The following is a 57,671-nucleotide window of genomic DNA, read 5'->3' as shown; positions in this document are numbered from 1 at the left end:
TGTGTGCCAGTCGACCACGTTCGCCTTCGCACGGAGCCGGATGACCGATTCGGCCCACTCGCGCATCGCCGGTTCACTGGCCGCGACGACCGGGACTCCACCGTCACTGCGCGCCAGGGCCTGGACCAGATGCCACCCGTCGGTGTGGCGTCGCAGGAAATACATCCGGGCGGACAGGGGGTCGAGCAGGAAGCGGGCGTGTCGGTCGCGCGCGACCGGCTGCCACTCGATCGGGATGCCTTCGGCTTCGGCGGGGCCCCGCCACGGCGCGTCGATATGCTGCCATGCCCACTCAACCGCCTGGTCCTCATCAAGGTGATCGACCGTGGAGGCGAGCAAAGGGCCGACGGTGGCATGGTCGGGTGACCAGTGCAGGACATAGGTGGTCAGCGCAGCTGGCGCCGACACTTGCCGTAGCGGTGCGTGATTCTCGGCACCACGCACGGTGATCCACCCGAGATGCAACTGTCCGCTGGCCAACATGTGACCGAACTGAAAGTAGCTCAGTGGGTCCTCGGGGTTTACTGCGGTAGTCAGGGCCAGCGAGATGCCGCCCTGTTCATGTACAGCGTCGGCGACTGCACGATCGATGCTGCAGCTCCATACGTCTGGGTAGTCCTTGAACTGAACCTCAATGAAGTCGCGCACTACGCGGGCACTCGCGTGCGGGACCGGGTCAGGCTGTGTGACATCGATGAACTCCAGGCTCGACGGGCGTAGCCCCAGGGTGTCCCACAGGCGGTGGCTGAGCCTCCATTGCCCGTCCTGGCGCGGTTCGATCGTCACCTGTTCCAGCGAGGGGTTGACCAGCAGGATTGGCCGGGCCGCGTCCTCGTAGGGTTTCGTTGGCATCAGGAACGCCTGCGAGCGCCAGGTCAAGTAGCGGGCTGCTGATGTTCTCGGCGACAGCGACCATTCCGGTCTCTGACACTTTGAGTGATGCACGTTGGCGGCGCCGAACACAATCAGGTCGGCGACATACAAGCTCGCAGGTGTCCCCGGTTCCAACGGCTGCCCGCAGGTTTGGCAGTCCACCGGCCACAAGTTCGCCCAGACCTGCCGCAGGCCCTCCACGCCCAACCGCTCCACAGTCAGCTGATCAACGGCCAAGTGCTGCGATAAGTCCGCTGGCAGTAGCACCGACTCACCCGACCCGCGCTTCGCGCGCCGGCGGGACCGTTTCCTCGTGTTCGGCTTTGGTTTGCGCTTCTTCGATTCAGGCACAAACCTCGATCGTAGGGCCGAACGTTGACGGGACGCGTCCATTGGCGGACCAACGTAGCCATTCTCAACCGAACAGCCTAGTGTTCGGCCTCCGACGCACCTGGGGCTCAAAGTCCCAGGGGACCACGAGACGTTCCGCGGCAGACCACCATCTCTTGATTAGCCGCGCCGTGATCAGGACACATCCACCAGCGAAACACCCGTGCCTACGGCACGGCAAGCTCGGTGGAGAATCTGGCGTTCGGTCCACTACGGGCGTAAGACTCGCCGACCACAGCGATTGACGCTGGCGATCCGGTCTAGGTCCAGACCGGTCGAGATGCCCTTGGCGCGCTCGATCTAGTAGTACGCCACATCTTCCGCTCGGCAGTCGCCTCCTGCTGCTGAGACTTGCCCGAGACCATCGCGAGAGGCAGCGGCATCGGCGTGAACACCGGCCGCCGATCACGAGTTCCAGAGCATCGCTCAGCAGCGGTTGTTACTCGTCTTCGATTTCGTTGAATCGCTGGTCGAGGTGATCTGGCGGCCGTTTCTGCTGCGGTCCGCCACCGCGTCCGGTTGGCGGGACCATGACGAGGCGGCGACATGACTCTGCTGGGTCGAGGATGAATACGCATGGTGTAACATGCTGTTTGGCTGAAACGCCCTCGGTGTGCAAGGCGCCGAGGCCGCTGCGGACGACCCAGGCAGTCCGCTCGGCGGCATGAGCATGTGGGTCATGCCCTTGCATCTGTCAGATTGGTGTCGTCGGCATAGCTGACGCGTGTCATTGTGCTGCGCCTGGGGCAGCTTGGAGACGCGCGATGGCAACGAACTCCGGACGGCGTAGGTTGGCGCAGGCCCGTGCCCAGTACAGCTACGAGCCGGCATGGGCCGCTGAGGGTGGCATTGCTCGGGACTCAATGGGTTTTGACCGATGCACGGCTCGACAGCATCAGTTCCGAGCGCTTATGGCATTGCTGCTACTGAACAATCCCAACACGCCTCGGTGTATGGTCGAGCCCGATGACCACCGGGTCATCATGGACTGCGGCGTGTCTCGACTCATGTACTACTCTGTGGCATTCTCTGCACAATATGACGACTTTGTGATTTTGTCCAACATTCCTGGCCATATTGTGCAGCCTGTGATCGACCGATCCAAGCATGAATGGACTCATGGGGTACCAGGGTTGCGACGAGAAAGTCTCGACGAGAAAAATGGGTGGCTGTTATTCCGTCACCTACCCACGGGGGCATTCCTGCGATTCCGCTACTGCAACTGGCATCATCCTGCGCACAAGAAGCCGAGGTCCCTGGAAACTGTCCACTTCTGGGAGACGCGTTGCGAAACACCGGTGACCGCCGAGGAAGAAAGGACACTCAAGACTATTCCTCAGATGCATCCCGACAGTGAGCGCTTGCTGTCAGGCTTGACAGCTCGGTTGTGGCTGTTCAGCAAGGGTGAGGGGTGGGCTGTAAGCGGCCTTATTTGGAATAATATTCCGCGGAGGCGGATTGACGATGGCGGTTACTCGTTTACTTATCTGTGGGGAGATGGTATAGATTGGGTTCTTCGTTGGGGCGGTTCCGGTTCAGTCCCAGCCGCTGATGTTGCTCGTGCCTTGGTTCACGAACGGGTTGGGATAGAGGGCGCGTCGTCGTTCCGCGTTAACGCTAACCGTTGGGAGGTGCGTCTCGGTGTCGCCAGGATTGCACTTGAGTACCGCTCCCACGAACGCCGTCAAGATTGTAACTGTGGAGAGATGGCGTGAGACAGCGCGCGGGCAAGGGTTTTATCGTGCGAAACTCTGGCCAAGACTGTACCCAGGAACCCGAAACGCCGAATCATCGGAGGAATTCGCCATCGGTGCGATGGGGTACCAGATTCAGTGGCATCCATGAGGTTCAGTCGGAACCGCGCTCATGGCGTGGACTGCTCGATCGAATTCTTGGCGATTCAGCCCGATTCTGGCGGGCCCTCCTGATGTCAGTGGTTCTCGGTGCACTTCTGTTGGCCATACTGACAGTCGGGGCTCACTGGGTTGGTGCGACGCTGGGCGGGACAGGGCTTGGCGCGCTAATCGGGCTTCACGCACGGCGTGGCCGACCTCGATGAAGCAACGCGAATCGCTACCCGCCTGACCGGCGCAGGCATCCGCCGACTCCGCCTCGACGATCTCGACCGCCACCACGGCCGGCTCACCGTCCCCCGACCCGGCCGCCCCCACACCGTCTACATCGACGAGTACACCCTCAACCTCGCCACCGCCTGGCTGTAGGAACGCGCCTGACGCTGGTCCCGCACCACCAACCGCCACCTGCTGATCACCCATCCCAGCTCAGAGCACCATTCTTCCTCTCAAGCCCCCAGCCACACCTCGTCGCCACGAAAGCCCCGGGTTAGGGTGTCACGCCATGCGCCACCGTGATCAACGTCAACCGCCCAGGCGGACGTCCTTGCGTATCCAGGCTGACAACCTGCGAATGCGCCGCAAACCGATACCGCACCGGAGCATCACACCCGATGCTCGACCTGCCAACCGCTGGACCGTCTCAGCGGGATGGGCCACGTTGACTACTTTCCTGTTCGTGGTGACTGCCGCAATCGGTGCAACATCATGGTGGCTGTATCAGGAAGGGCGACCGGGCATGCCCGTACCGGGCCCGTTCGACGACGAGGCCTCGCGGGGTCTGATTTTTGTATCCGGGCCGAGCGGGGCCAAGATCTCGGCCACGCTCACCTTCTCTGGTGACGCGCTCAACGAGGCTGCGTTGACGCTATGGACGGACAACCCGCGCAACGACGATCCGATCGCGGTTCAAGTCAACCTCTACAACCGCGCGTTGATCACTCAAAACGACACTGAATCGACCGGCTTCGACTTTTTTGAGACCGAACACGATCCCTCGTCCTCGTACGATCGGCAGGTCGGTGTGGTCAACCTCGTCCGGTCGACGGCAAGCAGCACCACCTCTAGCTGTGGGACCAGCGAGTTCTGGGGAACCCGACTGGCTCGTTCGGTGTGTCTTCACTTTCGCGAAAAACTGCTAGCCAAAGACCGGGCCAGAATCGCCGGATCACTGCCCACGCTTTTCTGGCCACTGGCCTGCCCCCGACCAGCGGGGGCGAAAGGCATTGAGAACCACACGGAAATCCTGGGGTTCAATCCCGCTCTCGCCACCGTGAATAACACTTGCGCAACCGCCAATCCTGTCGCTGACCTGCCAGGGGTTCGCGTCCGCGTGGATGCCAAGCGGGAACCGGTTCGCATCGACTTCGCCTCGCCGCCGCCCTCGGACGCGGGGAAGCTGGTGTGGGACTCCGAACAGGGTGGCGGTGAAGCTGTCGACGTCAGCTACGCCCTGCTCTCCGAGGAAGCACTCAGGCAGAACTACCAGTTCCTGTCGGGCGTGCTCATCGGCATCGCCGCAGCGGTCTTCCCGTTCGTCGTACAGACAGCAGGCCGAATACGTCGTGTTCGCGGTTAGCGCTGAACGAGCCCGGCTGCTCGCTGTCAGCATTCGGTATTCTGACGAGCTTGCCTGATCCGCAGAAGAATCCAGCGACTAACCAAACTCCGGGGTCAGTTTTCAGGTTCTGGGGGGCTTCAGGGAAAGCGTGCCAGAACCAGTTTTCACGCGCGGTCGACATCGTCGATGTAATAGGGCCGTCCACTTCGACGTGCAGGAAGCGGCACCGCAACAGCCCCGTCTATGCCAGTGGATAGTCGCCGGACGGACCGACCGGACCAGCATCAGCCTCCGGGGCAGATACGGACGCCCCCGGTCGTGCCGCCTTGCACCACAGCGAGACTTATGAAATAGACCCCAGAAGGGCGGCGCAAGCTCGGAATCCGCGCGAAGCATTCGGGTGGAGTGGGTTAGTCAGGCCGCGTCATGGCGTAACCCCTGTCTTCGCCTCGCAGGCCGTCCGTGTATTGGCCGGATCGGTGAGGAGCAGCACCCCGTCGGACCACGGCCCTTGGGTGCGGCCGTACCGGGATTACATAACGATACCCTCTGAGGAAGAGGCCGATCGCTGGCGAGCTGACCCAACGGCGGATTTGTGCGCGCCGTTGCCGTGGCTGACTACGGTGGCAGGAAGCTGTCCAGTCTCTCGCCACCGCCGAACCAGTCGGCGGCCGTAGTTGTTCGTGCCCGCAACCCGGTCCAGCTCCGCGCCAGTCGGCGTGCGTCCCTTGGACCGCTCACTCACGTAGTACGCCCACATTCGTTGCTCGGCGGTCGGCTCCGTTGACGGGCGAGAGTCATCCGAGACCACCGCGAGACGCGTGACCGGAGCCGTCTCGTCACCGGTTTCGCAAGTCTCACCGGTCTCGATCGCTTTCTCGGCACGGTGGCGCTTGAGCGCCCGGTTGAGCAGTTCAACCGCCAGCAGTAGCGCCAGCGGCGGGCAGGCCGCGACCGCCACGGCGAACACGCTCAATTCGGGCGCTGCGGCGATGTTGGCGCACAGGGAGAGGCAGATCCCGAGCGCGAAGGCCAACCAAGCGGCCCAGAGACCCCCACTACCGCGCCCACGGCCAGTCTTCCACAACTCGACCGTTGCTGTGGTCAGCAACCCGTCGACTATCAAAGGCCAGATCATGGCCGTGGTCTGATCCGCGCCGAACCTCACCGCGAACTCCCGACCGTGCCGGTAGGAGGCGTAAGCGGCGCCGAGCGCGACCAGACCCGTGCAGGCACACTGCACCCACAGCGCGCGGTCCTGCCGCACGGAAGGGGCAGCCGTGGTGCTCATCGCAACACACCTCCCGCCGAGTGCTGCTCATGACAGCACCCGAGGCAGGCGAACACCTGCGAGCCGGTGGCCGAGCGACCCACTGGCACATTCGGGACACGGACGCACAGGTAGTTGGCACTGCACCGCACGCAGGCCAGACCATCGGCCTGCAACAACGTCAAACCGGCGATGATCGAGTCGTGGCTCATCGGGCACCACCCGCTGCGGGGCGACGAGTACCCACCGGGCGGATCGTGATCTCAGGCCCCTCGACCAGCACTTCGCGGTTCGTATGCTGATGCGTTAGGCCCACCGACGCGTCCTGGCCTGCGGTTTCCGGGCCCGGGTTTGTCATTGTGCGAACCGTCCGCGCCGAGAGCGTGATGCTTGCGTTACCGGGGCAGCGTGAGATCAGGACTTGGTGGTTCGGTCAGTCGAGATGGGGAAGGCCGCAGCATTTCTTGTATTTCGCCCTCGACCCACACCAGCACGGTGCGTTGCGTGCTGGTGGCCAGGAGATCGCTCCGCCTTCGGCGACGATCTCCTGCATGCAACCGCCGCGGGTCGCTTCGTCTGTGGGATCACCACCGGCGCGGGCGGCGAACTGGGTCAACTTGGCGACGGTGAGCGGCACCATGGTGATCCGGGCGACGCCGGCGTCGGACAGTTCACGGTTTGCCAGTTCGCGATCGCGGACCATGGAGTCGGCGTCGGTGTGCTGCACCACCTGGGGCCAGGTCTCGTGCGCGCGGCGCAGTTCGTCGCGAGGCCAGAACAGGACGCGTATTTCTCGGGGAGTGGGCCCAGGGCCGGTCAGTGCGTCGGAGATCTCCTCCGGGTCGTTGAAGACAGGACGCTGGGCAGGCGTGGCCACGGACTCGTCAAGTTCGTCCGCGGGTAGCCCCAGTGCGCTCCTGACCCGTCGCCGGCCCGCCAGGATGTTGTTGGCGTAGGAGAAAGCGCCGAACTCACCGCGTTGCTGGGCCATCTCTTGCTCGGTGAGCCGTGCAACGGCCATGTTGAACCAGGTCAGCGCCTCGTCCAGGTCGTCGCGCGACTCGACCAGTTCGGCTGCCAAATGGTAGGGCGCGGGCGAGGAGGGCCGTTCCCGCCGAAGCGCGTCGAGTTGCGCACGCGCCTCGTCGACCCGGTCGAGGTCGAACAGGACGTCGGCGAGCATGACTCGGGCACTGCCGCTGTCCTCCCCACCCAGGGCGAGGACTTCGGTCAGCAATTCGATCGCCCGCTCGTGATCGCCAGCTCGACGCCATGACTCGGCGGCTTCGATGAGGATCTCGCCACGCTCGTCCGGGAAGTCGTCGACCTGCGCTTCCAGTTCGCGAGCGATTTCCGCTGCTTCGGTGTCGGTGGGCACGTCGGCAACTTAGCCCGGTACACGCCCGGCTTGGGCACCGCCCTCGCGGTTCGGCAGAATGCGGCTCGTGGAGACCGGTTCGTTCGCCGAGTACTTGGCAGGCCTGGACAAGGCGGCATTGCTCCACCTGCTGCGGATACGCCCGGACGTGCGAGTCGAGCCGGTCCCCAGAGGCTTCGCACAGCTCGCCGAGCGGCTGGGCGGGACGGATTCGCTGGTCTCCGCGCTGCGAATGGTGAACCGCGACTGTGTTGTGGTCGGCCAGGCCGTCGCCGCCTTGGGGCCGGCGGCGACCGTGCCCGGTGTGGCGCGCCTCCTGGATGTTCCGGAAGCGACCGTGCGGAACCTGGTGGCCGATCTGCGCGGTCGCGGACTGGCCTGGACGGCCTCGGGCACGGTGCGGCTGCCGGAACGGCTGGCGGCACACTGGTCCGCCGAGGTCGGCGGCGGACGGCCGGTCGCGACGGTCGCGCGGTCCGTACTGGTGGAGGACCTGCGTGCCGCGGCGGGGGCCCTGGGCGTCGACGTGGACGGGCTGCGCAAACCGGAACTAACCGCGCGACTGGCGCAGGCGCTGGCGGACGCTTCGACGGTGGCGAAGATCGTGGCAAGGCTGCCCAAGCCGGTACGCGCCCGACTTGACCAGCTGCGTCATGGTTCCGGTGTGGACTACGCGGGCTATGGCGTGTCCCGTGCCGGCGCCGACCCGAATCGTCTACTGGCTGCGGTCGGCTTGGCGTTGCGCGTCAACGGTCGCTGGGAGTTGCCTCAGGAGGTTGCGGTCGCGGCGTGGCTGGCCGAGCGGGAGGCGCCACTGACCGGTGCGCCGGACATGCCACCGGCTGTAGCGGCACCTACGGAGGTGCTCGCCACCGCGCAGGCGGCTGCACAGGACACGCTGCGTGCGGTGACCACTTTGCTGGACGAAGCGCGTTCGGCACCGATCGGCGCGCTGAAGAAGGGCGGAGTCGGCCCGCGGGAACGGTCACGACTGGCCACCCGCCTCGCATTGCCCGCCGACGTTGTGCTGCTGACCATCGATCTCGCCCATGCCGCCGGGCTGCTCGGGCTGGTGGACTCCGGCTATGTACCCACAAGCGCGTACTCAGCGTGGCGTGACGCCGAACCGAGCCACCGGTGGGCCGCGTTGGTCACTACCTGGTTCGAACTGGAACACGCGCCCACCAGCCGAGAAATTCAGGGTGACAAGGAACTGCCACCGCCATTGCCGCTCACCTCCGGTGCGGGAATGATCCGGCGCGCGTTGCTGCGGGCCGCACGCGGCGGTCGGGCGGTGGACGCCGTGGGGAAGCACATCGACTGGTTCTGTCCGCTGCACGGCTATGAAGGCACGCAATCCGACGAGAAGGTGGCCGCCGCCGTTCGCGAAGGACAGCTGCTGGGGGTGCTGGCCGCCGATGTCCTGACCGACTGCGGCGAGCACCTGATATCCGTGGCCGACGACGACCCCGCCGACCCGGTGCAAGACCTGACCGACCGGGTAGCACCACTGTTCCCGGAGAGGCCGTGCACGGTGGTCCTGCAATCGGACCTGACGGCAGTGGTGTCCGGGCAACCGACCGTTGCGGTATCAAGGCTGCTGGGGGATTCGGCGGTGTGCGAAACCCGCGGGACGGCGAGTGTCTGGCGGTTCACCCCCGAGCGCATCCGGCACGCCTTGGACGGCGGGTGGACGGCCGACAGCCTGCTGGCCGAACTCGCGGTGCTGTCCGCCCGGCCGCTGCCGCAGCCGCTGGAGTACCTCATCGCCGACGTCGCCCGCAAGCACGGGCTGGTCCGGGTCCGCGGCATGCGCTCGTGCGTTCTGGCTGACGAGGCGACCGTGACCGAAATCCTGCACACCCGGGGACTGACCAAGCTCCAACTGGCCCAGCTCGCGCCCACCGTCCTGTCCAGTCCATACGAACTGGACGAGGTCCTGACCAAACTACGCGCCGCGGGGTTCGCCCCGGTCGCCGAAGACACCCAGGGCGCCGTCATCGTCGAAGACCGCCACGACCATGAAGCCCCGGTGACGACCAGGCCGACACGGGCCGCCGTACGCGCTCGGCTCAGCGCCGCCGATCTCGCCGGCCAACTACTCGCCGATCCCCACGGCGAGACCGCCGGCGGTACCGGGGCTTCGGACACCTTCCAACGGCTGGCCGCACTCAACACGCACCTGACCGACGCGGAACTCGCCCTGCTCGCCGACGCTCTGGACCACCAGCGCGACGTGTTGATCATCTACCGGGACAAGAACGGCAGCCGGACACGCCGCGAAATCCGACCCCGCGAACTCTACGGCCGATGGCTGGAATCCTGGTGCCACCTCCGCAACGGAGAACGCGACTTCACCGTCGCCAACATAGAATCCGTCGCCCCGGCATAACGAGCCGAACGGTCGGCCACGGGAAAACGCGTCTCCTCACCCGCCACCGCCTGCTAAACGACGGACACCCACCGCGCGGATCCTAATTTCCGGGCCTTCGACCAGCCCCTCGCGGTTCGTATGCTGATACGTTAGGCCTTGCCTTTCCGGCGTTGCTCACAGGGCTCGTGATGGCATTGAAGAATGTGCGCGCAGACATGGCCTGGTACCGGGAGTGGAAGGCAGTGCGGAAGGCCTTGCTCGTCGAGCCGCCGGAGCAACGCGGGTTTGCGTTGGTACTGCCGACGTAGGACCTGAAGCCGGTCGCGGAATTGCCGGTTGCGGCCTGCTCTGATGCTGATCTCATGGAGATCCTGGAGCAGGGCCACCGCTTTAGCGTACTCGGTGGGTTTCTTGGTGGCAACGCAGATGGCGATCTCGTCCCAAAGGTCCTCGCCGCGGGCCGCCAGTCGCGCAGGAAATCGGCGAGGCCACGCTGGGGCGCGGTCAACTCGGCGAGCCCGGCGGGCACGGGAGGCTCAAGGACTTGTTGCCTGCTGGACAGAAGTGGGCAGTGTGATCGGCTTGGGCCTGATGGCCCCACCGACCCGCCTCACTGAGCCGGACAACCCAATGCCAAATCGAGCGAATTAACTCTTAACGCTTACCTTATCCGCATCAATCTGGATCGTCATTCCGAAGTCGAATTTGACGAGAAGGCGAATAAATCGTCTTTTTTCATGCGGGGGATTCTTGCCGGAAAGTAACATTTTCTCGGCCGTGCTCCCCACCTTCATCGGGCGCGCCTCCGCGTACTCGACATAGTCTTCGACACGAAGAACGGTTCCTTCTTCGCCTTCATTGACCCAAATTTCGGCGCGGGGTCCTTCGAGGGTGATCCCACAATCCGCTCCAGCTCTGACTCGATCCCCAGGCCGCATTGCCTCTCCTCTTGTGATCACTTGACGTAAATACCATAAGCGTTAAAAGACTTTCTCGTTCAGAGTATCATCTCTGGCGACAAGAACAGCCATTTCAAAAGATGTGAGCCATTCGGGTGACCGAACTGGGTGGGCTTACGCGGACATCGCGCGGGAACTCCGCGCGGATGGATCCAGACCAAATACCCTACTGCACCGACACCTTGTTGAACGGCAGCAGCGGGTCCAGCCATGGGAATACCACGAAGAGCAGCAGTGCCGCCACGCCAAGGACCAGCACGATCGCGAGGGCGAGCTTCGCGCCCACCGGCCCGGGCAGGTGCCGCCAGATCCAGCCGTACATCTATCCCTCCCCGAGGGCTTGCAACAACTGCGCGTAGGTCGCGCCGTTCCCCTTCGAGTACCGGTTGGTCAGCACCGCGTGCACGATGAGCCGCTGCCGGTCCGAGAACTGGGGATGGCAAGTGGTCAGCGTGAGCAGCGCGACCTGCTGGGCGGGCGGCAGCACGTCGGCGGGCTTGTGCGGCACCGGAGCGATCACCTGGACCTGGTCCGGGTTCACCACCTCACGGCCCACGGTTTGGCCATAGGGTCCGCCGTCCGGCGTGTTCGTCCGCAGCGTGCTGACCGGCGCGCATTTCGGGTCGCGCCCCTTGCCGGTGCTCCAGGTGGCGATCTCGTCGGCGTAGGGCAGCACGCGGTACACGAAGAAATCGGTCTGGGTCTCGATGACGATCGCGTCACACGAGCTCAGCAGGTCGAGGTCGTTGAACGGCGCCCCCTTGCCGACCCGGTGCCCGGCGACCGCGAAGTTGCCGGGTTCCCCGGGAAGCGCGGTGCCCTTGTAGTGCCCGGGCCCGATGCCCAGTGACTTGTCGTCCGTCCCCTGCTGGATGGTGAAGTGGTAGTCGGCACCGAAGCTGGGAATATAGATCTTGGCGAAGGCCCGGCCGTCGATCAGTTCGGGATGTGGCTGGCGGCCCTTGGCCCAGTCGCCTTCCAAGGTCGAGGCTGCGTCGGCCTGCTTCCCGGCGGAGACCAGGCCGGTCACGTACAACTCGTAGACCACGAACAGCAGGACCACCAAGCCCGCCGTGATCAGCAACTCGCCAAGGGCACGCACAGTCTTCCTGCCACGGCCAGACGACGACCTCGGCGGCGATGTTTGCCTTATCGCCATGCGCGCTCCTAATCAGTTCTGGAAATGAGCCACATCCGGCACACTCCCATCAGCTTGTTCACGTTAACCGTGCAGCTAACGGTGTTCGACCCGATGCGCAGGAAGATACCGCTCGCCGGCCCATCCGCGACCAGGTTCCCCGGTTCGGTGACGACGGCCGGACGCCGGATTGCCTTGAGGGTGTCAGTAGCCGCTCAAGGCGTGGTTCACTGTGCCCGATGCGTCGAGTCGTGCTCGTTCTCGGAACCTTCACCCTGGCCACCACCCTCGCCGCGGCGGCCTGCTCGCAGCGGTCAGGACCGGACACCGCACCGTCCTTGTCCAGCGTGCCGCCGCCGGTCACCACCACCCCGGCCGCCCCGGTGCTGCCGCCCGATCCGCAACCGGTAGCCGCGGGACCGTGTCCCTACCTCGCTACCGACTTCGTCGCCAACGCCAATGGCCAGCGGGTTTCGAAGGTGAAGCTCTCGGCCGACCGCCCACATCCCTCGTGCTTCTTCTATGACCGGGCCGGGAAGCTCCAGTTGACCGTGCGCATCTACGTCGGTGGACCCGCCGTCGCGACCGCTCTGGTGGACCACGCGGCGCCCGTGGACAGCAGCAATCCCGCGACCGAACCCCCCGGCTGGCAGGGCGGATACCAGCAGACCGGCGAAGGTGCGGTCTACGCGGTCGCGAAGCAGGGCGCGGCGATCGTGGTCACCACCGACCAGATGCAGACGGTCAAGGCGAGGACCGTTGCGAAAGAAGCAATTTCCGCTCTCGGCCTCTGACGCAGGCCCATGCGAGGGGTGGACCGTGTGCGGGCCGAGCACCAATCCGGCGGCTGAGTTTCGCCGGCTCGACCTGCTCGGCGGTTTCCTTCCACATTTTGCTCATGGTGATGTCTCCACGATACGTGGGATTTTTCAGCGTTGCTTGGCGCGACGCTTCCGGCTCGCGAACGCCAATGCCGCGCCCGCACCGACGAGCAGGACACCGAGGGCGATCATCCCCGGTAGGCCGGAAACGCCGGTGTAGGCAAGCGAACCCGTGTTCGGGTTGGTCGGAGCCGGCTCGCTAGGCATCGGGGGCGCGGAGGTCGGGGGCGGGGATGTCGGCGGCGAAGAAGGCGGCGGTGCCTGTGGGATGTATACCCCGGCGTCGATCGTGTGATCAACTCCTCCCGGTTCGGCCGGGGCCGTGACAGGTGCGTATCCGTTGCACAGCCGGCCGGAGGTCGGGGGGACCACGTTCGAGTCATGTGCCCGGTCGTCACCGGCGACCGGGAGCGTGAACCGCAGTTCCTCGGCCGGCGGTTGGCTCGGCACCTTGCTGGTGTCCGCGGTACACACGTCGAACTGCACGGTGTACTTCGCGCCCGGCGTCAGCTCGTAGGAGGCGCCGACACCACCGAAGTAGTACTCGCCGGCGGCATTGGTCTTGGTCGTGGCGACCTGCTTACCGCTGGCGTCCAACAGGTTGATCGTCGCACCCGGGAGCGGCACCTGTCCGGCGTCCTGGATCCCGTTGTGGTCGCCGTCGAACCACACCAGGTTGCCGATCTGGATCGGCGCGTTCGCCGCCGCATAGGCGATATCGCCGAGCCCGCCGGCCTTACCGAATCCGTTCTCGTGCTGACCGACGAACTCGTAGGCGTTGGCGGCCGGATTGTTACCAGGGCCCGCGCCGGTCGTGATGTTGTAGTAACCGGTTCCGGAGGTTTCGATGTTGACGGTCGGGTCGAACTCCGTGCTGACGACCCATTGCTGCTGCGGAATGTAGGCCACCGCCCCGAGTGCGGTTTCCTGGTGCCCGCTGGCAAAGAAGTCGCCCGGGAAGTATTCGACGACACCACTGCCCTCGCCGTCGTCGTTGGCGGGCGTCGCGTGGTTGGGGCAGTTTCCGGTGCCTTCCCACGAGTATCCACCGTCAGGATTGGCGCAGGCCATGTTGATGTCACCACCGGACATGCCGAGTTCCGGGGTGTTGTCGCCCGGCCGAGGATCCAGTCCACTCGCACTGAGAACGTCCATGAACCGGTCGTGGAAACCCAGGATCATCGAACCGTCACGGGCGAAGGCGAGGCTGGCCAACTCCGGCTGCGGATCGATGAAGGCGCCGATACCCCCCGGGCGGAAGCTGTCCCAGGTCGACAGGTTGGTGTTCCACGGGTTCCAGTGGTTGTTCTGTCCCTCGCTCGGGGCACCGACAAAGACGGCACCGCGCTCGAAAGTAAGCGGCTGGGTCAGCACCGTGCGGAATTGCTTGCCGTCGTAGGTGTAGACAACAGCCTTCAGGTCTGCTCGGTCCTGCGTACTCTCCGCGGAACACACGCCACCGACGTAGAGCGTGTTGTCGTGCGTGGCCAGCCCGAACGGCCGCCAGTCGGTGGGCGCCGCGCAACCCGGGTCCGGGATCGGCACCATCGCCTTGGGCAACAACGCCGTGTCCCCGGTCGCATCGAAGCTCACCAGGGTCCGGGTGAGCAGGTTCACCGCGTACAGCGTCGAGCCGTCTTCCGACAGGGCCAGCCCACCGATGCTCTCCTTACCCGGCGCATTGGTGAACCCGGGGTCCTTCAGCATGTTCGCGGTGTCGTGTGGCGTCACCGTGGCGAGCGGCACTTTCGCGAACAGGGTCGGCGCGCTTCCGCCGTCGGCCGGCACGGTGTAGATGGCGTCACCGCCATCCGGCCCATACAGGGCGAACCGCCGGGCGAACTCGCTCTGGAACAGTCGGTGCCGGTACTTGTCGTAGGCCAGCCCGAACGTCGTGCCCACCTGAGCTTGCGTGTCGATCGTGGTCGGGCACGCCACGTCGGTGGGACACGTACCCCGGTTGTTCGTCCCGAAGGCCACCAATGCCCGGGTGTCGGTCCCGTTGGCACCATTCTGGATCGGCACGAAATACCGGGTATCCGGCAGCGCATAGTCGGCCGCGTCCCAGACTCCGGTGATCACCGAGGCGTTCTTGCCGCCGGACACGTCGACGAACGTGGTGAAGCTGTCGAAGTGGTTGGCCGCGACCGAGGCCGGCGCCGCCCGCAAATAGTTGCTGTAGGGCGCCGGGACAGTGACATCGACGCGGTACTTGCCGCCGGTCAGCACGGTCGACGCCGACACCACGACCTTTCCGGTGTCATCCGTGATGCCGGTGACGTGATGGCCGGCGGGGTCGGCGACGTCAACGTTCATGCCCCGCTGTGGCACGTCCATGGTGGCGTTGATCACGCCGGTGCCGAAGAAGTCCCGCAGTACCTCGACCGTCAGTGTGCCGTCAGCCGCCACAGCGTCGGCCGTACCCGCCATCGGGCCTATCGCGCTGCCTACCAGCAACAGCCCGGACAACGCCACGCGCACCAGCCGGGCCGTACGTTTCCCGGCTGTCCGGCTGAGTCTTCTACCGGCTCGGTTCATAGCTATAGCTGTCCCCTTGTCAGGCGAGCAAGAACCGGCCTAGATAACCAGAACGACGCACTGGTATACACCAAAAACCGGGTGAATTAGCGGGTGAATCGGCGAGCCTGTTAGCGTTGCGCCGCGTGCGGAGCAAGAGAACCCAGCAGCGTCGCCCGCGGCGCGGCACCGGCCTACGCCGATGGCTGCGGCCATGGTGGGTGGTAGCCGTCTTGGGCGTTGCGGGCGCCACGGTGGCCACGTTCCTGGTCATTGGCGGCGATTCAGGCCCAGCCGGACCACGCGCATTGACCTCGGACGAGGCGAACCGGCTGGCGATTACGCGGTTTCGCAACTACCAGGCGGGGGGTCGTGCGGTGACGATCACCGTGCCGAACGCCGCTGGTGGCCTGGTCATCAAGGGGTCGATCGACTACCGCGGCAAACTCGCTTACGGCGTGGTGCACGGTGCCGGGCGCGATACGTCCAGCGACGGGCTGATCGAATGGACGGCCGCCACCGTGCTGGTCCACCCGATGGCGAACACCCCGGCGGAGGCACCGGCGTCGCCGCCCGGGTCGGATTGGGTCAGCCGTCCACTGCAGACGTCCGGCAGTGCCCTGGACACCTCGTTGGCCATCGCACTCGGTCTAGGTAGCGACCGGCCGGACAATGCCCAGCTACTGCCACAGAACGGCGCAACCTGGATTGGTCAGGACCAGATGGGCGGCCATCCGGTGGACGTCATGACCGGGCCAAGCGCCAACGGCAAGCCCGGCACGGCGGACACCGTGCGCTACTGGATCGGCTCGGACGGCACCATGTATCGGGTGCAGGTCAAGGTGGCTTCCGAGCCGCAGCCGGTGGTCATCGATTTCGACACCCAGACGTATGTTCCGGTCCTGCCGGTACCCGGAGTCACCCCGCCGCGATAGCCGCCGTTCAAGAGGTCTGTACCAGTGCGCTCTCGGCGAGCAGTGACGCCGACGGCAGTGGGATGCTTGCGATCTCCGGTAGCGCCGGAAGGGCTGGAACAACGGTGGCGCCGGTGGTGGTGGCATTCGGGAACTGCGGCTGTGCGGCGGGCGCAGCCACCTCGGTGAACGGGATACCGCCAGGCGCCGTCGGCATCGCCCACGTGCCGGACAGCACGGGTGACTGAGCAGAAACCGGGCAGGACGCGATCGTCGCAAGTTGAGCGGGGACTGTCGTTTGTAGGTCGTTGCCGCTCAGGCAGTTACCGCGTCCCTGCGTGGCGGTGGGGAACGTCCAGCCGACGTCAACGCCGTTGGCGGCGAAGGTGTTGTCCAGGATCTGGTTGCCGTCCGGCGGTATGTCAACGGTCGCGGTAATCAGCAGCCCGGCATTGATATTGCCGGCGATGCGGTTGCGGATGAACTGGTTGTCGCTGCCGCCATCGATTCCGACGCCGACGCCCCATCCGCCGTCGGCCTGTTCGGGGGTCGACGTCTGCTGGTTGCCCGCGATCAGGTTGCCCGCGACGACGGCACCCTGCTGTGGGAGCAGTTTCTCCTGGTGGTCCGAGTCCGTGGTGAGCCCGACCCGGTTTCCGACGAAACGATTACCAACCACGTACATGTCGCCACTGGCATTGGTGCCTTCGTAGCCGACCGCGTTGAGTTCGGCAATGTTGTCCCGCACCACGATGTGACACGGCTTGCACTGCCCGACATAGATCCCCGAGTCCGCCCCACCTGACGCGTACGAATGCTCGATGACACCGTCCTGCGCGGAGAACGCGTAGATGCCGTACAGCCCGTTGCGGGTCGCGGTCACGTAGGAGACCAGGAATGATTTCAGGAAGGTGACGGGCTCGTTGCCGGTGTCGTAGCCGCCGGTTCGCCCCGGCGATCCAGCGACCGCCGTCGCCGAACCGGTGAGCAGTATCCCGTTCTGCGTATTGTTCTCCACGGTCAGGTTCTCCACGGCCACCCCGGGAGCGGTCACGACGATGCCGTTCGGCTGCTGCAACTGCCCGTCGATGACGACCTTGTCCCGGGACTCGCCCCGAAGAGTAATTTGCGCCGTGGCGATTTTCACCGACTCGTGATACACACCCGGCGCGACCAACACGAGGTCACCGGGCTGGGCGAGGGACACCGCGGCCGAGATCGTCGGGGCGTCAGTCGGCACCTGGATGGTCACGTGCGCACCGGCCGGTCGCCGGCCCTGGCTCGATCCGTCATCGCCAGTGCCGCAGCCGGCCAGCACGACCGTCAGTGTGCCCAGCATCGCGATCAGCACGCGAAGACGGAAAAGAGGCATGATCTCAGTTTGGCATGGACGCCTTATTCGCCTGAGTCAGGGCGGATATGGCACTCTCCACACCGTGCGCCGAGCCGACCATCACCAGTCACGCCGCGCGTTTCTCGGTGCCACCGGCACTCTGATGGCCGCCGGCCTCACCGCAGGATGCGAACCGGATTCCGCTCATTCGGGCCAGGTTGATACGCCTGCGTCAATCACGCCGGTCTCACCAACGGGCCGCTATCAGGCGGGAATCGTGCTCCCGCAACCGGCCCAGACCAACTTGCTGACCGTGGTCGCCGACCTCGGCGACGCTGTGGCTGCCGGCCCGTTATTGGCCGAACTCGGCCAGGCCGTCCTCACGCTCACCGCGGGGACCGATGCACGGCTGCTGGGCCTGCCCCCGGGCGATCTCACCGTGACAATCGGGGTCGGTCCCCGACTGGTGCGCACAATCGATCCTTCCCTGCCCGGCGCAGCAGATCTCCCACAGTTCTCCCGCGAGCGGATTGCCCCGCAGGCACGCGGCGGTGACCTGCTCATACAGATCTGCGCCAGCGACGCCCTGGTAGTCCCGATCGTCGCTGCCGCGCTCCTGGACCAGGCAGGCGACCGGATACACGAACGCTGGCGGCAGTCCGGACGCAGAGGTTCGAACGTTCCAGTAGCTCAGGGCCTTACCGCGCCACGAAACCTGCTCGGTTTCATCGACGGCATCGTAGGCCCACGCACGACCGTCGAAGAACAACGAGACCTGTGGCTGGCCGGGCCGGCTCCGGTCGCCAGCGGCACCATTGCCGTACTCCGACGCATGGAACTCGATCTGCCGCGGTTCGCCACGCTGTCCGTTGCCGACCAGGAGGCAGTCTTCGGCCGGCGCCGAGCCACCGGTATTCCCCTCTCCGGTGGCACCATCGCCTCGGACCCCGAACTCGGCGCCAAAACGCCGGACGGACGCTATCTCATACCGGCAGACGCCCACGTCCGCAGAGCACATTCCAACGTGGTCGGCGTCGGCCTCATGCTCCGTCGCTCCTACAGCATCGACGAACCCGCGCCCGGCCTGCTCTTCATGAGCTTCCAGAACGACATACGGACCTTCACCAACACACTCACCCACATGGACAATTCCGACGCACTGCTGCAATTCACCACCACCACCGCCAGTGCGACCTTCCTGATACTCCCCGGTTTCGACGAGCAGCACCCACTTGGTGCCACACTGTTCCGGTGATCAGTCGACCATGATGGACAGCCTCTTCCGGAATCCACTGTGGACGTCAGAGTGCGCCCAGCTCGTAAGCCCGCATCAGCGCGTCCTCACGGCTGGACGCGCCTAGCTTGCGATAGACACTTTTCACCTGCGTGCGCACGGTGTTCACGGACACGACGAGCTTGCGCGCGACCTCCGCAAGGGTCAGGCCGGCGCCCAGTTCGGTGAGTACCACCTGCTCGCGGTTGCTCAGTTCGACCAGTTGGACGCGTTCCGGAAACACCGGCCGGGCCCGGGCCAGGCGCTGTGCTGCCTCATCGGTCAGGGGGAAGCCTGCCAGGCGGAACACCTCGTCCCGATCGTCCGGCGACAACGAGGCGAGCGAAAGCACTTCGTCGGGGGTACGCACATGGCTGACCAGCTCAACCGACCGGCGGGCCTCTTCCTTGTCACCCATCCGCAGCGCGGCGACCGCTCTGAGGAGCAGCATCTGCCGGGCGTCCCGGCGCGAAGTGGTTTCGTCCCAGGAAATGCGCGAGGCTATCGCGCGGACCGCCTCATATTCGCCGTTGAGCAGGCGAAGCCGGGCGGCAGGCAGCGCCAGCCACGACGCTTGCGGGCCCGCCTCCTTGATCAATCGGAGTGCGCGGGTGGCCTGGCCGGTGGCGATCAGCAACTCGACGTGGGCGCGGCGCATCACCCGGACGGCGGTGCCCTGTTCGACGAGCGCAGGCGCGTGGCTGAGCCGAAGCGTGCCGAGATGGGCCAGCGACATCGCCGGATCGCCGAGATACAGCCCGTGCGCAAACACCAGCGCCGCTACGAAGGGCCAGACTTCCAGCTGCTTGGTGCCGTCACCGGTGACCTCCAGGCAGTTCGCGAGGCTCGCCTCGTCGTAGCGGTCCAGCGCGTCCCAGCCCTCGGCGATCGTCCCACCCACGGTGAGCAGGAATTGGACCCGCCGGGAAGGCGATGCGAAGCCACGCATCCGGTCAAGCCACTGCCGCGCGATGGCACCGTGCCCGAGATCGGCGAAGACCATGGCGAGATTCGCCGTCGCGTTGAGGGCAGTGGCCGCCGTTATCGGCTCGACCATCGCCTGCTCATACGCGTGGCGGTAAAACTCGATCGCGGCCGGAAAGTCATCCATCAACGAACGCGTCAGACCACGTTGCATGGGAAGCCAGCCAGTGCGCGGTACCACATCGACGCCGGGCAGCGGGCTGAGCTGCGCCGCGCGGGTGGTCAAGCGCTGTCCCAACTCCTCGGCCTCGGCGCACGCCCCTCGCATGCGCAACCCGATCACCGCCGCGGTGCCGACTGTGACCAGTGTCGCCACCGAAGTCTCGCCCGCGATGTCCATCGTCGCCGCCAGGCGGGTACCGAGTTCGGTGTAGTGGCGCAGGTACGGCCGGAGTTCGCTGGCGTCTGATTGGTTCGCGGCATAGTAAGCGCTGACCCACGAGATCATCAGGCGCGGTCGCGCGCGCAGCTCCTCGTCCGGCACCTGGTTGAGCACGGAAAGCAGCCGAGCGGCGAGTTCGCCTTCCACCGCGAGGATGTGCTGGTCGCACAGGGCTTCGAGCGTGGCCCAGTCGCGGTCCTCGGCGATCCTGGCCAACGCTTCCGGCAAGTCAGCCACCGAGACACGAGCAGGTTGCGTTCTCTGCAGCACCGTCTCTGCCCCTCCCCAGGCCAGGCCGATAGATCCCACTCACAGGTAGCAGGTGCTCGGGTTTCCCGCCCCGCCCCATACCAGCGGACCAAACATCACCTTGGCACGGACACGGCAGCCATCATGTCCCACAACCAGGTGAAGTTGGCCGAGGTCAGGACAACTCAGAGTGCAGCCGTCCCTGCGGATGCGACCCCCTTGTTGCGTCACGACAACTCGACCGGTCCATTTCGGATGAGCGCCGCACCCGACTTCTGGTCGTCGCAAAGCCTTCGAGTACCGCGTGACCGACCATGGCGTCGCGCACCGCTTGGCACCGGCGCCGCCACCCTGGCGGTGCGGGAACTCGCCACTCCCGCCGTGTAACCATTCCGTCCGCAGGGCACTACTGCGGTATGGCGGTAGAGGAATCCTTGCCCACGCTGCACCGGCTGGCCGACCTCGCGGAACTCATCGTGCCGTGCTCGACGGTCTACGTCCGGTACTCGCCGGGACCGGAGGAGGACGCGGAGCATCCGAGCACGGACCACGAGAGCGGCCTCCAGCTGCCCGGTCTGTCGGCGAACTCGCTCAAGCCGCCGGGCTGGTGGACCCTGCCCGTCGAGGACTGGCTGGCCCGGCGGATCTGCCAGTACCTGCGTGAACGCGAGGAGGGCGCGCGGCCGTGGGTGCTCACCGGCAAGGAGGCGGACTTCGGGCCCGACAACGAACCACTGCTCGTGGACATCGAGCCGATCGCGTGGCTGTCGGGCGATCTGATCGAGGAGGCCAGCGAGCGGTACCAGCGGCGGCTGGACGCCGGCCGCTCGACGCACGAGGACTGACAATTCAAGTCGCTGACCCGCGAGGCGGGGCCCTGATCCCTGCCGAAAGTCGAGGGTCGGCCACGACCAACGTCCGATGCCCCGGCCACCCCTGAGCAGCCAGGCTCCTGGTACAGGCGAATCACCAGGAGGAACCATGATCACGCTTCGGGGACTCACGAAGCGCTACGGGGAGAAAACCGTCGTCGATGCGCTCACCTGCGACGTCACACCAGGCCAGGTGACCGGCTTCCTCGGCCCCAACGGTGCCGGGAAGTCGACGACGATGCGGATGACCGTCGGCCTTGACCACCCACAGGCCGGCGAAGTACTGGTCGGCGGACGGCGCTACGCCGAGCTGCGGCACCCGCTGCGCGAGGTCGGCGCGCTGCTCGACGCCAAGGCCCTGCACCCCGGCCGCAGCGCCGGCAAGCACCTGCTGGCCATGGCCCGCAGCAACGGCATCGCGGCGAGCCGTGTCGAGGAAGTCCTCGCCACGGTGGGACTTTCCGACGTCGCGGGCAAGCGCGCCGGGCAGTTCTCGCTCGGCATGGGCCAGCGCCTCGGCATCGCCGGCGCGCTGCTCGGCGACCCGGGCATCCTCATGTTCGACGAGCCGGTCAACGGCCTCGACCCGGACGGTGTCCGCTGGGTCCGGCAGCTGATGCGCTCGCTGGCGGCCCAGGGGCGGACGGTGTTCGTCTCCAGCCACCTGATGAGCGAGATGCAGCTCACCGCCGACCACCTCGTCGTGATCGGCAAGGGCAAGCTCCTGGCCGATGCGCCGGTCGCGGAGTTCATCGCGGACAACTCCCGCACGACGGTCTCGGTGCGCGTCCCGGTCGAGGGCGAACGCGCGCAGCTCGAAGCGCTGCTGCGCACCAAAGGCGCCGTGACGCATCCCGGTGAGCCGGGCGAGTTGCTGGTGGACGGCCTCGGTGTCACACGCGTCGGCGACCTGGTGCACGAGTTGGGCGTCCGGGTGCACGGCCTCACCGCGCGGATGGCGTCACTCGAACAGGCCTATATGGAACTGACCGCTTCTTCGCTGGAATACCGGGTTCCGGCACAGGACACAGTCGCGCGCAAACTAGCGAAGGAAACAGCATGACGACGACCGAAGTGCACGGCGGAGAGCTGCCCGGCGCGGTGGCGGCGGAGTGGACGAAGCTCTGGTCGGTCCGCGCGACGTGGTGGTGTCTGACGGGCGCGACTGTGGTGCTGCTGGGCTACAGCACACTGTCAGCCATCGTCCAGCGCTACGACAGCGACCAGCCGATGAGCGGCCACACGATCGCGATCGGCGGCGGGTTCTATCTGGCGCAGTTCGCGGTGATCGCACTGACGACGCTGTTCGTGACGAGCGAATACACCGGCGGCGGCATCCGCTCGACCCTGCTGTGGACGCCGGTCCGCGAACGCGTGGTGTTGGCGAAGGCGGCGGTGCTGCTGCCGGTGCTGTTCGCGACCGGCGTGGTGCTGGCGAGCGGCGGGACGCTGCTGGCAAGCGCGGTGAAGGGCGGCCATGGACTGCCAACGACGTTCTCGGCAGTCTTCATGGCGGCGACCGGCATGGGCGGCTATTTCGCGCTGTTGGGGGTGCTGTGCACGGGGATCGGCTGGGCCCTGCGCAGCGCGGCGGGGACGCTGGTGTCGGTGCTCGTGCTGCTGGTGCCGTTGCCGCTGATCGTGGCCACCCTGGGACTGCCGGAGCTGGTGCCGTACTTCCCGGGCATCGCGGGGCTGAACGCCATGGTCGAGGCGGGCCAGCCCAACCCGATCACGGAGGCGGTGGCGCCGTACGCACCTTGGGTGGGCTTGCTGGTCTGCACGGGGTGGGCCGCGGCGGGCTTGCTGGTGGGCGGGACGGTGCTGCGCCGCCGTGACGCGTGACTCCTGGCCCGGGCGCTTCGCGCAGGCGCCCGGGCCGGCCGCCCCGATGCCCGCCAACACCTCACGTGCGCTCTCGACGCGACCGTGCTCGCCTACGCAATGTCCACAAAGGATAGCTTCGGAAGTCTCGGTGCAGGCGCCGGGATCACGGGGTGGCGGGCTCCGCGTCTCCCCCGACCAGCCCCGCCTCGTACGCCGTGATCGCGGCCTGCACCCGGTTCTTCGCGCCGAGCCGGGTCAGGATCGTGCTCACGTGCGCCTTCACCGTGCCCTCCACGACGAACAGCTTCGCCGCGATGTCCGCATTGGACAGCCCGGACCCGAGCAGCGTCAGCACTTCCCGCTCCCGCGGGGTCAGCCCGGCGATCCGCTCACGGGCCGCGGCGGCACGCGAAAAGCGTCCGCCAGACAGACGAGCGATCACCCGCTGGGCGACCTTCGGCGAGAGGAATGCGGCGCCGTCGGCGACCGCGTGGATGCCGGCCAGCAGTTCCCGCGGGTCACCCGACTTCAGCAGGAACCCGCCGGCGCCGAGGCCGAGCGCACGCTCGATGTACTCGTCCTCGCCGAACGTCGTGAGCATGATGACGCCGGTCGCGGGCAACAGCCGCCGGATCTCGGCGGCCGCGCCCAGGCCGTCCAGCCCGGGCATCCGGATGTCGAGCAGCACGACGTCCGGGTGCGCGGTGAGTGCCTGTTCGACGGCTTCGCGGCCGTCGGCGGCCTCGGCGACGACCTCGATGCCCGGGTCCGCGCCGAGGATGGCGGCCACCCCCGCGCGCATGAATGCTTCGTCGTCGGCCAGCACGACCTTGATCACAGTGCCCCCTCGGCGAACCAGTCCTTCGAAACCAGCTTCCCATCGGCGAAGCACAGCCGATAGGCGGCGTATTCGTTCTGCAGCCACGATCTCCCGCTGCCGTAGTACTCGCACACGACAGCAGAGATCGCCGGCTCCGGCGGCTCGCCACGTGTCGGACGGGCGGCGCGCTGGTGCTCGGGCAGCTGTGGCGCCAGCTCGACCCGGGACTGCCCGATCCGCATCCGGTCGTAGACCGGGCCGGGCAGCTCCGACGAGTTCCACCGGTACAGGAACACGATTCCGCCGACCGCCAGTACCAGCGCGAACAGCACGAGCGGGACGGCGACCGCCTGGATCAGGCTGCGCCGCACGTCGCGCCGAGCCAGCTCCAGTGCCCGGACGGACGTCGACTGCCCGATCGCGTCGTCGGCCGCTTCCCGCAGCTCCGGGGTTTCGTCGACTGGCGCGGCGTCGTGTGGCAGCGTCGCGGAGACGGCGAACCCACCCTCGTGGGGGCCGGCCCGCAGTATCCCGCCGACGAGCCGGACGCGTTCCTGCAGCCCGATCAGCCCGCGGGCGCCCGCCGCGGCCCCGGGCAGCGGTCCGGCCAACGGTGGCGCGTTGACGACGCTCACGTCGGTCCGCTCGCCGGTGCCGATCACCTTGATACTGACAGCCGCACCCGGCGCGTGCTTCGCCACGTTCGTCAGCGCCTCCTGCACCACGCGGTAGGCCGCGCGAGCCACCATCGGCGGTGCCTGGTCACTGTCCACTTCGGAATCGATCAGCAGCCCCGACGCGCGGGCGCGCGCGATCAGCTCGCCCAGATCGCCCTGCACCGGCTCGACTGGCGCCGCGTCCTCGCGCAGCACGCCGATGATCTCGCGCAACCGCGCGGTCGCCGCCGCGGCGCTGGTCCGCAACTGGGTAGCCGCGTCACGCTGGAGGTCGTCGAGCCCGCCCTGGACCTCGAGTGCCGCCGCGCGGACCGCGATCAGGCTCAACTCGTGGCCGAGCGAGTCATGCATGTCGCTGGCGATCCGCGCGCGCTCGCGCAGCCGGGCCTGGTCGGCGATCAGCCGCTGCCTGCTCTCCATCTCCTCGGCCCGCCGCCAGCCGGTGCGGGCGAGTTCGCCGCGCACCCGGACGTACCGGCCGAACAGCCACGGCGACAGCCCGGCGAACACCAGGATCGCGACCATCGCGGCCCAATCGCCGAGACCGTCCGGCGCCACGAGCAGCGAAAGCGGCAGTCCGAGCACCGCGACGGCGACGCCGCACAGCAGGCCCGGACGGGCCCGCTTCATCCGCAGGGCGGCCTGATAGCTCATCGCCACCAGCACGAACACCGTCCAGACCGGCACGTGATCGCCGAACGGAAACAGCACCGCCAGCGTCCCGGCCAGTGCGATGCCGAGCGAGACGGCCGGACACCGGCGGGCCGTCGCGACCGATCCCGCGACGACGGCCAGCCCGCCGGCGAGCTCCCAGGCCGAGCGGGTAGCCGCGGCGTCCGAGACGACGGTGAAGACGAGAAAAAGCCCGAGCAATACGTCGAGCACCAACCGCCACCTGCGCTTCGTCACCTCCCGCACGGGTTCGAAGCTACAAGGCGTGCCCGGGCCCGGCCACTACCGAAAGTCAACCTTTCAGGCTGTCCACGAAGGCGAGGGGCTGCGGTTGGGAAACCGTGAACGCGTCGGCTTTGGCGGCCGTAGGCAACCAGCGCGGGCGCGGTGATCTCCGGGACCAGGGCGATTGTCGGGGCGCCGCTTGCCGCCGAGCGGCAGCGGCGCCCCTCAGCCTGGCCCAGGGCTACTGCTGCCCCGCCCCGAAGGCTGCCGCCGCGATCCCGTACAAGTACGGCGCCTCGGCGCCGTCCATGCCCGTTGGGTTGATCATGTAGACCACGGTGCGGGCGAGGTCGCGGGTGGCGAAGACCCCGGCGGTCCAGCCGGGGCGGGAGCCGGTCTTGCCCCAGACCACCACGCCGTTCACCTCGACGGTCTCCAGCCCCATGCTCAGGCAGGCGCGGGTGGGGGTCAGGCCGGTCTCGCAGTGACTGCTGTCGTGGTTGGGCACGTCGGGGACGGTGAACAGCAACTGCTGCTGGGCGGGCGGCAGCAGGCGGCCCCGGAAGAGCGCGTTGAAGAAGCGCGACAGGTCGGGAGCGCTGGAGATCAGCCCGCCCTCGGCCCACGGCCACGGGCTCTGCTTGGTCACGTCCACCTGGTGCGAGCCACCGTTGACGTCGGGGACGACCAGATACGGGTGGGCCGCCGCGTCCGCCAGGCGCAGGTCGTCGGCGTCGGGGACGGAGGTGTCGTGCAGGCCGAGCGGGCCGATGATGCGCCGGTTCACCTCATGGGCGTAGCTGTGCCCGGTGACCTTCTCGATGACCAGGCCGGCCACGAAGCTGTTCAGGCCGTTGTACTGCTGCGCGGTGCCGGGCGGGAAGCTCATCTGCGCACCGGCTATTCCGGCGACGACCTGCTGCGGCGTCCAGCTGTCGAACTGGTGCGCGGCGAACCAGGAGACGGTGCCGTCGCCGTAACCGACCGGGCCGTCGGGCAACCCGCTGGTGTGGTTGAGCAGTTGGCCCACCTGGATCGGCGGGAACTCGGCGGGCAGCACGCCGGGCAGGTAATGCTGCACGGAGCCGTTCAGGTCGACCTTGCCCTCGGCGGCCAGCTGCAGCATCACGGTGGCGGTGAACACCTTCGAGACCGAGCCGATCCGGAACCGGCCGTCCGGGTTGATGCCCGGACCCGAGGCGCCTGTGAAATGCCCGGCGCTGCCGGTGACCTGTACAAAAGCGCCGGAAACATCGGCGGTCGGGCGGTTCGCCAGCGCCTGCCGGATCGCCGCCGGGTCCAGCGGCGGCAGCGCGGTGCCGTGGGCCGAGCTGGACACACCGGCGCCGGGCGCTGCGGCGATCGCCGGTGCGGCCATCCCGACCGCGAGTGCGGCGGTGAGCACCGCGGCGGCGGCCAGTGTGCTCCATAGGGTGACAGTGCTCTTCATGGTGGTTCGCTCCACGTGAGAGGTGATCGTGTTCCGGCCCGCCGAAGAATCTTTCGCTTGACGGTGCGTCAGGCATCGGGGTTCCGCCCTGATCGGACCCGGGCTTCGGGATCAGGGTGTTCCCTGAATGGCCTCGTCCAATCCCCTCGTTTCCCTGACTGTCATTGATTGCGCAGCGGTACAGCACCGGCTTTGAGCGGCACTGCCGTGCACCACACCCCGACGTTCGACGGCCCAAAGCGCACCGGGCGCCGGGCATAACGACGGCCCGGAGGCATCGCTGCTCCGGGCGCCGCTTTGGTTTCGCCGTTCCGTCAGGTCGTCGGGATCGGTGCGGGGGCGTTGTTGATCGACGACTGAATGCTGTTCAGATCGTTGTTGACCTTGGTCTGAAGGTCGTCGAGTTGGCGCCCCCAGTAAGCTTGCAGGGCAAGCCCGATCGCGATGCCGGCGACGGCCAGCGCCAGGCCGAAGCTGGACATCACCTTGTGCGCGCCGAACAGCCCGATGATCGCGAAGACGACACCCACAGCGCCCGCGATGATGGTGGCGTTGTTGAGGATCGGGATGGGAGACCCGCACAATGCGACGATGCCGAGCACGAGCGCGGCGATCGCCATTCCTTTACGAGGGTTCTTGGCCTTCGGCGCGGGCTCGGACGCTTGGGCCGGGTACGACTGGTACGTCATTACTGGTTTAGTCCTTTCCTGTCCACGTGTAGGTCTGCAACTCGGTGCATGCTGTTACTGCCCCTTGAACACCGTTCTCGATCTGTGACCAGGCGCTCGCGTACCGACCTAGCGGATGGGACAGAGTGGGCAGTCTGGGTGGCGCCCGGGTCAGGTGGCGGCGATGGATGGCAGCACCAAGCAAGGACGACCGTGTTCTACGCCACGCGGGAACGTTTCCGTCCGGAGTGGCCTCTTCCGGTTGTTCGAGTCCTTTGACGGGAGGGGTTGTGATGGACGTTCCTGATGTCCTCACACGTCGGGCGGTGCGTTTGGCCGCCGCCCCAAGCCCGCTGGCGGCACCCGCGTCGCGCGCACCGGCGGCCACCAGCATTGCCTGTGACTGCTCGTACTGACCTGCCCACGATCACTCGAACGTGTATCGAACGTATGTCTGAAGATTGATAGTATGATGGCATGTCCGAGCAGACTTCCGCCTCCCGGTTGTGGCAGGTTTCCGATAGGGACCTGGCCGCGATTGTGGTGGCGTGTGAGGAAAAGCTGCGGACCGGTTACGCGGAGATGCTCGCGGCCGTGGGTGAGAGCGAGCAGCGTGGGCTGGGGAAGTCTTTGGGGTTCAAGGACACCGCCGCGTTCCTGACCGATAGCTTGCGGATTTCCGCTCGGGAAGCCAAACAACGCATCGAGCATGCCGCGGCGACCATGCCGTCGTCGTCGCTGACCGGGGTGCCGCAGCCCCCTCCGCACGCCGCCACCGGCGAAGCCCTGACCGCGGGGGACATCAACGCAGAACACGTCCACGCGATAACCACGACACTGCAGGCGTGCCCGGCACAGATCCCGGTCGAGCAGCGCGAGGCGGATGAGCGGATTCTGGTGGAGCTGGCTCGACAAGCCGGGCCGGAGGCGGTGCGCAAAGCCGGCCGTCGGCTGCGCGCGATCTGGGAACAGGACACCGCACCACCGGAGGACAAGGACCGCGAGCAGGCTCACCCGTTGCGCCGGTTGGACATCACGCGCCGCAAAGACGGCAGCATCCGCTTCACCGGTGAACTCGACGCCGAAACCGCCGAAGAACTCGACGGGCTACTCGGGCCACTGGCAAAACCCCACAAGAACCCCGAGACCGGCGAACACGATACCCGCAGCCCCGCCGAACGCGCCGGAGACGCACTCGCCGAAATCATCGGCCTAGCCGCCCGGTGCGACGAGCTGGCCACCCAGGGCGGTGAGCGCGCGGTGATGATCGTGTCCGTCACCCTGGCCGAGTTGGAGAACCGTGCCCGGCACGCCTTCCTCGACATCCCCGGGATATCGAGTGTGGACGGGCTCCGGCGGCTGGCGTGTGAGTCGAAGGTGGTGCCCGCGATCTTCGGCAACAACGCCGCACCCCTGTATGTGGGCGATGCTTCCCGGTTCGCCACCCCCGCCCAACGCCGCTACCTGGCCGCACGAGACCGCGGATGCGCCTTTCCCGGCTGCACTCGCGGTCCTAAATGGACGACACCGCATCACGTGGCGCCCTGGTCAACGGATAAACGCACCGACGCCGACAATCTCGTGCTCCTGTGCGGCCGGCATCATCGGGTGATCCACCACACGCAGTGGGAGGTAAGGATGAACGGGCATCTGCCCGAATTCATCCCCCCACCCTGGATCACCCGCGAGCGAAAACCCATGCGCAACCTCGCGCACACCACCCCACCCAGACACCAACAAGCCGCATAACACCCCTTGTGTCAACCTCAAGATCACAATCAGGCCTCGGCCTGCTGTTCGTTGTGGTGTCGGGCGCCGCCGTGCAGGGCGGGGTCGTAGGGCGCGCTGTTCTGCCAGCAGCACCATATGACCCGGACCCAGGCGCGAGCCAGGATGCGGATGGCATGCGGGTGGTCCTCGCGCGAAGCGCCCGCCCCGATCGTAAACCTTGGCCGCCCACGGACCTGGAGACCCGGCTGTTCACCGCGAAGGTCGTGATCGCCAAGCGCAGACGTTTGTTGCAGACCCAGCGGAAGGACACACCACATTGCTTGCCGGAGGCTTTTGTGACCGGCGTGATGCCGGCCAACGCGGCGATCGCATCGGGACAACCGAACGCCTCGCGGGCATCGCCCCATTCAGCCAGGATCTGGGCAGCATTGATAGTGCCGGCGCGGGATCCTATCCCGGGATGAGGCCGGCTTCGTGGGCGACGATCGCCGCTTGGACGCGGTTTGCGAGGTCAAGTCGGGTGAGGATGGCGCTGACGTGCCCCTTCACGGTGCCCTCCACGAGGTTGAGCCGGTGGGCGATCTGGGCGTTGGACAGGCCTGCGCCGAGCAGCGCCAGCACGTCCCGTTCTCGTTGGCTGAGCGAGTCCGTCTTGGCGCGGGCCGTCGTCGCGCGGCCGAGTCCGGTGGAACGCAGCTTCGCGATCACCCGTGCCGCGACTTTCGGTGCCAGGTAGGCGCCGCCGTGGGCGAGCGCGTGGACGCCCGAGATCAACTCGCGCGGGTCGCCCGATTTGAGGAGGAAGCCCCGGGCGCCACCGTCGAGCGCCTGGGCGATGTAGTCGTCGTCACCGAAGGTGGTGAGGATCGCGACGGCGATCTCCGGTACCGCACGGGTGATCTCGGCACCGGCGGCGAGGCCGTCGAGGCGCGGCATACGGATATCGAGCAGGGCGACGTCGGGGCGATGCGCCATGGCAAGCTCGACGGCTTCCCGGCCGTCGCCCGCTTCGGCTACCACCTCGATGTCGGGGTCGGCGGCGAGGATGGCGCGCACCCCGGCCCGGATCATGGCTTCGTCGTCGGCAAGCAGTACCTGGATCACGAATTCCCCATGTGTGGCAACGTGGCCACCATCTCGAAGGTGCCACCACGTGGGCCTGCGTCGAGCGTGCCGCCGGCCGACTGGACCCGTTCTCGCAGCTCCAGCACGCCGAGGCCACCGCCGGCACCCCGCCGCGAGTTCGCCGGCAGCCCGTTGATCACCGTGACCACGGTCGTGGCGTCCGCTACCGCGACCCGGACGCGCACCGCTGCCCCCGGCGCATGTTTCGACGCGTTGGTCAACGCCTCCTGAACGACGCGGCGGGCGGTCCGGTCGATCATGGATGGCAGTTCCCGGGGGCCATCCCACTCCAGTGTCACCGTCATACCGGCCTGCGCGGCCCGGTCGACGAGATCCTCGATCCGATCCGGGACCGGTTGCCGCGGGGCGGGCTCACCGTCACGCAGCACGCGGACGATGTCGGCCAACCGCTCGGTCACCGCTCCTGCTCCGGCGCGTAACTCCGCAACCGCGGCCCGGTGGTGCTCGTCGAGGTCCGGCGCCATCTCCAGCCCGCCGGCACGCAGCGCCAGCAGGCTCAGCTCGTGCCCGAGCGTGTCGTGCATGTCGTGGGCGATACGAGTGCGTTCCCTGAGATGAACTCGCTCGGTGATGGCCGCGGCCAGTTCGGCCTGCTGGCGCATCATGCGGCCAAGACCCCACGGGAACACCACGGTCAGGGCCAGCATCAGCAGCCCCATTGGCCACGCCTCCGCCTGGATCAGCGCGAGCGGTGCGACCAGGACCGCACCGCTCGCGAAAACCACCAGCACCGGCGCCACGCGGGGGATCCGGCGACCGGCCAGGAGGCTGACCACGGCCGCTGCCGCACCGAGCGCGACACTCCACGGAGGAACGGAGGTGTTCATGGCCGCCGCCGTCGCCAGGCCGGTCGGCACGCACACACTGAGCGAGGCCAACGGAAAGGTCGCGAGCAGCGCCGTGGCCGCGACGGGCGCCAGTAGCGCACCGGCAAGGGCCCACGCCGGCAAGTCGTTATAGGACAATGCGATGACGGTCAACAATGCCACGAGCAACCCCAGCGCCCATGGTGGCGCGGGCGCGCTCCGCAGCCACCTGCCCCCGGCGCTCGTCACGCTCACCGACGTTACCCTGCCGCGACCGGGGCCGGCGTCTGGGACGTGGTCCCACCCGATCGACGCAGCTCCCTCACCGCGAGGACGCGAGCGACGACCACACCGATGTTCATCAGGCTCGCCACCAGCAGCCACAACACCAGCGCCACCGAGTAATACACGAGTTGGAAATAGGTGACGTCACGGCCGCCGCCGATCAGCGAAGCTCCCAGGCCCGGCAGCGTCGTCAGGATGACCAACGGGATGAAGCGAGGCAGCAGCCGCAGTGCCAACCGCCAGACTGGCCGGACGCCGGCTCGCCCCGCCCACACGCGCCGGCGTCGCAGGTTGCGGGTGCCGAGCGCGATACTGAGCAAGGTCAGTCCGGCCAGCACCAGGTCGATGGTCAGTCGCATCGGGGAACCGGTCGAGGGGTTGCCTCCCTCCAGCAGGGTGGCCAGAGCGTTTTCCAGCGGGCCAGTGCCGTCGTTGCCCAAGGCGTAGCCGCTGTTCGTCATCACCGCGATGCCATAGCCGGACGGCAGCAGCAGCGCACCGGCCGTGTAGGTGAACCAGACGCCGCTGTGCCGGACCCTGCCGTCGGAACTGGTGTCCCAGCCCATCCCATAGGTCCATCGCGGGTCGGAGGCCGTGTGCATGGCCGTGATACCGCCTGGCGAGACGAGCGGCGCGCCCTCGGCAGTCCGGCCATCGTTCGACTGCACCACCAGCCATCGCGCCAGGTCCGTGGCCGTCGTGATCACGCCGTCGGACCCGGCGACGAACCGCTCGGGCTCCGTAGCCGGAATCGAGGCCCCATAAGCGTAGATGTAGCCCTTCGCCACGGTGCCCGGAACATCGTGCGGTGTGACGTCGATTGTTGTGGTCGCAAGCATGCCGGCCGGCTCGAACACGTGGCGGCGCATGTAGTCGGCGAACGGCTCACCGGAAAAGACCTCGACCAGTCGCGCCGCAAGATGATAGTTCGTGTTCGTGTAGTTGTGCTTGGTCCCGGGAGCGGCCGAGAGAGTCGCCTGGCGTGCCCGCACGACAGCGTCGGCCAAGGAGTCCGGCTGTGGCAGGCTTTTCTCCGGGAGTGTGCGGTCGGTGATCCCGGAGGTTTGATTCAGCAGCTCTCGAACGGTGATCTCCGCGCCCCGAGAGTCCACGGTCTGGAAATCGGGAACGTAGTCGCGAAGTGGTTTGTCCAGCGTCACCTTCCCCGCCTCCACCAACTGCATCACGGCCAGCGCGGTGAACGATTTGCTGACCGACGCTATCGGCATCGGCGTCGACGCGGTCACCGGCTGACCCGACGAGTCGTGGCCGTGACCAGCCACATACACCACCCGGTCGCCCTTCGTGATCGCGACCGCGACCCCCGGATACGCGGCCCCGTCCGCGAACTCCGTTACCAGCCGATCCACCGCGGCCTGCTCTACTCCTCCGTTCGCGACTTCGTTCGCGACCGCTGAGCCCGGTGTCGCGGCGGCCAGCAACGCCACCGCCACGATCACCACACCTCGCCACAAAAGTCTGACCTGTCCCAAAGCGCCCTCCGATCGTCTCGTTCGACGTCGGCAACGCTAGAAAGCTCGGCGGCCCTGCACAGGACCCGAACGACAGCCGACACCCCTGACTTTCGTCAGGCCCTACGAACGGCCGACGAGGAGCGAAACACGGTCCACTGTGGAGTGATCAGGTCAGGTGACCGTGTCGAGTAGCAGCTTCGCGGCCACCATCGCCCCGTCCGTGCGGATCGTGCCGGCCACGGCCCTCGCTCGCACGCGCGTCTCGGGGGTCAGGGCCGTCTTGAGCGCGCTGGACAGGGACTCGAAGGTCGGCGTCGGACCGTCGTGTGCCGTGCCGATGCCCAGGTCGGCCACCCGGCCGGCCCAGTACGGCTGGTCCGCGGCCTGGGGCACCACCACCTGGGGCGCACCGGCCATCGCGGCCGTCGTCGTGGTGCCCTGGCCGCCGTGGTGCACGACGGCGGCCACCCGGCGGAACAGCGCCTGGTGGTTGGCCTCACCGACGACGAAGCAGTCGTCCCGGTCGTCGATCGGGGCCAGGTCGGCCCAGCCGCGGGAGACGAGTGCGCGGCGGCCCTGCGCACGGACCGCCTCGATGGCCACCTGGGCGGCGTCCGTCGCGGCGTGCATGGGCATGCTGCCGAAACCCACGTACACCGGTGGTGTGTCGGCGTCCAGGAACGCTTGCAGCTCGGCCGGGAGCGGGCGTTCGTCGGGCAGGGTCCACGTGCCGGTCTGGACGACGTCGAGGCCCGGCGTCTCCTGCCACGGGTCCAGGACCGGGTCCGTCGCCAGCCACGGCCGGTCGCCGATGACGTAGTCGCGGACATCGGCCACCGGGGGCAGGCCGATCGACGCCCGGTTCGTGTTGAGCGCCGCACCGAACAGCGCGTTGTTGCTTTCGGCGTCCAGGTCCCACAGCACCCGGTTGTCGGTCACCTCCGGCGGAAACGGCCGGCCCGGATACGCCAGCGGCCGCCGGTGCGGCGCCGGCAGGGTGAGTTGCTGGAAGGTCACGGACACCGAGCGAATGCCCAGCCTCTCGGCCACCGACAGCGCGCCGGCCGCGGCGGGCATCATGCCGGTCGCCACCACCACATCGCATCCCTCGGCCGCGCCGGTAAGCACCTCGAACTGGTCGGCGATCAACTCGGCCGCACGTTCGGGCAGCGATGCCGGCTGCGGCGCCCCGGTAGCCAGCACTCGTGCCGACCGGCCAACCGGCACCAGCGGCACGCCGACACCGTCCAACCGCCGCCCGAAGTCCTCGTCCGGCGGCGCGCAGACCTGCACCTGCGCGCCGAGTTCCCGCAACTGCACCGCGAGCCCCACCAGCGGTTCGATATCCCCGCGCGACCCATACGTCGACAACAACACGCGCAACTTCGCGACTCCCACTCCCAAGTTCTGACTTTCAGCCGGAGATTCTGCGGCACAACCGGGGTCTTGCCGCAAGCCCACCGGTGCGCTATACCTTGAGAAGGGCGGAGATTCTTCTCTTCATTGTCCGCTGGGGACGGACAAGTCCTTCACGGGAAACCCGGAAGCCGGCCGGGCACCTCAACTGCACGCGATCGCTCAAGTAGAGAAACATGCAGATGGCTCCGGCCCATCTGCAAGCGATCTATAACGGGAGCACCGGGCCGCAGTAGGACGAGTTGCGCCGAGCGCTACGCGGCTTGGGCGTTGGATCGGTCGCCGACATGAACCCGTCTTGATGGATAAATTGTAAAGTCGTCAAGGTCCCTGAATCAGAGCCTAAACCGGACATTTAACAGGTTTTGGGTCGATTCTCTTCGGCTATTCGGGTCAAATCTCTGTGCCTTGGGCCCGCGGTCAGGAAGCCGATGGTGTGCTCGTTGCATCTGGAGTGTTGGGGCACGAACAGAGGCGGTGGACCATGCGGGATCCGTTGTCGAGCGCCGGTGAGGACCCAACCGTGCGGGGGAACCAACGTGCGGCACAGACCAGCGCGAAGGCTCACGTCCGATGAGCAATCCGTTGGTGGCGCAGAAGCAGGACTCGACGACGTGGCACAGCGGCATCAATGTTCTCGACGATGCCGCTGGGGTGTACGACGGGGTGCAGTCCGGGAGCTGGATCGAGGGCGGGATCTCGGCCATCGGCGCCGGTATGGACCTGCTCACGATGGCGATGAACCCGGTCGGCACGCTGATCTCCTACGGGTTGAACTGGCTCATCGAACACGTCAAACCCTTGAAAGACGCCCTCGACCACCTCGCCGGGGATGCCGACCAGATCGCGGCCTACTCCCAAACCTGGAAGAACGTCGCTCAGGCGGTTCAGGGCGCGGGTAAAGATCTGGCTGCCACGGTGGAGAGGGACACCGCGAACTGGACCGGTCCGGCTGCCGACACCTATCGCGCGAACATCAAGAACAAGATCGACCACATCAACGCTGCCTCCACCTGCGCGGAAACCATCTCGGTGGTGGTGCAGATCGTCGGCGTGATCACCGGCGCGGTTCGCGGTCTGGTGCGGGACATGGTCACCCAGGCCATCGGCGACTTCATCCAAGACGCCCTGGAAGAGGTCTTCTCCCTCGGCCTCGGCACCCCCGTCGTAGTCGCCCAAGTCGTCGAACAAGTCTCCGCCTGGATGGAGAAGATCGGCGCCACCATCAAGAAACTCATCAACTCGGTCGAAAAGCTCCGCCCGATGATGAGCAAACTCGAAGAAATCTTCGCCGCCATCAAAAAAGTCATGAACACCCTCCACGGCCACGGCGGCGAAGAACCCCACCTCCCCGGCGAAAACACTCACGCCTCCTCCGCCCATGACACTCCCACCGGCCACGAGCCGAGCACGAGCACCCATGAAAGTTCGGCGCCTCCGGATGAGGGTTCCACCAGCACGTCCCATGCTGGGGATGGCTCAACCTCCAGCGAGGGCAATGGCACTCGCGCGTCGTCGGACGACAGCGGGAGTGGTGGCCAGCGGTCCGAGGGGAACGGCGGCTGCGACGGCAAGGGCGGCGACCCGGTCGACACCGTGTCCGGTCAGATGATCACCAGTGCGACGGACGTCGAGTTACCGGGCCTGTTGCCACTGGCCCTTCGTCGCGCCTACGCGTCCGGTTATCCGGGTGGCCGGTCACACGGCCCTGGCTGGGCGTCCACTTTGGATCAGCGGCTCGAGATCGACGAAGGTATCCGCTATTTCGGTGATGACGCGGAGGTCCTGATCTACCAGCGCCCCACGGGGCCGGGTGGACAAGCCATGCCCTTCGCCGGCTCGCGCTGGCCACTCACCTGGGACAGCGATTCCGACACCTATCGGATCGAGGACCCGAGTAGCGGGTTGGTGCGGCATTTCGGCCCGAATCCGGCGGATCCGGCATTACGTCCGATCAGCGCGGTGACCGACCGCAACGGGAATCGCATCAGTTATCTCCGCGATGAGGCCGGCCTTCCGGTCGAGGTCGTCCATTCCGGCGGCTACCGCATCCGAGTCGAAACCTTGGACACCGAACGCGGCGTCCGGATCGGCGCGCTGCGCCTGCGGCCGGCGGCGGAGCCGGAATCCACACTGGTCGAATACCGCTATGATCCGCGCGGCCGGCTTGTTGAAATCATCGATTCCACGGGCCTTCCCTATCGGTACGAATACGACGAGGCCGATCGCGTCACGGCCTGGATCGACCGCGAGAACTACCGCTACCAATACGTTTACGGTCTCGACGGCCGGGTCGTTCGGGGCGAAGGCCAGGGCGGTTACCTTTCCGCCGACTTCGCTTATGACCTGGACAACCGCGTCACCACCGTCACCGACAGCCTCGGCCATGCCACCACGTACCACTACGACGAGCACAACCACCTCACCAAGGTGGTGGACCCGCTCGGCAATGCCGATCTCACCGAATACGACCGTTACCACCGCCTGCTGTCACGGACCGATCCGCTCGGCAACACCACGCGCTACACGCTGAACTCCGATGGTCTCCCGGTCCGCGTCGATCGCCCCGACGGCACGGCGGTCACCGCGACCTACAACAGCTTCCAGTTGCCCGTAGAGATCGTCGGGCCCGACGGCGCGCGGTGGCGGTACACCTATGACGAGCGCGGCAATCTGCTTACCGAAACCGATCCCGCCGGCGCGGTGACGAGCTATGAATACGGAGAATTCGGCCAGCAACAATCAATCACCGACGCGCTGGGAAGCACCACCACCATTGCCACCGATGCGGCCGGTCTGCCGCTGGCGGTAGCCGACGCCTCCGGAGCCACCGAGAGGTATCAGTGGGACGCGCGAGGTCAGCTCACCGCCTTCACCGACGCGCTGGGCGCGGTCACCACCACCGAATGGAACGCCGCCGGCACACCGGCCCGGCGTACCTACCCCGACGGCACAAGTCACCTGTGGGTGTGGAACGGCAACGACGACCTGATCGCGGCTGCCGATGCCGGCGGGTTCACCACCCGTTTCGAGATCGGCCCGTTCCACGTGCTGAAAGCGCGCGTTGAACGGGACGGCAGCAGGCATGTCTTCGCCCATGACACGGAACTGCGGCCGACGTCGGCCACGAACGCCGACGGGCTGGCGTGGGAGTACACCTACGACGCGGCAGGAAACCTGGTCCGGGAACGGGACTTCAACGGCCGCACCATGGTCTACGAGAACGACGCCGCGGGCAGGCTCGCTCGGTTGACCAACGGTGCGGGCGAGACGATCGCCATCACCCGCGACACGTTGGGCCGGATAACCGAGCAGCACACCGGCGATGGTCAGGTAACGACCTTCAGCTACGACCGAGCGGGCCAGTTGGTCCGTGCCACCGGGCCGGACAGCGAGCTGGAATTCACTCGCGACGCACTCGGCCGGGTGCTGACCGAGACAGTCGAAGGCCGCACACTCACCTGCACCTACGACCAACTCGGCCGGCGTATCTCCCGCACTACGCCAACCGGGCTTATCTCGCAGTGGCACTTCGACGGGCGGGGACGGCCCAGCATGCTGGTCACCGGCGGCAGGCGGATCACCTTCGCGCACGACGCGGCCGGCAGAGAAACCTACCGCCGGCTCAGCCCGACGCTGGCCTTGACCAGTTCCTGGAACAACACCGGTTTCCTGACCGAACGTCAACTGGTCGGGGTGGAAGGCTCGCCGGGCAACCAGGTCTCCCGCCTGCTGTCCAGCCGGAGCTGGACGTACCGGCGTGACGGGGTGCCCGACTCGGTCACCGACAGCGTCGAGGGCACTCGGCGTTTCGATCTCGACCAGCTTGGCCGGGTCACCGCCGTACGGGCCGCGACCTGGACCGAGCGCTATGCCTACGACCGGACCGGAAACCTCAGCTTCGCCGCCGACGGCCGGGCGAACGGTTCGCCGGTGACGGGCCCCCGGTCGTCGACGGGCACGCTGTTGCGGCAAGCCGGGCGCACGCATTTCGACCACGACGCGCAGGGCCGGCTGGTTCGGACGGTACGCCACACGTTGTCCGGCACGCGGCAGGCCTGGAGCTACCGCTACGACCCCAACGACCGGCTTGTCGAGGCTCTCAACCCGGCCGGACAACGGTGGCGATACCGCTACGACCCCCTTGGACGGCGCATCGCCAAACAGCAACTCGGCCAGAACGACGTCGTCCTCGACGAGGTCAGGTTCACCTGGGATGGCGACACCCTCGTCGAGGAGGAACGGCTTCGTCCCGGTGCGGACCTGGTCACCGCGACCACCTGGGACTACGAGCCCGGCACGTGGTCGCCGATCGGCCAGGACCGGCGCACGTTCTACGCCACGGCGCCCCAGCACGTGGTGGACCGGCAGTTCCACGCCATCGTCACCGATGCGGTCGGCACCCCGACCGAACTGGTCACCACCGAGGGGCGGGTCGAATGGCGACGGCGCGCCGGCTTGTGGGGTAACGAGCACCGGGCGGACGGTGGCCCGGTCTGCCTGCTGCGTTTCCCCGGCCAGTATCACGACTACGAGACCGGCCTGGACTACAACTACCATCGCTACTACGACCCGGAGACAGGCCGGTACACGAGCCCCGACCCGCTGGGCCTCCATCCGGCGCCGAACCACCACGGTTACGTGGACAATCCGCTTGCCTGGCTCGACCCGCTCGGCCTGATCTCGAAGGCCCGGTATCTCCATCTCGACCGGCCGGGATACTCGAACTACGTGTTGAAGGATTCCAGTGGAAACGTTTACTATTCCGGCAGGTTCAGCGGAAATGAGACGCCGGCCTCGGTCCAGGCCCGGCACAGCGCCAACGGTGACAGGTTCAACCCGAAAAACGGTGACGTGATGGAAGTCGTGCCGGGAACTCGAACCTATGGCGAGTCCCGCCTGATGGAGCAGCGGCTGATGCAACAGCACAACAGTTTTATCGGCAAAAACGCCGGCACCGACCGCGGCAACAAAATCAACCCCATGGATCCGAAGAAGATGTCGGAGTACCAGGAGTACGAACAGCGGAAGAAGAGTGGGCTAGGATGTCCCCCATGACCGACGCAGCACTCTCCACAGACGCCCGCGACCAGGCTGCTTCGGGACTCGGGGAGGTCGCCGCCGAGTTCGGCGCGATATTCGGCGGCGCGCCCACGTTGGCCGAGTTCCTGGAAATTCTCGGCTGGGCGATCCCGGAAAACAGTGCCGGCACGGACGGGACTTTCCGCGCACCGCTGAAGTTCAAGGTGACGCTCAAGGGCAACAAGCGGTACCGGAATCCCGCGGAGTCACGCGTACATGACCTGGACGACGACCTCTTCGTGAAATCAAACGCGTACCTGGGCGACCTGGTGGAGCGAATGCGTTCGGAGAGCGGCAGCCCGGTGACCCCGCAGCAATTGTCTTCGGCCATTCTCGAGGTTCTTCGAACCGGACGCGTTACTCTTTCCGATGTCGAGGTTGGGGACATTCGGTCACTCCTCGCGGACGTGCCGAAGAAGCGTGTCGCCAAGCCGAAACCCGGCGACATCCTGGCGATTCCGGCTCGTGGCGGTGGTTACCACCTGGCCGTGACTCTGGCCCAGAATCGCTTCGGCACCGCGCTGGGGCTCTTCGACGGCAAATCGGCGCAGGGCCGGCTCGACGCGACCATTCGCCGCGCGTCCCGGAGGTTCCCGGTGTACACAGAGGACAGTTCGGTCAAGGACGGCACGTGGAAGGTCGTCGGGCACGACGAGGACCTGCTCGCCCTGTTCCCGGCCGATCCGGAGATCTACCACAAACCCGGTGCCTGGCCGGGCATCGTGGACACCGGCGAGTTCGGCGCCGCGGAGACCAGCGACGGCACGATGAGGCTCATCGACGCCGGCGAAGCGCGCGATGTCGGCCTTCAGGACGGCACTTACCGCCAGGCGTACCCGTCCGCGTATCTGCAGGACGTCCTGGACGAGCGGGACGACAATTCCTGAGTCCGCGGCGAAGGGGCCACACAGCCCGATCACGTCCCCGCCCCCGGTGCCGACGTCCACAAGGTCTGCCGTCGGTGTTCGGCCGCTGCGGCCATATCCTCGCCGAGAACCTCGAAGAAGTGGCTGGTCCGCTGCAGCCGGGTACCGGCGGAGGTCGCCGCGCCGAGGACCTCGACGCCGCGCTGGGTCGCTTCGGCCCACATCGCGATGGACCGGACGCTGGCAAACCATGCGCGATACCAGGCGTCTTCGTGGACGAGATACCGCTCGCGCCGGTGCTGGGTGTCACGTTCACGACTGACCAGGTCCAGTTTCTCCAGGTAGCCGATCGCCTTGGAGACCGAGGCCGGGCTGACCTGTAGCCGCTGGACCAGCCCGGCAACGGTGAAGCAGCCGCTGTCGCTCATGAAGAGGCAGGCGAGCACCCTGGCCGGCATCGGCGGGAACCCGGTCCGCACCATCATCGAGACGAACTGCTGCTCGAAGTCGCGCACTGCCTCGACGTCACGACCGTCCTCGTCGGCCTCCGGCGGCGTGGCCGGAGCCGGCGCGGGGGCGCTGCGTCGCGCACGGCGCGCGGTGTCCTGCTGGGCCTGGTCGGCGCGGTAGCCCTGGCGGCCGCCGTTGCGAGCCACCTCGCGGCTGATCGTCGAGGTCGGCCGCGCCAGCCACCGCGCGATCGCGGCATAGCCAAGTCCCTCGTCGAGCCACATCGCGATATGCCGGCGATCCTCGATGGTCAACCTGTCGCCGGGCATCCGTCCTCCTGTTCGTCGTAGTCAGTGTGCCACGGTCATTGCAAGACAACGCCGGCGAAGTGCGTAGCAATTACCGGCAATGTCATTGCAATTTTCGCCGTGAAGTGGTTCACATACAAGATGGAATAGCAGAGTTGTGAGTTGACGCCACATAAAAGGCAACGATAGCTTTCGCGTGCGATAAACCAAGCGAGTAAGGAGATGACAGCGATATGACAGAGCCACTGCCGGCGCCATCGCTGCTGACCGAGCGGCGTCCCGGCCATCCCTTCGACCCGCTCCCGGAGCTGACGGAACTGCGAGAGCGGTGCCCGTTGAGCCGGATGAGGTATCCGGACGGGCACGAGGGCTGGGTCGTCACCAGCCACAAGCTGGTGCGCGCGGTACTGGCCGATTCCCGGTTCAGCGCGCGAGCCGAACTCCGGCACCTGCCGTTTCCCGGTCCTTCGCGCGGTGAACCGGCCCCGCCGGGTTCCTTCATTGCGATGGACCCGCCCGACCACACCCGCTACCGCCGCCAGCTCACCGGCCAGTTCACCGTCCGTCGCATGCGCCAGTTGACCGGGCACCTCCAGCAGATCACCGACGAGTACCTCGACGTCATGGCACGCCAGGAGCCCCCGGCAGACCTCGTCGAAGTGCTGGCGAAACCGATTTCGGCGCAAGTGATCTGCGAGTTGCTCGGGGTGCGCTTCGACGAGCGGGACCGATTCGCCGAACACGCCTACGCACTGTTCCGTTTGGACACTTCACAGGAGGACATCGCGTCCGCCTACCTCGCCGTGCACCAGTTCGTGCGGGAGTTGGTGGCGGCCAAGCGGGCACAGCCCACCGACGACCTGCTCAGCGACCTGACCCCCGGCGATCTCACCGACGAGGAACTGGTCAACATCGGCTTCACGCTGCTCGGCGCGGGGCTGGACACCACCGCCAACATGCTCGCGCTGGGCACCTTCGCCCTGCTGCGCAACCCCGGCGAACTCGCCGCCTTGCGCACCGAGCCGGATCTGGCCGAGCACGCCGTCGAGGAACTCCTGCGCTACCTGAGCATCGTGCCGGGCACCGTCCGCTCGGCGCTGGAGGACGTCGAGCTCGACGGCCAGGTGATCAAGGCCGGCGAGTCGCTGACCCTGTCGATCCCGGCCGCCAACCGCGATCCCGAGCATTTCACCGATCCCGACCGCCTCGACCTGCACCGCCCCACCGGTGGGCACCTCGCGTTCGGCCACGGTGTCCACCAGTGCCTCGGCCAGCAACTCGCCCGGGTGGAACTGCAGGTCGTGCTGCCCGCGCTGCTCACCCGCTTCCCCACGTTGCGCCTTGCGATCCCGGCCGAGGATGTGCCGCTGCGCACCGACATGCTCATCTACGGCGTGCATGAACTGCCGGTCACCTGGGAGGCGTGACCGTCGCCAGCATCGCGAACAGTGTCCGGTCAATGCGAACCCTTGGCTCGCGCCAGCGCCGTCGGAGCCGAGGAAACCCGTACCTTTCGGGTTTCGCATATTTGCGCCAGCCTGCGCGGGCTCTCAGACTCATAACCGATCTGATTTGGACATGATGTGTCCACTCGGTGGCGGTTCGTCATGCCGAGCGCGGCTTTACCTGGTCATCCGGGGGGCGTGCCAGTCGAGGACTGGATCGAGGCGAGCGAGTGCCACGCGTGCTGGTGCGAGTCGCATAACCGTGTTACGCACCAGCGCCGCGGCCGGGGACGCCAGGTGCGCAAGCGATCCCATCCGGCGGGACTGGCGCGCGAGCGATTGTGTTCGAGGGCGCCGAAGCCGGTCATAGCTGGCCAGCGCGAGATCGGGCTCCGCGTGATCGACCACCTCGGCCAGCGTCACCGCGTCCTCGAGCGCCTGGTTCGCGCCCTGGCCGAGATTGGGAGTCATCGCGTGAGCCGCGTCGCCGAGGAGCGCCACACGTTGGCGGACAAAGGACTTCAGGTCGGGAAGGTGGTAGATGTCGTGACGTAGGACCGCCTCGGGCTCGGCCGCGTCGAGCAGTGCGGGGATCGGATCGTGCCAGCTGTCGAATCGACGGTGGAGTTCGGCGAGTTCGCCGTCCGTGCTGCGTTGTCCTTCGGGTGTGCTGGCGCCCGCGAAGACATAGATTCGACCGTCCCCGAGCGGAACGATGCCGAAAATCTCGCCGCTGCCCCAGGTTTCGCCGCCGGAGCGCGGCCGCGTACCGGGGTGCACGACCGTTCGCCACGCCGTGTACCCCGCATACCGAGGCGCGGCGGCCTGCGGCCAGAGCGCGCGCCGGACCATGCTGTGGATTCCGTCGGCGCCGACCACCAGGTCTGCGCGCGAGACACCCGAGGTGTGAGCGACTGTCGTCGCCCCGTTGTCCTCGGCGATCTCGGACACCGTCTCGCCGAGGTGTACGACACCAGGTGGCAACGTTGCCTGCAAGATCTCGAGGAGATCGGCGCGGTGGATCGCGACCAGCGGCCCGTGACGCCGAGCCATTTCGTCGGTGTCGGTCTTGGACAGCCAGCGCCCGCGCGTGTCCCGGATTCCGCCCTCTGTGTCGACCAACGCTCGTGACCGGACCTCCTCGCCCACGCCCAGACCGTCGAGGGCACGTAAGCCGTTCGGCCAGATGCTCAGACCCGATCCCGCCGCGGTGATGCGGGAAGCCCGCTCCAGCACCGAAACCCGCCAGCCTCGCCGGGACAGTGCGATAGCGGCGGCCAGCCCGCCGATGCCGCCGCCAACGATGATCGCCTGCCGATCTGTTTGCATCTCACCCTCACTACTCCTGTAGTTTGCACCTACAGGAGTAGTCCGACCGCTCGGTGGAGGGAAGTAATCGTGGCCGACGTCGCAGACCGGCGCACCGCACTAGCCGATGCGGCAATCGAAACGCTCGCACGCCGCGGGATGCGCGGGCTCACCCACCGGGCCGTCGACCGGGCCGCGAACCTGCCAGAAGGCTCCTGCTCCAATCACTTCCGAACGCGCCAGGCCTTACTCACGGCGGCGGTCGACCGGCTACTGGCGCTCAGCACCCAGCAGTTGGCGACAGTCGTGATCACGGACCCGGACCGGGCTGTCGACGAACTGGCGGACATCGCCGCGCAATGGATCTCCGCCGACCGGACCCGGATGCTGGCCCGCTACGAGTTGGCGTTGGAATCGACTCGCCGGCCGGAACTACGGCAGTCCCTGACCGCGGCCGGACACAAGCTCAGGCAACTCGCCGAGCAACTGGTTACGCAGGCAGGTGTCGCCAACCCAGCTGCCTGCGCACAGGTCTTCGTCGCTTGCCTCGACGGGCTCCTATTCGACCATCTGGCCGGAGCCGGTGCCCTGGACCTCAGCCAGGAGCGACTGCGCGGCGTTCTCCGCACCATGCTCGATGCCGCACGACGGCCCGCGCGGAACGAAACCACCCAGATTTCTGACTACAGTCAGAAAATTGAACGCGGACTGGTCGACCGTGTTCGGACCGTCACTCAGCGACTCGATGCACTCAGCGAGTCCTACCTGTCCCGGAAGCACCCGCCCGGGCTTGCCCGGCTGCTCAGGGAGATCGATCCCGAGGGCACGGAGGTGCGGACGTTGCGTTCGCGGCTGGGCCTGGATTCTGGCTATCTAAGCAGGCAGTTACGCCGCCTCGAATCGGATGGCCTGATCACGACCGACGCGGCCGAAACCGATGGCCGTGTCCGCACGGTGCGGCCGACCGCCGAGGGCATCGCCGAGCGAGCAGACCTGGAGCGTTCGTCCGACGAACTCGCTGCCTCGATCCTGACGCCCTTGGACACGCGACAGCAAGAGCGCCTCGTGAAGGCGATGGAGGAGGTCGAACGGCTTCTCCTCGCCTCGCAGACCGCGAGGCGCTCAAGCTCCGCCGAGAATCCGCACCAGCCGAAGTAAAACGCATGTCGCAGCTCGAATTGCTCCGAACAACGCAACGCGCCGGGCGGTCTTCGCCGCTGTAAGCCAACTATCCGGATACGCGCACGATGTCCCCGCCCCAGCCGACGGACTGAGTGAAGTCATCGCGTGAGTTCACCCTGGGCGCGCTCGGACTGCACGAGCACAGTTCTGGGAGTCAACCACTCGAATAGACTATTTCTGTCAGAGTGACAAAAACTTACAGTTGGTGTTATGTCCGACGAATCCTGGTCGCCGCCGGCCGTCCTCGTCGCAGTTGATCTCGTCATCCTGACGCTGCGGTCCTCGAAGCTCCACGTCCTGCTCGTCGAGCGTGGTATAGAGCCATATCGGGGCATTCAGGCCTTGCCCGGCGGATTCCTCAACAACGATCAGGAAGACATCATCGCCGCCGCTCACCGTGAGCTCGACGAGGAAGCCAACCTGGATGGTTCGAAGTTGCATCTCGAACAGCTTGGCGCCTATGGACAACCCGACCGTGACCCCCGCGGGCGGATCATTTCGGTGGCATACCTGGCGATCGCGCCCCACCTGCCCGAGCCGGTGGCCGGCACCGACGCCGCGGGCGCGGCCTGGCGGCCGGTAGCGGGAGTGCTTTCCGGGCGCGTGAAGCTCGCGTTCGATCACCGCAAGATCGTCACCGACGGCGTCGAGCGTGCCCGATCAAAACTGGAACACTCGGCGCTTGCCGCCGCGTTTTGCGCCGAAACCTTTACGATCTCCGAATTGCAGCAGGTTTACGAGGCTGTTTGGGGTGTTCGGCTGGACCCACGGAACTTCTACCGGAAGGTCCAAGGTGTTCCGGGATTCATCGTGCCGGCCGACGTCACCCGTAGAACCACGAAGGGACGGCCCGCACGGCTGTTCCGTTCCGGCCCACAAACCGTGTTGCACCCACCGATCGTCCGGCCTTGACGCGAAAACGACGAGAGGATCAATGATGAGAGATCTCGTGGTAATACTCACCGCGCTCAACCTGGAATACGACGCCGTCCGGCGGAAGCTGACCAACCCGCGAGTGCACCTGCACAAACGCGGCACGCGCTTCGAGATCGGTGACCTGCCGGGCGCGGCAGGCCGGGTGGCCCTCGCGCTCACCGGCAAGGGTAACCAGGCGGCCGGCGTACTCGCCGAGCGAGCGGTGGACGAATTCTCCCCGGCTGCCGTGTTGTTCGTCGGCGTAGCGGGTGCGTTGTGGGACACGACGCAACTCGGTGACGTCGTCATGGCCACACACGTCTACGCCTATCATGGCGGTACGAGCGAGGACGACGGCCTCAAGGCACGTCCCCGGGCCTGGGAGGCCGATCACGGCCTCCTCCAGCTCGCCTCTTACCTTGGCCGTTCCGGCTGGACTGGCGAGATCTCGCCAGGAGTCACCACCCCGAAGGTCCATTTCGGACCGATAGCAGCTGGCGAGATCGTGCAGAACTCTCGCATCTCGCACGAGGCAGTATGGATCCGGAATCACTATAACGACGCGCTGGCCATCGAGATGGAAGGCGCGGGGGTCGCGCAGGCCGGTCACTTGAGCGGCTCCCCCGTCGCCATTGTGCGCGGAATCAGCGACCGCGCCGACGGCACCAAGAACACAGATGACGACGGATCCTGGCAACCACGGGCAGCGGCCAACGCGGCCACGTTCGCGATCCGGCTCGCCGAAGAACTACTCAACCAACAAGGAGAGATCAGCATGGACGAGGACAACCCGCGGGCAAACTACGTCGTCAACTCCTCGGCCGGCACAACCGGAATCCAGGCTGGTGGGAATGTCAGCGGCAGCAATGTCTGGATAACAACACGGTCGCACAACTCACCGTCTACAGATCTGGCCGCCGAGCTGTCGGCTCTGCGCGATCGGCTGACGCGTGAGCGCTCGACGGGAACGATCGACGACGCCACCTATGAGGCCGCGCGCACGGAACTCGACATCGCACGCAAGGCGCTGGCCGAGAAAACGCCGGAAGGCAACAGCACCTTCGTGCTGGCGCTCAAGCGATTGCGCGGGCTGGTCGCCGATGTCGCAGGCGTGGTGGCGCAGATCGCAGCCCTGATCACGGCGGTGAAGGGGCTGTCATGAACGAACATAGTGGTAGATGGAATGTCGCTGTCGGCACCACGGGCATTCAGGCCGCAGGAGACGTACACAACTCTAACGTGTACATGGTGGAGCCCGACGATCCGCCGGAGAAGCGGTACGCGGTCGGTGTGCAGCACCTGGATGACGGCATTCCAGCGCGAGCTCGTGAACTGATCGCCGACGCCAGGGCCCACGGGTACGACGACAGCGAGGTCCGATTCCACTGGGTGCTGGCGTTACTGAGCAAGCGTGCGTACCGCGACCTCTCCCCGGACGAGCGGGAGCAACTCGCACGCATCGAAGAGAGCCGCCGCACTCTTGGCGACAACAAATGGACACAGGCGTTGGACGTGATCTACGAGTTGGTGGGCTGCCAGCGCGATCGAGGACGAAACCCGGGTCCCGTGCTTGACGAATTGGAGTCGCTGGGCACCCTTCAGCGTGCCAAGATTATCCGCCATCTCGATCATGTGCTCACCGGCAGCATCAAGGACAGCCTGTGGGCAGAGGCCCGGCAGACCGCCAACGAAGACAGGTTGCGCGCGAACCGGCGGGACCGCGTTTGGGCGTACTTTGAGCCCGATCCGATCCCCCCGCGAGTACGCGAGCCTGCTCCGGAAAGAACCATTCTTCGCGACAGATTCCTCGCTGTCGTCTGGGCCGTGTTGTTAACGGCCAGCGCTGGATACCTTGGCTGGCTGGTAATCGCACATGCGACGCCGCTGCCGATGGTCGCGTACCTGTCTGTGCTGGCCGCCGGGTACGTCGCAGCCAGGACGGGGCTGGAATGGCGCTACCGCCGGCAGCGACTGCGCGTCAAGGACCGCGAGTACCTGGGCGAGCGCGGCGTCAACCGGGCACCGGAAGGAGGATTTGCCAACAGCGTCGACAACTACTTCGACCGCTACTTCGCCACCTACGTTCCTCAAAAGACCAACCCTGGCGACTGGCTCGCTGAGACCATCGGAATCAAACGGAGCCTGCGTGACGAGATCGTCGATCTATACCGAGAGAAGAGAATAACGGCAGGCAGGGTGAGGTGGCTGATCTGGCATCTCGTCAAGAGCGTCCAACAACGCTGGGAGGAGGGCACGCTGTGGGAGTACCGCGAGCAATACAGGGTCCCGCTGCGTACCAAGCTCTGGTGCTCGGCATCACTGGCCGTACTCGTTACCGCGACGCTGGTCGTCATCATCACGGCGGCGCGGACTGCGCTTCTGCCCGCAGTGATCACCGCGCCGATCCTTGTACTGAGCGGAGTCAAGGCACCAAAGCGATGGTTCGACATCATCTACGAACGGCGGCGCCTGCTCGAAGATTACCGGGAGTTCGACCAGAACACGCTTGAACGCGATGCCGCCTACGAACGGTGGACGGAAAAGCTGCGTTCCACTCGGCCCTCCGAGAATGAGATGGCGAACTGGTTGAACTGCGATATGACCATGCTGCTTGACGAGGCATTGGAGCACTACCACCTGGCATGGCGCGACGTCCTCGCCTACGCATTCCTGCTGACACCGTCGAAAGGCTGCAAGAGGGCGCGTGTCAAGCGCGGTCCGTGGCGATACTCCAAATACAAGGTACGACTGTTCCTGATAACCCAGGACGGCGTACGGGAACTCAGTACCAAACTGGACTTCCTCGAGATCACCTTCCACGGCCAGGAACGCCACAACTACCGGTTTGACGCGGTTTCATCGGTGTACGTACTGAAAAAGAATGAGTACAGTCACGAACTGAAACTGACGCTCACAAACGGGCCCAGCAACGAGATCCACGTCGCGCATCTCGAGGTGGCACATGACGAACCGGTTGAGAACCCCAGCATGTTCGCCACGATGAACCTTGAAGCCGCAGGCTTCGACCACACGCTGCACATCCTGGAAGGAATCGCCGCGGAGGGCAAAGGCTGGATCGACCGCGACCCGCACGCGCAGGGCGAGTCAGGCGACTCTCCCCCGGAAACCGACGCTGCCTGACCTACAGCCGGAGTCGTTTGAGTGTCAGTGCGTTGACCGCGACGATCAGGCTGGAGCCGGACATGGACAGTGCGGCGATCTCCGGCCGGAGCACCAGGCCGAAGGCGGGTGCGAACACGCCGGCGGCGATGGGCAGTGCGATGGTGTTGTAGCCGACGGCCCAGCCCAGGTTCTGCCGCATTTTGCGCAGGGTGCCGCGCCCGATCCGCAGGGCGGTGGGCACATCCAACGGGTCGGAGCGCATCAACACGACGTCCGCGGTTTCGATGGCCACGTCGGTACCGGCGCCGATCGCGATCCCGAGATCGGCTTGGGCCAGCGCTGGGGCGTCGTTCACACCGTCGCCGACCATCGCGACCTTACGGCCGTCCCGCTGCAGTTCGGCCACCTTCGCGGCCTTGTCCCCGGGTAGCACCTCGGCGATCACCGTGTCGATACCCAACTGGCCCGCGATACGTTCGGCGGTGGCCTGGTTGTCCCCGGTCAGCATCACGACCTCCACGCCGAGATCGTGCAGCGCGGCCACGGCCGCGGCCGAGGATTCCCGGGCCGCGTCGGCGATACCGATCACCCCGGCGGCGACCCCGTCGACGGCGGCCACGATCGCGGTGTGCCCGCTACCGGCCAACTGGTCGCGCTGCGCGGCCAGCGCGCCCAGATCGATGCCTTCGCGGTCCAGCAGGCGCCGGTTGCCGACCACCACCCGGTGCCCGTCGACATGACCGATCGCACCGTGTCCAGGCACGTTCTCAAACCGCTGCGCACGCACGGTGTCCAGTCCCTGCCCGTCGGCGTGCCGCACGATCGCCGCCGCCAGTGGGTGTTCGGACTCCCGTTCCACGGCGGCGACCAGGCGCAACAGCTCGGGTTCGCTGATTCCGCTGTCGGTGATGACGTCGGTGACTTCGGGTTCGCCCTTGGTGAGAGTGCCGGTCTTGTCCATCACCACCACCTGGATACGCGCCGAGGTCTCCAACGCCATCGCGTTCTTGAACAACACGCCTCGCTTGGCACCCAGACCCGTGCCCACCATGATCGCGGTCGGGGTCGCCAGGCCAAGCGCGTCCGGGCAGGTGATCACCACGACGGTGATGGCGAACAGGATCGCGGTGGCGAACGGACTCCCGGTCAGCAGCCAGGTCGCCAGCGTCGCACCCCCACCGATCAGGGCGACGAGCACGAGCCAGAACGCGGCCCGGTCGGCGAGCTTCTGCCCGGGTGCCTTGGAGCTTTGCGCGTCCTGTACGAGCTTGACGATCTGCGAGAGAGCGGTGTCGGCGCCGACCTTGGTGGCGCGTACGCGCAGTGTGCCGTTGGCGTTGATGGTCGCGCCGATCACCTCCGAGCCGGGCTGCTTGTGCACCGGCAGGCTTTCCCCGGTGACCATCGACTCGTCGACCTCGCTCTGGCCGTCCTCGACCACACCATCCACCGCGATCTTCGCGCCGGGACGCACCAGCAGCACATCGTCGAGGGTGACCTCGGAGGTCGGGATCTCCACCTGCTGCCCATCACGAATCACCAGCGCCCGCGGCGGTGCCAGGTCAAGCAGCGTGCGGATGGCGTCGTTGGCGCCGCCACGGGCCCGCATCTCGAACCAGTGCCCGAGCAACACGAAGGCGGCCAGCACGGTGGCGGCCTCGTAGAACACGTCACCCCCACCGGAGAGGGTGACCAGCAGCGAATAGACCCAGCCGGAGCCGATCGCGACGGCGACCAGCACCATCATGTCCAGCGTGCGGGCCCGCAACGCACGCACCGCGCCGTCGAAGAAGATCCAGGACGAGTAGCCGATCACCGGCAGGCTCAGCAGCAGTGCCCACACATCGGCCCGCCAGCCGAACGGCACCGGGAGATGCAGGCCGAACACGGCGTCGCCGATCGGCGACCACAGCACGATCGGGTTCGAGAACAGCACCGCGACCAGGAACCGGTTGCGCATGTCGGCCACCATCGCGGCCATCGACATGCCCGCGTGCCCACCATGACCCATCGCCTCGTGCGGCGACCGGGACGTCCCAGGACCGTCCTGTTGCTCATTGAGAACCATGCTGTCCGGGTTCCCCGTGTGGTCGTGGTGACCCGCGTGGCCATGCATCGTCACGTCTCCTCGAGCCATGGCCCCAATATACCACAGGGGGGTACCGTACAACGTGTCGAGAACCACTTTGCGAATCGGTGAGACACCGGCATATCGTCATCGATCATTACCCCTACCCCCTATTGGTATAGAGGCTGATTGAGATGAGTAAGCGTTGGTGGGCCTTGGGATTCATCGCCCTGGCCCAGTTCATGGTCATCATGGACACGTCGATCATCGGGGTCGCGCTGCCCCGGATGCGGACAGACCTCGGCTTCTCCCCTGACGGGCTGTCCTGGGTGTTCAACGCCTACGTGGTCGCCTTCGGCGGCCTGCTGCTGCTGGGCGGCCGGCTTTCGGACCTCTTCGGCGCACGCCGGATGTTCGGCGCCGGCTGGGCGGTGACCCTGGCCGGTTCGGTCGTCGCCGCGCTCGCCGGCACGGCCGGGGTCGAACTCGTCGGCCGGGTGCTGCAGGGAGCCGGCGCCGCGATGATCGCACCCTCGGCGCTGACCCTGCTGATGATGTTGTTCGGCGACCGGCCCAAGGAGCTGACCAAGGCGCTCGCCCTGTACGGGGCGGCCGCTCCGGCCGGCGGCACGGCCGGGGTGTTCCTGGGCGGGGTGATCACCGAGTGGTTGTCCTGGCCGTGGATCTTCTGGCTGTACGTCCCGATCTCGTTGCTCGCCCTGCTGGCCGCCCCGGCGCTGATGCCCGCCGCTCCCGCGCGGCGGGGTGCGGTGGACGTGGCCGGTGCGGCCGCCGTCACCGCCGGTCTGGCGCTGACCGTGTTCGCCATCGTCGGCGCCGCTGACCAGGGCTGGGCCAGCGCTCGCACCCTTGGTTCGCTGGCCGGCGGAATCGTGCTGCTGGCGGTGTTCCTCGTCATCCAGCGCAAGCGGCGGACGCCGCTGGTGCGGCTGGGGATCTTCCGCACGCCGAACCTGGGTGGCGCCAACCTCGCGCAGTTCCTGCTCGGCGCGGCGTGGATTCCGATGTGGTACTTCCTGAACCTGTACCTGCAGCAGGTGCTGGGCTACGGCGCCTTCGCCAGCGGTGCCGCGTTGCTGCCGATGACCGTCCTGATCGTGGTGCTCATGGTCGGTGCGGCGCCCAAGCTGATCGCCCGCTTCGGGTCCAAGCCGCTGATCGTCGCCGGGCTGTGGGCGCTGGCGGCCGGACTGCTGTGGCTGTCCTTCGCCAGCCCGACCGGGACGTTCGTCATCGACGTGCTGCCGGCCTCGCTGGTGGCCGCACTCGGTCAGGCGCTGGCGTTCATTCCTTCGCTCGGGACCGCGATCTCCAGCGCCCGCCCCGAAGAGGGCGGCCTCGCCTCGGGCATCGTGAACACCTCGTACCAGATCGGTTCCGCGCTCGGCCTGGCCGCGATGACCGTGGTGGGTATGTCCTTCGGGGCCGACCGGCTCGGCGACGCCGTCGCCCTCACCAACGGCTTCTCCGCCGCCTTCCTCGGTGCCGCCGCCATCGCCGTCGCCGGCGGGTTCCTGGCCCTCGCCACCCTCCGCACGCCGAAACCGGCCACCGCAGCGGAGCAGAGTCCGGACATCGCGCCCGCGAGCTGACCCAGATGGCGCGGATGAACGAGGGTGAGGGTGTTTCACTGCCCTCACCCTCGTTCCGCTCGCTACGAGGCCAGCAGCTGCTGCATTTCGTTGATCTCCGCGGTCTGGCTGTCGATGATGCTCTGCGCCAGTGCCTTGGCCTCCGCGTTGGACCCGCTGCCGAGCTCGGTCCTCGCCATGTCGACCGCGCCCTGGTGATGGCTGATCATCATCTGCAGGAACATCTTGTCGAAGTCGGCACCGCCTGCCTGCGCCAACTTCTGCATGTCGGCATCGCTCATCATGCCCGCCATCGACCCGTGGTCCATGCCCGGCATCCCGGCCATGGGCGGCATGGCGCTGCCCGACACGGGAGTGCCCCACTGGTTCAGCCAGCCGGTCATCTTCTGGATCTCCGGGTCCTGTGCCTGCTGGATCCGGGCGGCCAGGTCCTTCACCTGCTGGCCGGCGGCGTGGGAGGCGGCGAGCTGGGCCATGGTCACGGCCTGCTGGTGATGCGGGATCATCCCCTGCGCGAAGGTGACGTCCGCGTCGTTGTGGGCGGCCGGCTGCGCGGTGGCTGCGGTGGTGCTCGTCATGGTGCTCATGTCGCGGCCGTCGTTGCCGCTGGTGCTGCTGCCGCACGCGGCCAGCACCAGCGCCGAGGCGGCAATGGCCGCGCTGATACCGAGAGTTTTCTTGTTCAGCATGATTTCCTTCGGTGTTGGTGAGATGTGCTGTTTCTGTCGCAAGCGCACGAAAGTGCGAACGACCGGTCACAGCCGCAATACACACACCGAAGTGAGAATGGTTCGCCCGTTGCCCGGGGGCCGGTCGGGCGCACGCGCAACCGCCGCGGGCCGAGGCAGGCCACGGTCACGTACCCATCGAGTGACCCCCACCACCAGCAGGAGCATCAGCACGGCGCCGGCGATCTGGCCGAGGACCGCCAGGCACAGGTGCAGCCAGTCGTGGCCCGTGCCGGAGTCGTGACCCGGCGCGGTGGCATGGTCCGCGCAGCAACTCGGGTCCGCCACAGGCATGGAAGCGCTTGCCACCGGCTCGAGTCTCATCACGTCGTGCATCGGGTTGGTGGCGGCCAGATTGTGCATCCCGATCAGCGCGAACGCGACCCCGACCAGCAGCACCCACCGCAGGGCGGCCGGACGGGTCAAGGGATGCACCCCTTTACCGTAGAACCGCTCCGGCAAGACCTGCCACCGGGGCAGGTTCGAGCCTCGAACCGCGCGGGTCGCTGAACGCTCGATGCAGTGCCGTGCCGGAACCACCGCGTCGGCACCAGGGCAGGGCTGGTTATCAGTGGTCTGTGGGGTGTCGCAGCAGGCTGTGCACTGTGCCGGCGATCAGTTGGCGGTATGGCTCCGGTGATGTGCCATCGTGCAAATGACGTCGGACGAACGCGTACGGCACATCGATCACCGCGATGGTCAGCAGCTCCCTCAGCTGCGGCGTCGCGGTGCCGAACACCTCGACGGTCAACCGGTGAAGCAGCTCGGTGACGGGCTGGTTCAGGCTGACGAGGGCTTGCCGGGTTTCGGTGGGCAGCTCGGCCTCGGTCAGCAGGTGCTCACGGCTGCCGTGCAGCAACAGCCGGGACTCCGCGGGATAGCGGGCGGCGAACTCCACGACCCAGTCAGCTGCGGCGATCGCCCGCTCGATCCCGGTGCCCCCGGTGTGCGCGGCGGCGAGCAGACCGTCCTGAAAGCGGGAGACGGTGCGCAGCCACACTTCGGCGAACAACCGCGTGCGCGAGCCGAACCGGTGATAGAGCGATCCGATCGGCGCACCGCTGGCAGCGCTGATCGCGGACGCGGTCGCCGCGCCCGCGCCACCCTTCACGAGCAGGTCACGAGTGGCGTCGAGGATCGAGTCGTCGCTGTGCAACCGACTTCTTGCCATCCCATTATTCTAGAATATAGGTTCTAGAATATCTACTCTAATTGGTTGGAGGACTCGTGGCAGAGGGCCCGGTGAGGCGCAGCGGTGATCCCATCGCCGGACAACTCCCGGCAGGGCAGGTTGCCACCACCTTGCGGCGCTTCGGGTTGCCACAGTTCGCGCTCGTCCAACCGGCGCCGCCAGCTCGGTTGGCGGTCACCGTGACCGGCGCCGTGGCCCGTCCCACGCAGATTCCGCTCGACGAGCTGATCAACACGCGCCAACGACGCGAGCAACACAGTGACCTGCACTGCGTGACCACCTGGAGCGCGCGAGACCTGCACTGGGAAGGCGTGCTGTTTCGCGAAGTGCACGAAGCCTTAGCAGTTCGCGTCGGCCTCGCCAGGACAGCGGGCTGGGTCAGCGTCAAGGGATTGGACGGGTACCACGCCTGCCTGCGGCTCGATGACGCCCTCGCCGACGACGTGCTGCTCGCCGACCGCCTGGACGGCGCACCACTGCCCACCGAACACGGTGCGCCGCTGCGCCTGGTCGCTCCCGCCCATTACGGCTACAAGAGCGTCAAGCACGTGTGCGCCATCGAGTACCGCCGCACCTACAGCCCCGGCTCGGCCCGGTGGGCCGCTCACCCCCGCGGTCGCGTCGAGCGTGAGGAACGCAGCCGGTATCTGCCCGGCCCGTTCTGGCGCGTGATCTGGCGCGCCGCCCTGCCCAGGGTGCGCCGCCGCTACGACCAGCGGTAACTACTTCACCGGAGCACACCGGATCCAGCTTGAAACCGCGGTAGAACGGTCATCGACAGGTGGTGGGGCGTTCCGTGTCGTGGCGGAACCACTGCGTCGGCACGACGCGACCGTCGGGCAGTTGGTGCCAGTCGGGTCCTGTCGTGGGAATGAACCCAGCAGAGGTCAGCGCGCCGATGCTGGCTGAGTTCGTTATTTCGGCGCCGGCTCGGACGGTGGCGAGGCCGAGATGGTGGTGAGCGAAGGTAACGGCACCGTGGAACAACTCCCGGCCGAGGCCGCGCGCCCGGAAGGCTGGAGCCAGCCAGCCGCCGACCTCCTGCCGTTGCTTGATGATGCCGACCGCGCCCACGATCCGGCCACTGGCTCGTTCGATCGCGATCAGAAACCACTGCTCGGTGTTTGCCCAGGGAAGACCTCGGCCTGGTCCCTTTGCGAGCAACGTGGCGCGACGGTTTTCCGGGACGACAAGTTCGGGCAGCCAACCCAGCCACCGCTGGGCGACGCTGTCGCTGGCCGCGGCATTAGCGATGACCATGTCGGTACGCGTCGGGTGAGACAGCAGAAGCCGGTCGGTGGAGAGGCGGTGTCGACCGCGTCGGCACCGCGGGGAAGCGTCAACATGTGTCCTGTTGCCGAACATCCGTCCCGTCCTCCCGGCCGGGCGCATCACATCCGGCAGCGTCACTTCTGCGCCGAAAATACGCCGACGAGAGAGAAGAATAACTCAGGGCCAAGAGGGTTTCGAAGAAGGTGTCGCCGTGTTTTGTTGCCGTGGGGAGGTAACTGCGGATCGCGCAGAAGGGTTTGGTTCCGGTGAGGCTGCGGAGGCTCAACCAGGGCTTGAGGAACGAGGGCGTCGGCCCCGGTGATGATCGCCTCGACGAGCAGTTTCCGCATCGCGGTGAGTTCCTGCAACGTCTCGACCAACGTCCCAGGTCCGAGACCACCGACCGGAGCTTCGCATTCTCAGCGGCAAGCTCCTCACACGACGGACGTCGGTCCGCGGCCACCACGCTGTGGTCCATACCACGGAGGCAAGATCAACAAACCGCACCGCCACAGGCCTGACCAGTTACATCAGAACTTACATGAAGATCTTTCATGTATGACAGTGAGTCATATGTTCGATACAATAAATGTATGCTCTCCGAGAATTCCGTTTCCACGCCTGAGCAGATGCTCGTCGATGTCTTGACCGCTGAGGAGATGTCGGTGTACTGCGTGTACGAGCCGGATTTGGTGGATCCGTTCCCGGAGACTCCGGCGCGGGTGCTGGCTCGTCGTGGTTTGTTGCGGCGTATTCAGTCCACACAGGCGCAGGTCAACCGGTTGCAGGCGATGCAGTACGAAGCGGTCGCCGAGTTCGCCCGCAAAGCCGAGGATCGCAGCGCGGTCGCGCGTGAACTCGCGTTGGCGTTGGCCATCTCGCCGCGCATGGCGGAGAACCAGATCGAGTTGGCGGAAGCGTTGGTGTCTCGGTTGCCGGAGACGTTGAAGGCAATGCAGCGTGGGGAGATCGACGCCTATAAGGCCGGGCGGATCCATGAACCCTCCGCCGCGCTCACCGATGAGCAGGCGCGTGAAGTGGATGCGATCATGGCCGGTCGGATCGGCCGTAAAGATCCCACCGGCCTACGGCGGTCGGCAACGCTGGCGGTGGCCAAGGTCGACCCCGACGGTTATGCGCAACGCTGTGCACGACGCCGGGCTCAACGAGGCATTGAACTGATCCCTCAAGGCGAGGGTATGGTCAAGCTCTGCGCCAACCTGCCCATCGAAGTCGGTGCCGCCGCCTACGCCAGAATCGACGCGCAAGCCCGACGCCGCCGCAAGGCAGACACCACCAAAACCCTCGGGCAGCACCGCGCCGACCTGTTCGCGGACTTGCTCCTCAAAGACACCTCCGGGTTGACGGTAGGGCCGAAGGCGGAAGTCTTCATCTACATGGACGTCTACACCTGGCTCAACCTCAACACCAAACCCGCCGAAATGGCCGGGGTGAGTAGCCGGACGGGATTGCACCGTCCGGCTCTCCGAGAACCGTGCGTGACACTCTCGCGTCACACGGCTCCTATTGCCCGATCGGATGTGGTTTTGCTCCCCAGCGCCAGTGCCTGAACATGCCCGGATAGGTCTGACTGACCTTGTAGAGCAGTGCGAAGGCTTTCCGATAGCTGCGGCGCAGTCGTTTATATTTACGTATGAGCCACCGCGCTAAATGTTCGTTGACGCGGCGGAGGGTCTCATATAACTCGAAGCCGTAGAAG

The 57,671-nt window shown here is 66.6% G+C and carries 47 protein-coding genes and 1 pseudogene (1 of these 48 running past the window's edge); 21 read left to right on the top strand and 27 right to left on the bottom strand.

Annotated elements, in window-relative coordinates:
- A protein-coding gene (locus A3CU_RS0129300; protein WP_156960613.1) for a hypothetical protein crosses the window boundary here: on the bottom strand, positions 1–984 show its 5' portion. Its footprint begins 96 nt before the window's first position; the window shows 984 of its 1,080 coding nt (coding positions 1–984); it begins with the start codon at positions 982–984; the stop codon falls past the left edge of the window.
- Between the two features lie 1,232 nt (positions 985–2,216).
- Here A3CU_RS0129300 and A3CU_RS52825 point away from each other — a divergent pair.
- The 3 genes from A3CU_RS52825 to A3CU_RS0129285 all read left to right on the top strand — a co-directional run bounded on the left by A3CU_RS52825 (position 2,217) and on the right by A3CU_RS0129285 (position 4,695).
- On the top strand, positions 2,217–2,978 hold the full coding sequence (locus A3CU_RS52825; RefSeq protein WP_156960612.1) for a hypothetical protein: 762 nt from the start codon (positions 2,217–2,219) through the stop codon (positions 2,976–2,978).
- Between the two features lie 327 nt (positions 2,979–3,305).
- Positions 3,306–3,485, top strand: a complete 180-nt coding sequence (locus A3CU_RS0129290) for a hypothetical protein (protein ID WP_027945279.1) — start codon at positions 3,306–3,308, stop codon at positions 3,483–3,485.
- Positions 3,486–3,795: 310 nt separating this feature from the next.
- On the top strand, positions 3,796–4,695 hold the full coding sequence (locus tag A3CU_RS0129285) for a hypothetical protein (protein WP_156960611.1): 900 nt from the start codon (positions 3,796–3,798) through the stop codon (positions 4,693–4,695).
- 514 nt (positions 4,696–5,209) lie between these two features.
- Here A3CU_RS0129285 and A3CU_RS0129280 read toward each other — a convergent pair.
- Complete coding sequence (locus A3CU_RS0129280) at positions 5,210–5,968, bottom strand: DUF2637 domain-containing protein (protein ID WP_027945277.1); 759 nt, start codon at positions 5,966–5,968, stop codon at positions 5,210–5,212.
- Positions 5,969–6,380: 412 nt separating this feature from the next.
- The gene (locus A3CU_RS0129270) at positions 6,381–7,325 is read right to left on the bottom strand and encodes a tetratricopeptide repeat protein (RefSeq protein ID WP_027945276.1); all 945 of its coding nucleotides are present in this window, start codon (positions 7,323–7,325) and stop codon (positions 6,381–6,383) included.
- A gap of 67 nt (positions 7,326–7,392) precedes the next feature.
- On the opposite strand from A3CU_RS0129270, the gene A3CU_RS0129265 reads away from it, so the two are divergent.
- Positions 7,393–9,717 carry a helicase-associated domain-containing protein gene (locus A3CU_RS0129265; RefSeq protein WP_027945275.1) on the top strand — a complete coding sequence of 775 codons (2,325 nt, stop codon included), beginning with the start codon at positions 7,393–7,395 and terminating at the stop codon, positions 9,715–9,717.
- A gap of 629 nt (positions 9,718–10,346) precedes the next feature.
- Here the strand turns inward: A3CU_RS0129265 and A3CU_RS52820 are convergent.
- The 3 genes from A3CU_RS52820 to A3CU_RS0129255 all read right to left on the bottom strand — a co-directional run bounded on the left by A3CU_RS52820 (position 10,347) and on the right by A3CU_RS0129255 (position 11,817).
- Positions 10,347–10,637, bottom strand: a complete 291-nt coding sequence (locus A3CU_RS52820; RefSeq protein WP_156960610.1) for a hypothetical protein — start codon at positions 10,635–10,637, stop codon at positions 10,347–10,349.
- Between the two features lie 187 nt (positions 10,638–10,824).
- Positions 10,825–10,980 carry a hypothetical protein gene (locus A3CU_RS53665; RefSeq protein WP_169739707.1) on the bottom strand — a complete coding sequence of 52 codons (156 nt, stop codon included), beginning with the start codon at positions 10,978–10,980 and terminating at the stop codon, positions 10,825–10,827.
- The gene (locus A3CU_RS0129255; RefSeq protein ID WP_027945274.1) at positions 10,981–11,817 is read right to left on the bottom strand and encodes a class E sortase; all 837 of its coding nucleotides are present in this window, start codon (positions 11,815–11,817) and stop codon (positions 10,981–10,983) included.
- 218 nt (positions 11,818–12,035) lie between these two features.
- Here A3CU_RS0129255 and A3CU_RS0129250 point away from each other — a divergent pair, with 218 nt between their 5' ends.
- Positions 12,036–12,590, top strand: coding sequence for a DUF2020 domain-containing protein (locus A3CU_RS0129250; protein ID WP_027945273.1), 555 nt, complete (start codon positions 12,036–12,038; stop codon positions 12,588–12,590).
- Positions 12,591–12,725: 135 nt separating this feature from the next.
- On the opposite strand, the gene A3CU_RS0129245 is transcribed toward A3CU_RS0129250, so the two are convergent.
- Positions 12,726–15,158: an SdrD B-like domain-containing protein gene (locus tag A3CU_RS0129245; RefSeq protein WP_245617402.1), complete on the bottom strand. Its 2,433-nt coding sequence runs from the start codon at positions 15,156–15,158 to the stop codon at positions 12,726–12,728.
- A gap of 182 nt (positions 15,159–15,340) precedes the next feature.
- Between A3CU_RS0129245 and A3CU_RS0129240 the strand changes: the two genes are divergently transcribed.
- A complete protein-coding gene (locus A3CU_RS0129240; protein ID WP_245617401.1) occupies positions 15,341–16,129 on the top strand; it encodes a hypothetical protein in 789 nt (262 codons plus the stop codon).
- 7 nt (positions 16,130–16,136) lie between these two features.
- Here A3CU_RS0129240 and A3CU_RS0129235 read toward each other — a convergent pair whose 3' ends face one another.
- Positions 16,137–17,480: a right-handed parallel beta-helix repeat-containing protein gene (locus A3CU_RS0129235; RefSeq protein ID WP_027945270.1), complete on the bottom strand. Its 1,344-nt coding sequence runs from the start codon at positions 17,478–17,480 to the stop codon at positions 16,137–16,139.
- Here A3CU_RS0129235 and A3CU_RS0129230 point away from each other — a divergent pair.
- Positions 17,437–18,696: a Dyp-type peroxidase gene (locus tag A3CU_RS0129230; RefSeq protein WP_245617400.1), complete on the top strand. Its 1,260-nt coding sequence runs from the start codon at positions 17,437–17,439 to the stop codon at positions 18,694–18,696. The genes A3CU_RS0129235 and A3CU_RS0129230 overlap by 44 nt on opposite strands.
- Before the next feature lie 46 nt (positions 18,697–18,742).
- On the opposite strand, the gene A3CU_RS0129225 is transcribed toward A3CU_RS0129230, so the two are convergent.
- Complete coding sequence (locus A3CU_RS0129225) at positions 18,743–20,317, bottom strand: helix-turn-helix transcriptional regulator (protein ID WP_245617399.1); 1,575 nt, start codon at positions 20,315–20,317, stop codon at positions 18,743–18,745.
- Positions 20,318–20,745: 428 nt separating this feature from the next.
- On the opposite strand from A3CU_RS0129225, the gene A3CU_RS0129220 reads away from it, so the two are divergent.
- From A3CU_RS0129220 to A3CU_RS0129210, 3 genes are all read left to right on the top strand, one after another.
- A complete protein-coding gene (locus A3CU_RS0129220) occupies positions 20,746–21,174 on the top strand; it encodes a DUF6098 family protein (RefSeq protein WP_027945267.1) in 429 nt (142 codons plus the stop codon).
- A gap of 136 nt (positions 21,175–21,310) precedes the next feature.
- A complete protein-coding gene (locus A3CU_RS0129215; protein ID WP_027945266.1) occupies positions 21,311–22,264 on the top strand; it encodes an ATP-binding cassette domain-containing protein in 954 nt (317 codons plus the stop codon).
- Complete coding sequence (locus A3CU_RS0129210; protein WP_043842955.1) at positions 22,261–23,046, top strand: ABC transporter permease; 786 nt, start codon at positions 22,261–22,263, stop codon at positions 23,044–23,046. The genes A3CU_RS0129215 and A3CU_RS0129210 overlap by 4 nt, the downstream gene beginning before the upstream one ends.
- Before the next feature lie 145 nt (positions 23,047–23,191).
- On the opposite strand, the gene A3CU_RS0129205 is transcribed toward A3CU_RS0129210, so the two are convergent.
- From A3CU_RS0129205 to A3CU_RS0129190, 4 genes are all read right to left on the bottom strand, one after another.
- Complete coding sequence (locus tag A3CU_RS0129205; protein WP_027945264.1) at positions 23,192–23,866, bottom strand: response regulator transcription factor; 675 nt, start codon at positions 23,864–23,866, stop codon at positions 23,192–23,194.
- Positions 23,863–25,443, bottom strand: a complete 1,581-nt coding sequence (locus A3CU_RS0129200) for a sensor histidine kinase (RefSeq protein WP_027945263.1) — start codon at positions 25,441–25,443, stop codon at positions 23,863–23,865. Before A3CU_RS0129200 ends, A3CU_RS0129205 begins: the two co-directional genes overlap by 4 nt.
- A gap of 220 nt (positions 25,444–25,663) precedes the next feature.
- Positions 25,664–26,872, bottom strand: coding sequence for a serine hydrolase domain-containing protein (locus tag A3CU_RS0129195; protein ID WP_027945262.1), 1,209 nt, complete (start codon positions 26,870–26,872; stop codon positions 25,664–25,666).
- 314 nt (positions 26,873–27,186) lie between these two features.
- On the bottom strand, positions 27,187–27,492 hold the full coding sequence (locus A3CU_RS0129190) for a hypothetical protein (RefSeq protein WP_156960609.1): 306 nt from the start codon (positions 27,490–27,492) through the stop codon (positions 27,187–27,189).
- A 525-nt stretch (positions 27,493–28,017) separates the two neighbouring features.
- Between A3CU_RS0129190 and A3CU_RS0129185 the strand changes: the two genes are divergently transcribed.
- Positions 28,018–29,289, top strand: coding sequence for an HNH endonuclease signature motif containing protein (locus A3CU_RS0129185; RefSeq protein WP_027945260.1), 1,272 nt, complete (start codon positions 28,018–28,020; stop codon positions 29,287–29,289).
- Here A3CU_RS0129185 and A3CU_RS51540 read toward each other — a convergent pair.
- From A3CU_RS51540 to A3CU_RS0129165, 5 genes are all read right to left on the bottom strand, one after another.
- Positions 29,219–29,686, bottom strand: coding sequence for a transposase (locus A3CU_RS51540; RefSeq protein WP_245617405.1), 468 nt, complete (start codon positions 29,684–29,686; stop codon positions 29,219–29,221). The genes A3CU_RS0129185 and A3CU_RS51540 overlap by 71 nt on opposite strands.
- 35 nt (positions 29,687–29,721) lie before the next feature.
- A complete protein-coding gene (locus A3CU_RS0129180; protein WP_027945259.1) occupies positions 29,722–30,375 on the bottom strand; it encodes a response regulator in 654 nt (217 codons plus the stop codon).
- On the bottom strand, positions 30,372–31,478 hold the full coding sequence (locus tag A3CU_RS47230; RefSeq protein ID WP_245617398.1) for a sensor histidine kinase: 1,107 nt from the start codon (positions 31,476–31,478) through the stop codon (positions 30,372–30,374). The genes A3CU_RS0129180 and A3CU_RS47230 overlap by 4 nt, the downstream gene beginning before the upstream one ends.
- 5 nt (positions 31,479–31,483) lie before the next feature.
- Positions 31,484–32,962, bottom strand: coding sequence for a serine hydrolase domain-containing protein (locus A3CU_RS47225; RefSeq protein WP_245617397.1), 1,479 nt, complete (start codon positions 32,960–32,962; stop codon positions 31,484–31,486).
- A 192-nt stretch (positions 32,963–33,154) separates the two neighbouring features.
- Complete coding sequence (locus A3CU_RS0129165) at positions 33,155–34,366, bottom strand: glycosyltransferase (protein WP_027945258.1); 1,212 nt, start codon at positions 34,364–34,366, stop codon at positions 33,155–33,157.
- 606 nt (positions 34,367–34,972) lie between these two features.
- On the opposite strand from A3CU_RS0129165, the gene A3CU_RS47220 reads away from it, so the two are divergent.
- Together A3CU_RS47220 and A3CU_RS0129155 are read left to right on the top strand one after the other, a co-directional pair.
- Positions 34,973–39,457, top strand: coding sequence for a DUF6531 domain-containing protein (locus A3CU_RS47220; RefSeq protein WP_052372381.1), 4,485 nt, complete (start codon positions 34,973–34,975; stop codon positions 39,455–39,457).
- Positions 39,454–40,368 carry a hypothetical protein gene (locus tag A3CU_RS0129155; protein WP_027945257.1) on the top strand — a complete coding sequence of 305 codons (915 nt, stop codon included), beginning with the start codon at positions 39,454–39,456 and terminating at the stop codon, positions 40,366–40,368. Before A3CU_RS47220 ends, A3CU_RS0129155 begins: the two co-directional genes overlap by 4 nt.
- 29 nt (positions 40,369–40,397) lie before the next feature.
- Here the strand turns inward: A3CU_RS0129155 and A3CU_RS47215 are convergent, their stop codons facing one another.
- Positions 40,398–41,126 carry a GbsR/MarR family transcriptional regulator gene (locus A3CU_RS47215; protein ID WP_043842951.1) on the bottom strand — a complete coding sequence of 243 codons (729 nt, stop codon included), beginning with the start codon at positions 41,124–41,126 and terminating at the stop codon, positions 40,398–40,400.
- Positions 41,127–41,338: 212 nt separating this feature from the next.
- Here A3CU_RS47215 and A3CU_RS0129145 point away from each other — a divergent pair, with 212 nt between their 5' ends.
- A complete protein-coding gene (locus A3CU_RS0129145; RefSeq protein ID WP_027945256.1) occupies positions 41,339–42,532 on the top strand; it encodes a cytochrome P450 in 1,194 nt (397 codons plus the stop codon).
- A gap of 195 nt (positions 42,533–42,727) precedes the next feature.
- Here A3CU_RS0129145 and A3CU_RS47210 read toward each other — a convergent pair whose 3' ends face one another.
- The gene (locus A3CU_RS47210) at positions 42,728–43,879 is read right to left on the bottom strand and encodes an FAD-dependent monooxygenase (RefSeq protein WP_043842949.1); all 1,152 of its coding nucleotides are present in this window, start codon (positions 43,877–43,879) and stop codon (positions 42,728–42,730) included.
- Positions 43,880–43,948: 69 nt separating this feature from the next.
- On the opposite strand from A3CU_RS47210, the gene A3CU_RS54045 reads away from it, so the two are divergent.
- The 4 genes from A3CU_RS54045 (at position 43,949) to A3CU_RS47195 (ending at position 49,096) form a co-directional block, all read left to right on the top strand.
- Positions 43,949–45,016: a TetR family transcriptional regulator gene (locus A3CU_RS54045; RefSeq protein WP_052372379.1), complete on the top strand. Its 1,068-nt coding sequence runs from the start codon at positions 43,949–43,951 to the stop codon at positions 45,014–45,016.
- Positions 45,017–45,250: 234 nt separating this feature from the next.
- Positions 45,251–45,952, top strand: a complete 702-nt coding sequence (locus A3CU_RS0129125; RefSeq protein WP_027945255.1) for an NUDIX hydrolase — start codon at positions 45,251–45,253, stop codon at positions 45,950–45,952.
- A 25-nt stretch (positions 45,953–45,977) separates the two neighbouring features.
- Entirely contained in the window at positions 45,978–47,117 is a 1,140-nt protein-coding gene (locus A3CU_RS0129120) for a 5'-methylthioadenosine/S-adenosylhomocysteine nucleosidase family protein (protein ID WP_342668941.1), read from the top strand.
- A gap of 77 nt (positions 47,118–47,194) precedes the next feature.
- Entirely contained in the window at positions 47,195–49,096 is a 1,902-nt protein-coding gene (locus tag A3CU_RS47195; protein WP_052372376.1) for a hypothetical protein, read from the top strand.
- A 1-nt stretch (position 49,097) separates the two neighbouring features.
- On the opposite strand, the gene A3CU_RS47190 is transcribed toward A3CU_RS47195, so the two are convergent.
- The gene (locus A3CU_RS47190; RefSeq protein WP_245617396.1) at positions 49,098–51,215 is read right to left on the bottom strand and encodes a heavy metal translocating P-type ATPase; all 2,118 of its coding nucleotides are present in this window, start codon (positions 51,213–51,215) and stop codon (positions 49,098–49,100) included.
- Positions 51,216–51,340: 125 nt separating this feature from the next.
- On the opposite strand from A3CU_RS47190, the gene A3CU_RS0129105 reads away from it, so the two are divergent.
- Positions 51,341–52,759 (top strand): MFS transporter, encoded by a 1,419-nt coding sequence (locus tag A3CU_RS0129105; protein WP_043842947.1) that lies wholly within the window; start codon positions 51,341–51,343, stop codon positions 52,757–52,759.
- Between the two features lie 62 nt (positions 52,760–52,821).
- On the opposite strand, the gene A3CU_RS0129100 is transcribed toward A3CU_RS0129105, so the two are convergent.
- From A3CU_RS0129100 to A3CU_RS0129090, 3 genes are all read right to left on the bottom strand, one after another.
- The gene (locus A3CU_RS0129100) at positions 52,822–53,448 is read right to left on the bottom strand and encodes a DUF305 domain-containing protein (protein ID WP_043842945.1); all 627 of its coding nucleotides are present in this window, start codon (positions 53,446–53,448) and stop codon (positions 52,822–52,824) included.
- 66 nt (positions 53,449–53,514) lie between these two features.
- The gene (locus A3CU_RS0129095; RefSeq protein WP_245617395.1) at positions 53,515–53,922 is read right to left on the bottom strand and encodes a hypothetical protein; all 408 of its coding nucleotides are present in this window, start codon (positions 53,920–53,922) and stop codon (positions 53,515–53,517) included.
- 133 nt (positions 53,923–54,055) lie between these two features.
- The gene (locus A3CU_RS0129090) at positions 54,056–54,658 is read right to left on the bottom strand and encodes a TetR/AcrR family transcriptional regulator (RefSeq protein ID WP_027945250.1); all 603 of its coding nucleotides are present in this window, start codon (positions 54,656–54,658) and stop codon (positions 54,056–54,058) included.
- A 56-nt stretch (positions 54,659–54,714) separates the two neighbouring features.
- On the opposite strand from A3CU_RS0129090, the gene A3CU_RS0129085 reads away from it, so the two are divergent.
- Entirely contained in the window at positions 54,715–55,401 is a 687-nt protein-coding gene (locus tag A3CU_RS0129085; RefSeq protein ID WP_245617394.1) for a molybdopterin-dependent oxidoreductase, read from the top strand.
- A 49-nt stretch (positions 55,402–55,450) separates the two neighbouring features.
- On the opposite strand, the gene A3CU_RS47185 is transcribed toward A3CU_RS0129085, so the two are convergent.
- On the bottom strand, positions 55,451–56,044 hold the full coding sequence (locus A3CU_RS47185; protein WP_281174160.1) for a GNAT family N-acetyltransferase: 594 nt from the start codon (positions 56,042–56,044) through the stop codon (positions 55,451–55,453).
- 41 nt (positions 56,045–56,085) lie between these two features.
- Positions 56,086–56,331 (bottom strand): hypothetical protein, encoded by a 246-nt coding sequence (locus tag A3CU_RS52815; protein ID WP_156960607.1) that lies wholly within the window; start codon positions 56,329–56,331, stop codon positions 56,086–56,088.
- A gap of 213 nt (positions 56,332–56,544) precedes the next feature.
- Between A3CU_RS52815 and A3CU_RS47180 the strand changes: the two genes are divergently transcribed.
- On the top strand, positions 56,545–57,522 hold the full coding sequence (locus tag A3CU_RS47180; RefSeq protein ID WP_052372369.1) for a DUF222 domain-containing protein: 978 nt from the start codon (positions 56,545–56,547) through the stop codon (positions 57,520–57,522).
- On the opposite strand, the pseudogene A3CU_RS54040 reads toward A3CU_RS47180, so the two are convergent.
- A pseudogene (locus tag A3CU_RS54040) lies at positions 57,476–57,671 on the bottom strand (hypothetical protein); the annotation flags it as partial. The gene A3CU_RS47180 and the pseudogene A3CU_RS54040 sit on opposite strands and share 47 nt — an antisense overlap.

The organism is Amycolatopsis taiwanensis DSM 45107 (genome assembly GCF_000519205.1).
Taxonomy (GTDB): domain Bacteria; phylum Actinomycetota; class Actinomycetes; order Mycobacteriales; family Pseudonocardiaceae; genus Amycolatopsis_E; species Amycolatopsis_E taiwanensis.
The sequence above is the reverse complement of the archived record's forward strand: the minus strand, read 5'-3'. Positions and strand labels throughout refer to the sequence as shown.

Excerpts from the sequence above, each read along its gene's own strand:
- A3CU_RS52825 (WP_156960612.1), top strand. The coding sequence starts at position 2,217 with ATGGTCGAGCCCGATGACCACCGGGTCATCATGGACTGCGGCGTGTCT.
- A3CU_RS0129280 (WP_027945277.1), bottom strand. The coding sequence starts at position 5,968 with ATGAGCACCACGGCTGCCCCTTCCGTGCGGCAGGACCGCGCGCTGTGG.
- A3CU_RS52820 (WP_156960610.1), bottom strand. The coding sequence starts at position 10,637 with ATGCGGCCTGGGGATCGAGTCAGAGCTGGAGCGGATTGTGGGATCACC.
- A3CU_RS53665 (WP_169739707.1), bottom strand. The coding sequence starts at position 10,980 with ATGTACGGCTGGATCTGGCGGCACCTGCCCGGGCCGGTGGGCGCGAAG.
- A3CU_RS0129255 (WP_027945274.1), bottom strand. The coding sequence starts at position 11,817 with ATGGCGATAAGGCAAACATCGCCGCCGAGGTCGTCGTCTGGCCGTGGC.
- A3CU_RS0129250 (WP_027945273.1), top strand. The coding sequence starts at position 12,036 with ATGCGTCGAGTCGTGCTCGTTCTCGGAACCTTCACCCTGGCCACCACC.
- A3CU_RS0129235 (WP_027945270.1), bottom strand. The coding sequence starts at position 17,480 with ATGCCTCTTTTCCGTCTTCGCGTGCTGATCGCGATGCTGGGCACACTG.
- A3CU_RS0129220 (WP_027945267.1), top strand. The coding sequence starts at position 20,746 with ATGGCGGTAGAGGAATCCTTGCCCACGCTGCACCGGCTGGCCGACCTC.
- A3CU_RS0129215 (WP_027945266.1), top strand. The coding sequence starts at position 21,311 with ATGATCACGCTTCGGGGACTCACGAAGCGCTACGGGGAGAAAACCGTC.
- A3CU_RS0129210 (WP_043842955.1), top strand. The coding sequence starts at position 22,261 with ATGACGACGACCGAAGTGCACGGCGGAGAGCTGCCCGGCGCGGTGGCG.
- A3CU_RS0129195 (WP_027945262.1), bottom strand. The coding sequence starts at position 26,872 with ATGAAGAGCACTGTCACCCTATGGAGCACACTGGCCGCCGCCGCGGTG.
- A3CU_RS0129190 (WP_156960609.1), bottom strand. The coding sequence starts at position 27,492 with ATGGCGATCGCCGCGCTCGTGCTCGGCATCGTCGCATTGTGCGGGTCT.
- A3CU_RS0129185 (WP_027945260.1), top strand. The coding sequence starts at position 28,018 with ATGTCCGAGCAGACTTCCGCCTCCCGGTTGTGGCAGGTTTCCGATAGG.
- A3CU_RS47220 (WP_052372381.1), top strand. The coding sequence starts at position 34,973 with ATGAGCAATCCGTTGGTGGCGCAGAAGCAGGACTCGACGACGTGGCAC.
- A3CU_RS0129155 (WP_027945257.1), top strand. The coding sequence starts at position 39,454 with ATGACCGACGCAGCACTCTCCACAGACGCCCGCGACCAGGCTGCTTCG.
- A3CU_RS47215 (WP_043842951.1), bottom strand. The coding sequence starts at position 41,126 with ATGCCCGGCGACAGGTTGACCATCGAGGATCGCCGGCATATCGCGATG.
- A3CU_RS0129145 (WP_027945256.1), top strand. The coding sequence starts at position 41,339 with ATGACAGAGCCACTGCCGGCGCCATCGCTGCTGACCGAGCGGCGTCCC.
- A3CU_RS47210 (WP_043842949.1), bottom strand. The coding sequence starts at position 43,879 with ATGCAAACAGATCGGCAGGCGATCATCGTTGGCGGCGGCATCGGCGGG.
- A3CU_RS0129125 (WP_027945255.1), top strand. The coding sequence starts at position 45,251 with ATGTCCGACGAATCCTGGTCGCCGCCGGCCGTCCTCGTCGCAGTTGAT.
- A3CU_RS0129120 (WP_342668941.1), top strand. The coding sequence starts at position 45,978 with ATGAGAGATCTCGTGGTAATACTCACCGCGCTCAACCTGGAATACGAC.
- A3CU_RS47190 (WP_245617396.1), bottom strand. The coding sequence starts at position 51,215 with ATGGCTCGAGGAGACGTGACGATGCATGGCCACGCGGGTCACCACGAC.
- A3CU_RS0129105 (WP_043842947.1), top strand. The coding sequence starts at position 51,341 with ATGAGTAAGCGTTGGTGGGCCTTGGGATTCATCGCCCTGGCCCAGTTC.
- A3CU_RS0129100 (WP_043842945.1), bottom strand. The coding sequence starts at position 53,448 with ATGCTGAACAAGAAAACTCTCGGTATCAGCGCGGCCATTGCCGCCTCG.
- A3CU_RS0129090 (WP_027945250.1), bottom strand. The coding sequence starts at position 54,658 with ATGGCAAGAAGTCGGTTGCACAGCGACGACTCGATCCTCGACGCCACT.
- A3CU_RS47185 (WP_281174160.1), bottom strand. The coding sequence starts at position 56,044 with ATGTTCGGCAACAGGACACATGTTGACGCTTCCCCGCGGTGCCGACGC.
- A3CU_RS47180 (WP_052372369.1), top strand. The coding sequence starts at position 56,545 with ATGCTCTCCGAGAATTCCGTTTCCACGCCTGAGCAGATGCTCGTCGAT.